Origin of the sequence: Metaplanococcus flavidus, from assembly GCF_042675885.1 — a bacterium.
Taxonomy (GTDB): Bacteria; Bacillota; Bacilli; order Bacillales_A; family Planococcaceae; genus Planococcus; species Planococcus flavidus.
Genome location: NZ_JBHTKI010000022.1, coordinates 172,233 through 228,147, shown reverse-complemented (window position 1 = coordinate 228,147; position 55,915 = coordinate 172,233). Strand labels below are relative to the sequence as shown.

Genomic DNA, 55,915 nt, shown 5'->3' with positions numbered 1-55,915 from the left:
TCATAGTTCTTATAATGACTAGATAAATATTTCTAGAGGTGTTAGGCTGTTTGTAGATATACTAAAAAACTGAATAATTAAAGCACTAGGGGAGTCCATTAGACTGAGACGGATATAATCCGGACCCTTTGAACCTGATCTAGTTGAGACTAGCGTAGGGAAGTGGTTACTGTATGCTGTTTCTATTAGGGATACTATAAAACCACTCCGACGTCGGGGTGGTTCTTTTTATTTAGTAGCGTTGTTATCAGGCGTTGAATTTCAAGGCACCTATAAAGGAGGCAAAAATGAAAACAGGGGAACTGCATCTAATCTCTACGGGCAATCAAAGGACCGAGGAACTAGCAGACATTCTTAGTCAAATTCATCCTTATATAGATTTTATCCATCTGCGGGAAAAAGCGAGAAGTGCTAAAGATATATACCAATTGATCCAACTATTGATCGATAAAAAAGTTCCACGTTCAAAAATAGTTATGAATGACCGTATCGATGTGGCAATGGCTGCAAATATCAATTCCATTCAACTGGCTTCAAACTCATTGCCAGTCGAACTTGTAAAAAAAACGTTTCCGCATGTAAAAGCGGGGTGTTCTATCCACTCCGCTGAGGAAGCACGATTAGCAGAAAAAAATGGAGCTGATTTTTTATTTTTTGGCCATATCTATCCGACACAATCGAAGCTAGGTCTATCCCCTAGAGGAATTGAACACCTGAGAATCATAGTTGAGTCAGTCGATATACCAGTGATTGCCATTGGTGGAATTACTCCGAACCTTACGCCCGAAGTAGTTAAAGCTGGAGCGAAGGGGATTGCTGTGATGTCGGGGGTGTTGGAAGACGCAGATCCTTTAAAGACCGTACAGTCGTATCGGACGTCTTTGACAAAGGAATGAGGATATTCGTAACAGTTTGGAGGAAGGTTAGTGAACAAAACATATGATGCCATTCTAGTGGGTGGCGGAGTGAATGGTGGCGCCATCGCATATAACTTGGCAAAAGAAGGATTAAAGGTTTTGCTTTTGGAAAAAGATCGTTTTGCGAGTAAAGCGTCTGGAGCTGCGGCTGGGATGTTGGGTGCACAAGTGGAATTTGACGGTGTAGGTCCGCTTTTTCAGTTGGCAAAGAAGAGCAGGGCGATGTTTAGTGGAATTGCTGAAGAATTGAAGATGCTCAGTGGAATCGATATTGAATTAAAAAATCAGGGCATTTTAAAAGTTGCTTTAACTGAAACGCAACAAACCAACCAAGTAAGGGATGCCCGAATCTATGAGAAGAACGGGGAGGGCGCGCAACTGCTCACAGTCGAGGAAACAAGGAATAGAGAGCCTTCATTAACAAAGGAAATCATGGGAGGTATGTATCTTGAACGAGACGGGCAAGTAGCAGCATCTCGATTAACATGGGGATTTATCAAATCTGCATCTGAACTCGGCTCGGTATTGAAAGAACATGTAGAAGTTTCTTCTTTTTATTTCTCTGAAGGAAAAGTGACAGGTGTAGCCACTAGTGAGGGGGATTTTTTCAGCAACAAAGTGGTGGTGACTGGAGGAGCTTGGAGCGAAAAATTATTGAAGGCTACAGGATTGTCCCTGGAAGCTTATCCGGTAAAGGGAGAATGCTTTTCTGTAAAGTCGGAAACACCCCTATTGGCCGGACCTGTTTTTTCAGAAGGCTGTTATCTTGTCCCGAAAGAAGGTGGACGAATTGTCGTAGGAGCAACAGTCATACCTTATACCTTTAACCAACAAGTCACTTTAGAAGGGCTTTCCTCATTGGTTAAGAAGGCTGAAAGTCTCGTCCCTTCTATAGTTACAGCCGAATGGGAAAGGGCGTGGGCTGGGATTCGGCCACAGACTGCTGATGGGCTGCCTTATTTAGGTGAACACCCGGCTTATCAAGGACTGTACATCGCGACTGGGCATTTCAGGAATGGGATTTTACTATCTCCAATTACTGGAAAAGTGATGGCCGAGCTAATTGTGGGAACCCGCCCTTCCATTGATATAAACCCATTTCATGTAAATCGAAAAATCTTAAACAGAAACGTCAAGAGGTGGAGTAAATGAAGTTAACAGTAAATGGAACCCAAGTGGACGTACCAAATGGAACAACAACTATAGTGGACCTGTTGCAGTATTTTGAATTGAATCAGAAAGTTATAATTGTTGAAAGAAACAATGAAATACTGGAGAAAGCAAAACATAATGAAACTCTTCTTTCTCAAGGAGATAAAATCGAATTAGTTCATTTTGTAGGAGGCGGATAACATGTTGAGAATAAATAATTTTGAGTATTCTTCCCGAGTATTGCTGGGAACGGGAAAGTATCCTGACTTTGATACCCAAAAAGCAGCGATTGATGTTTCGGGTACTGAGATTTTAACTTTTTCCGTTCGGAGAATGAATATTTTTGAAGCCAGCCAACCCAACCTCCTTGAAAAGTTGGATTTGGCAAAATACTCGTTACTGCCCAACACAGCGGGAGCAAAGAGTGCTGAGGAAGCAGTCCGAATTGCGAAATTAGCTCGAGCATCGGGTCTTTGTGACATGATAAAAGTGGAAGTTATCGGCTGTGAAAAAACTTTGCTGCCCGATCCTATTGAAACACTGAAAGCATCTGAAGAACTGCTAAAAGAAGGATTTACCGTTTTACCGTATACATCGGATGATGTGTTGCTCGCAAGACGGCTTGAAGAATTAGGTTGTCATGCTATTATGCCTGGCGCCTCTCCCATTGGCTCGGGTCAGGGAATTATCAACCGTTTAAACTTATCATATATTATTGAACAGACAACTGTTCCTGTCATTGTCGATGCAGGGATTGGAACACCTTCTGATGCGGCCATTGCAATGGAATTGGGGGCAGCAGGAGTCTTATTGAACACGGCAGTATCCGGGGCGAAAGATCCCATAAAAATGGCTCTTGCAATGAAGCTTTCAATCCAAGCAGGAAGACTCGGGTATGAGGCTGGACGTATACCGATAAGGCGATATGCTACGCCGAGTAGTCCGGTGGAAGAGATGAGCCACAAGTGAACGAAAGATACTCACGACAGGAACTTTTTGAACCGATTGGGATAGCGGGACAAAAGAAATTAAAGAAGAAGCATGTTTTAATTGTCGGTGCAGGAGCATTAGGTGCCGGCAGTGCAGAAATGCTGGTTAGAGCAGGGATAGGAAAACTCACCATCGTTGACCGGGATTATGTGGAATGGAGCAATCTTCAGCGACAACAGCTATATACGGAAAAGGATGCAGAACAACGAATTCCAAAAGCGGTGGCAGCTAAGAGCCGTTTAATGCTGGTCAATTCTGATGTAGAGATTATTAGTCATACCATGGATGTTTCAGTGAAAGAAATGACAACGCTGGTAAATGGAATCGATTTGATTTTAGATGCAAGTGATAATTTCGATATCAGAATGATCATAAATGACATTTCTCAAAAAGAACGAATTCCTTGGATTTATAGTGCCTGTGTAGGCAGTTATGGACTCTCTTATACAATTGTTCCAGATAGCACACCCTGTTTAAATTGTCTGCTTGAGGCTGTGCCTATGGAAGGATTGACCTGTGATACTGTTGGCATCATCAGTCCCGCTGTTCAAATGGTTCTTTCAATCCAGATAGCAGAGGCACTGAAAATTTTAGTGGAAGATTCAACTCAGTTAAGGAAAAAGCTTGTCTCATTCGACCTCTGGAAAAACCATTATTCATCTATTGATGTGGGGAAGTTATGGGACAAGGATTGTCCTTCTTGTGGAAAAAATCGGACATACCCTTATCTTTCTTACTCGTCCCAGTTAAAAACTGCTGTTTTATGCGGAAGAGACACCGTTCAAATCCGGCCTCCTCATCCAGTGGATAGAGATTTAGGAAAGCTGAGCACAGTTTTATCGAAGCTTGGAAGGGAAGTCTTTCGTAATCCCTATTTGCTCTCTTTTACAACGAGCGACTGTCGTCTAGTTGTTTTTAATGACGGCCGTGTTTTAATCCACGGCACAAAGAGCATCGACAAAGCTAAAAGTTTATATCACCGATATTTAAGCTAATGTTTTTTTAAAAATGTTTTCGTCTGATTGGACTGAACTACTCTAACTTTTTGAAGCCAGGATATTAATAATCTATTTAGACAGGTTCTTTTTATAAAGAGATGAATACTTTAAAAGAACTAGAGCTCAAACTTAAGAAATTGAAGTAATAATGAAAAAGTAAATTTTATGTAAATTATATATTAAATTTGGGTATTTATTGATTTTAATTGTTTATATAATCACTAATTGGAAATTAAAGGAATGACGGAAGAAAAAGGAGGGAGGACAATGTTTGATTCAGGGATTGAATTAGGGGTTGTACTGTTTCTGTTTATTTATGCCTTGGTTGTTTCTTTCATGCTCATTTCAAAAAAAAGAAAAAACTAGGAGGAATATTCATTATGTCAATCAAACCTTTTGAAAAAGTTCTGATGCTAGCAATAGCAGCTATTCTCGTTGTCTCTTCTGCATTTAGTTCCGTAGGTGCTGTCAATGCTGGAACTTCAATGTTTGAAAAAGGAACATCGATGTCGAGCAAAATGAGTTTAATCAAATCAGAAATGCGTTAAAAAATACAGAAGAGTATCAGGCATACAAAGAGAACACCAAAATTAACTCAATTTCAAAAGGTGACATAATTATCAACACAGTAGATGGTTCCAAAGGCTATATTGCATATATTGAATTCGTGTTTGGAGGACTTGCGAAAACAAGTGATAACCTCGCATACGTTCAATTCACATATGATGTAAAAAATGGGGATGTACTGACGGATCAAGCGGTCTATGCAGAAAATATAGACCAAGGAAAAATACGCATCAATGCCTTCTAAAACTTGGACGGGAATCAAACCGAAATTTCCGACATTACCGTCGATACAGCAGGGACGATTTTTTACGAAAAGGGTTTGATGCTTAGCCACGATGATTTTGTCGCTTCTGCAGAACATTAGATTCAGCAGGCCGGAAAGAACGCAGACGAATTTGGAGCTTATGCTTCTTTTTGTGAATATGCAGTTGGGGCGCTGTGCGGTACCGGTGGAGGCGTGTTGTGTTATGCTGCAGCGGGTGCTCTGGGAATCACTACAGGGATTGGCGGTTTAGGCTTAGCGGCTGTCTGTGCTTTGATAGGCAGTGTCGGCTGTACAGCTGCGACAGATCAAATTTGTAATTGATCCGTTCCAAAGTAGTTGAATACAACAAAGAAAGAGTAGCAGATGCTACTCTTTTTGAGGGGTACCGAAGCTCAAACGCTTCCATCTCCTTTTACGAGCGCCTTTATTTTTAAAATTAGTCAGCAATCTTCACTTTCAGCCAATATATTTAAGGAGAAATAATAATGAAAGTTCGAAATGGAACTTTAAATTAGAAAGTGCTTTTGTGTATATAAGTCAATTATAAAATACAAAATGTGCAAAAGAAAAAACAAACTACAATACATCGAGTTTAAAGTGATAGCTTTTATAAAATGAAAGCGCAGCAGATTCGGTTCGATTTATTGTTACAGTTTCTTGTCTCATATAAATAATGACAGTAGAGTGAAGTGACCGGTTGTAATTATTTAATCCTTATGATAGAACTAAAGTAACAATAAAACTTCATTGCACAATTGCTCTAGGGGAGCTGTTTAAAGCTGAGAAAGACATTCGTCTTGACCCTTATTCACCTGATCTAGTTAATACTAGCGGAGGGAAGAGATGGCAGAAGAATTTTGTCTCCACATGAGGCTTAACCTTTTATAGTCATTTACACTTCTTTCCTATGGGGAAGAAGTGTTTTTTTGTGGAGGAAATCATATCGAAAGGAGAATTAAACTTCTTGCAAAACAATCAGTTGCTTCAAGTAATCAAAGAAATCGAGTTAAAAAAAGATGAATTGATTGATCTTACTAAACAACTTATCTCTTTTCAAACTCCGGCACCGCCTGCTCGCAACACAGCTGAAGCACAAGGGTGGATTGAACAGTATTTAGTAAGCCAAGCATTTGCAACAGATCGATGGGATGTGTATCCGGGAGATCCAAACATCGTTGGTGTGAAAAAAGGGACTGAAAGAAAGTCTTTTCAAAGCTTGATCATCAATGGACATATTGATGTGGCCGAAGTGAGGCCGGAAGAAGTATGGAAAACGGATCCCTTCACGGCGGAAGTTGTAAACGATCGAATTATAGGCCGAGGTGTTGCCGATATGAAGGGAGGAATGGCTGCTGCGTTATTTGTCCTTAAACTTTTTCATGAACAAGGCATCGAATTGCCGGGCGACCTTATTTTTCAATCAGTTATAGGAGAAGAGGTTGGTGAAGCTGGCACCCTACAGTGTTGCGAAAGGGGCTACCAGGCGGATTTTGCGGTTGTAGTTGATACAAGTGATCTGCAGATCCAAGGGCAGGGCGGGGTGATCACCGGTTGGGTGGTCATTAAAGATCCGAAAGTTTATCATGATGCCATGCGCAGGCAGATGATTCACGCAGGTGGCGGTCTTTCGCAAGGAGCAAGCGCTATTGAAAAAATGATGATTATCATTGAAAGTCTGCAGAAGTTAGAGCGTCATTGGGCGGTTTCAAAAAGCTATCCGGGTTATCCTCCAGGAACAAATACGATTAATCCGGCTGTGATTGAAGGAGGAAGGCATGCCGCTTTTATCGCGGACGAGTGCCGGCTCTGGATCACCGTACATTTTTATCCGAATGAGTCCTATGAAACTGTAAGCAAAGAAATTGAAGAACATCTTTTAAATGCTGCAAAAGCGGATTCTTGGCTAAAAGAACATCCACCAACTTTTATATGGGGTGGGCATTCCATGATAGAAGATAGAGGCGAGGTCTTTCCAGCTTTTGAAGTGAATCCGGAACATATAGGCGTAAAGACTTTAGCAGCTTCACACCAACATTTATTTTCAGAAAAGGCTGTAATCGGTGTGTCCACGACTGTTACCGATGGCGGGTGGCTTGCAGAAGCAGGCATCCCGACAGTCTTGTATGGACCGGGGCAGTTGATAGAAGCCCATAGCATTAACGAGTCCATTGAGATACAAGAGTTGGTGAATTTCTCTAAAGTTATGGCGCATTTTATTTTTACTTGGTGCCATACGAAAAAGCAGGCAGAGTGAGGAGAGATCAACGTGAAATTTAGCGGAAAATTACATACAACCCTTCAACCCATTTGGAGAAACAACCACAATCACCCTTTTGTAGTCGAAATGGGGAAGGGGTCTCTTGATAAAGAAAAGTTTCGGTTCTTCATGGTTCAAGATTATCTTTACTTGATAGAGTATGCAAAGTTGTTTGCGATTGGTGCAACCAAGTCACAGGATGTTAAAACAATGGGACAATTTGCCAAGTTACTGGATGCCACTATGAACGAAGAGATGGCATTGCACCGCCAGTATGCGGAACGTTTTGGGGTTAGCGAAAAGGAACTGGAGGAAGCTTCCCCCTCCCCTGTGACACTTGCTTATACCCATTATATGCTTCACGTGGGACAGAGCGGCAGTGTAAGTGAATTGGTAGCAGCATTGCTTCCATGTGCATGGAGTTACCGTGAAATCGGCAGAGAGCTTGCGGCCATTCCAGGTGCAGCCGATCACCCACTATATGGTGAGTGGATCCGAATGTATAGTTCGGATGAATTTGGCCAAACAGCGCAGTGGTGCATCGATTTGCTGGACGAATTGACGGCCGGAAAACCAGAAAATGAACTAGCAAAGCTTGAAGAAATCTTTTTGACTACTACGAGGTTTGAATATTTATTTTGGGATATGGCTTATCACAAAACGATGTGGCCTGTAAGTGAGTAAGGCGTTGTTGGAAGTCAATAACTTAAATTTTCATTATGGGAAAGAAGAAATTTTTAAAGATTTGTCTTTTTCGATTCAAAACCAAGAGTTTATAAGTGTGGTCGGTCCAAGTGGGTCAGGGAAAACGACATTATTCAGATTGCTGTTGGGGTTGGAAGAACCAACTAAGGGGGATTTGCTCCTCAGGGGTCAGGTCATTAAATTACGCGATGGAAACATAGGTTATGTGCCGCAAAAAGACCTTCTAATACCTTGGCGCACCATTATTGATAATGTCATTCTGCCGCTAGAACTAAAGGGGATTCATAAGAAAGAGGCTTATGAAAAAGCTGCACCTCTTTTTGTTTCATTTGGATTAGACGGAACAGAAACGTTATTTCCGAGTATGCTTTCGGGCGGAATGAAGCAAAGGGTCTCCTTTATGCGGGCCTACTTAACTGGAGCAGATATTTTGCTGCTTGATGAACCCTTCAGTGCACTTGATGCGATTTCCAGATTAGCCATGCAAGAATGGTTATTGGAACAATGGAAATTATTGAAGAAGACTATCATTTTGATTACGCACGATCTGGATGAAGCATTGCTTATGTCAGACCGTATTTTTGTTACTACCCTTCCGCCGATGACAAAATTGAAAGAAGTGCAGATCTCCCTTAGCAGACCTAGAACGATGGAGGATGTCATGAACGATTCATCTCTTCTTTCAGCCAAAAGGGAGTTGATTCAGCAATTTCGCAAGGAAGGTGAAATTTTTGATAAAAGAATCAAGTGAGCGGGCTAAAATGTTATGAAACGGTTCATTGAACAATATTACTTACTGTCTATGGGCGTCTTTCTATTATTTCTATTGACTTGGGAATTTATTGCAAAAACCATAGACCGCGCCTTTGTTCTTCCTTCGCCTATACAAGTGGGCGTGCGGCTTTGGGAGCTAAGGGAAACACTGCTTCTCGTGCATATGCCGGCGACAGTTTCAATTATTGTAGTGGGGCTTATTCTTTCAGTATTGCTCGGTGTAGGACTGGCTTCTTGGATGTTTTGGAATAAAACGGCTGAACGCGCTTTTTATCCCTTGCTAATCGCATCTCAGACAATTCCAATCATCGCTCTAGCCCCTATTTTTGTTTTATGGTTTGGCTATACGATGTGGAGTAAAGTGGCAGTTACGGTATTAATAACTTTTTTCCCCATCACCGTCAATACATTTGATGGTTTAAACTCTGCAAGCAAAGAACTTCGGGAATTAATGTTGACTATGGGCGCAACGAAAAAAGAGATTTTTCTAAAGCTGTCGATACCATCTGCGCTGCCTTCTTTTTTTTCGGGGTTAAGAGTGGCAGTAACCCTTAGCGTCATTGGAGCCGCAATAGGAGAGTGGCTTGGCGCCCAGCAAGGGCTCGGTTATTTCAGTCGAAGAATGATGACGCAATTTGACGGCGCAGGTGTATTCGCCCCGATTGTATTGCTCTCGTTAACAGGGATATTGTTATTTGTATTAGTTGTTGTATTAGAAAAATGGCTATTAAAATGGGGGAATGAAACATGATATACAGGAACAAACGATTGAACAGTATATTTATAGGTGCGCTTTTCGGAATTAGCATAATTCTGAGCGGATGCGGGAGTGAAAGCGGGGAAGCAAAGGAAGAAAATGCACAAATAGATCTGATGCTCGACTGGTATCCAAACGCAGTCCATAGTTACCTATATGTAGCCGAGGAAAAAGGCTTCTTTGAAGAGCAGGGATTGGATGTAAATCTTCATTTCCCAACTAATCCAACAGATCCGATTAACATGGTGGCATCTGGGCAGATGACATTGGGAATCACCTATCAGCCGGACGTAATCACAGCGAGAGCAAATCAAGGCATAAACATTAAATCAGTAGCAGCCATCGTTCGATCGCCTTTAAATCACGTGGTGATGTTGGAGAATAGTGAAATGGAGAGCCCTGCAGATTTAGAAGGGATGAAGGTAGGCTACCCTGGAATCCCTCTTAATGAAGCGTTGATTAAAACAATGGTAAGCGAGGCTGGAGGGAATCCGGAAGAAGTGGAAATGATTGATGTTGGTTTCGAGCTTGGATCTTCCTTGGTGAGCAAAAAAGTGGATGCAGTTGTAGGTGCATATATAAACCATGAGGTACCTTTACTTGCCAGTAAAGGAGTTGAAACAAAAACATTGAATCCAGAGAAGTATGGTGTTCCTCCTTATTATGAGTTAGTGCTCGTGACGAACGATGAAAACTGGGAAGGGAAAGAAGAAGAGATCCGCGCTTTTTGGAAAGCGGCATCGAAAGGGTATGAATGGATGGCTGAACATCCGACGGAAGCAGTGGAATTATTGCTGAAGAATCAAGATGAGGCTAACTTCCCTTTAGCAAAAGAGGTTGAAGACGAAAGTATGGCGATCTTGCTACCAAGAATGAAAGCGGATGAAGGGTTTGGCAGCCAAAGTAAGGAAGACTGGAAGAACGTTGCAGATTGGATGTTGGAAAGGGAGCTAATAGAAGAGTTACCAGATTTAGATTTGATATTTGAAAATTTACTTGAAGAAGAATCATAAAATAAAAAGCTGCGAAAAATTAAGAGATTACAATACTGAAGCTCCATGAACATAAAGAGAGAAGAGGCATTTCAAGAGTTCTAATGTAACATATGAGGGGTTATAGGAAGGGAGGGAGTGAGCTATATTACTTCTTCCCTTCTTTTGTTCGTTTAAGTGTACTTTTACGAACGGTTTGAAGACTTGTTCATTCTATTATTCTTAATTGGTAAGGGAATGAGATCGTCAAGAATTATGTGTGAATAGATAGATCCTTAAAACAGATTACCTGGCTTATATTTAAAAGAGAAATACATATTGAGGTAATTAATAATTATGAGTGTCCGCAAACTCAAACTTTGTGGAAATGATAGTGGGAAAATAACGTGAGCCGCAGTGAGAATCTAGTGGTTGCAATAATACTAAGGAAAGGGTTGCAGCTAAGTAGCTGCAACCCTTTCTATTTCAGGAAATCACTTCTCTAAACCGGCAATTCCGAAAGCGCCTGGTCCCGCGTGTGTAGAAATGACGGCTCCAGCCTCAATCCACCTAATATTCCGGAATCCGTTTTCTTCGGCCATTTCACTGATTCGTTGTTGAATGTTTTCATCAAGTCCAAGCGTATAAAGAAAATAGAGATAGTCCCGTTCAATATCATACTGTTTTAAATAGTCTTGGAACAACTTTACAGCTACCCTGTTCATGTGTCCCCGGTACTTTTTGGTGGATACCAGTTTCCCGTCAATCAGTTCAATCAGCGGTTTGATTTTCAGCAGTGATCCGCTGATATAGGCGGCATTCGAAACCCGGCCGCCAGCGCGCAGAAAGTCCAGGCTGCCCGGAATGAACGACAGGCGCGATTTTGGCACCGCTACTTCAATCTCCGCAATCAGTTCTGCAGGTTCGATATCCGGTTTATCTTTTAGCAGGCGCCCGGCATGCAGCACGACAGCCGCGAGCCCGCCCGATACATTCAGGGCGTCAATCAAGAAAATATCATCAAAATCTTCAACAGCCAATACCGCATTCTGGAAAGACGATGAAGCCCTTGATGTGTAGCCGATATGAATAATGACGCAATCGGGAATATCCCTTTTGATTCCAGCGAAAAAATCCGTGTACTCATTGGTATTCGTGGAAGTGGTCGATGGGATCTTTTTCGTCCGTCTGTAGTAGTCATAGATTTTTTCGACAGGGAGGAATCCATCCAAATAATCGGTCCCTTCCATGATGACGTGCATCGGGATGATTTGGAAATTGTAGACTTGAGCTAAATCGGTCGGTATATCTGCTCCGCTTTCGGTTGAAAAAATAATCTTTGTCATAATCTATCTCCTTTGCTTTTTAACTTTCCGTATCAGCATGAATATCAATGGCTCTTTTCTTTTTGACGATGCATCTCTCTGGTTCCATTTCGCTCTCTGCATTTAGAAGCATTCCTGCTTTTTCAGCCGCAGTCTCCATGTCTTCCATTTGTGTCATTCCTTTCGTACTTCATTCTTAACTGGGCTCACACGATGCACTTTCCTGGAACAAGCTTTGAACATTACCTCTGAGTGGCCTATATGAACATTAGAATTGGTCTTCTTACTCCTGGCATTTCGCAAGGAACGCTTCCGTTTCCGGTGCTGCCTGCATCACACGCGTTTCCATCAGTTGCTGAACTTTTTCAACCATGACACGGCCAACTCCTTCCCCTCGAAAAGATGGATTAACCGAAGCATAACGGACGATAAAAGATTGTTCGTCCACTTCAATTTCAATCAGACCGACAAAGCCTTCTCCTTTTTTCCAAAACTACAGCTGCCAGTTTTTGTTTTCTTCATACGACCGCAAGGTTTTCTGCAATTGTTTTAATTGATGCTCTCCAGGCATGAATGATAACAAGTCCATGGTGATTTTTTCATAGGTTCATGATCAGAATCCTCATCTCCATCACCAGATTCTTCTCATCTTCTTCTCTTGTAATTCCCTTTAGTTAGCGAGCGCAAACGAATTTCTATGCAGGTCTTCTAATGATCCGCGAGCGTAGAATATTGTCTTTAACTATAAAAAAGTAAAATCTGCTGCTCAAAATCCAGCAGTCAGATATTACCTTTCTTAAAAATATCTTCTACAGTTATTCCTTAGCAGATAATTTTTCGCTTAATACTAACTGAGTTAACACATGACGGCTTATAGCAAGGAACAGAAGTGATGGATTTGACTTCTTTCCTTCCTTTTGTTCGTTTAAGTGTACTTTTGTGAACGATTTATAAAACAAGCTCTCATTAGAATGGTGTCCCTATAATTCCATCTTCCCTATTTTGTAGGGGCTAGGCCGGTTTTTTATAGAAGAAAAGTAAACTCCCTTTCGCGTTTACCTGCGGAATTATTAGGGTAAAACTTGAAAAATATAATTAATCCTGTGAGCTGAACCGGATGAAGCATATAATTCCGAAGTATAAAATGAGAGGCAGCACTACCGAAGTTCTAAAGGAAGGCTACCGCTATATCCCGAATCACATGAAGAAGTTAGGGACTGATATTTTTCAGACACGGCTTTTGGGTCAGAAATCAATTGTAATGACCGGACTGAAAGCAATGGAAAGAACAGTAGAGGTTCTGCTATAAATAGCTTAATACAGGAAAGCAGGAATCCCTCCCGCAATTGGACGAAGCAAGACGGCTAAAAAATTATAAGCCGCTTGTCATTTCGATGTTTCAGCTATCCTTGGCCTCTCACTTGGTAGGGGACAGAGAGAGGGAAGATATTGTATTCATTGGAAAGGACATTGTATAATTCAACGTTCAGTAATCAGGTGTTCGCCAATTCAGAGATAAGGAGAGATCAGGATGACTGCAAAGTTAATGAATGGCCGATCAGCTTTGCTGGTCGGCTCTCTGGCGGCTATTGGAGGATATTGTGCTTACATACAAAAAGTTGAAAAGCGCAGCGTCAGAAGTAAAATGGCTGAAATTACGATTGGAAAGTCTCCTGCCAAGAACGTGATGAGCGATCCGGATAAATTCAATTGGTTTATCCAGGAGAAACGGGAAAAAAGCTACACATCCTATTCCATTCCGATATCCATGAAAATGAAGGCGGACGTCCGCAAAACGAAAACCGACGGGATGCCGGTTTATTCAGTACGTTCACATACCCGGCCGGCAACGGTCAATAGCCATAAACGCCATGTGTTCTACATACCTGGCGGCGGGTATGTAATGCAGCCGCATAAAAGACACTGGCGCTTCCTCCGAAAACTGGCTAAGGAGGCTGGATGGGACAGCACAGTCCCCATTTATCCGACAGTGCCGAACCATACCTATGAAGAAAGCTTCCGGAAAGTCCTTGCACAGTATAAGAAGCTGCTGCTGGAAGTGCCTGCGGAAAAAATCGTGCTGATGGGTGATTCAGCGGGTGGCGGGTTTGCACTTGCCATTGCACAACAACTAAAAAAAGAAGGACTGCCGCAGCCGGGCGATTTGGTGCTCTTGTCCCCTTGGCTCGATGCAAGCATGAGTGATCCAAGACAAATTGAGCTGGAAAAAATAGACCCTTATCTTTCCAGATATGGACTGAAGAAGCTCGGGGATTTGTGGGCGGGTCCGCGGGGAGATTCAGGAAATCCGTTTGTCAGTCCGATCAACGGGGACCTCCGTGGACTGGCACAGATTACGGTATTGACCGGTACCCATACACTGCTGCTGACAGATGCGAGGAACCTGAAAGATCGGATGGCAAGAGCAGGAGTAGATATCCAATACTATGAGTATCCAAAGATGACCCATGGATTCATGCTTTATCCACTAATCCCTGAAGCTGATGCCGCAGTAAACCAGCTGATTTCAGCAGTCAATCGCCAGTAAAGGATTGATCAGATTCCTATAAGCATGAGCACTCGCTGGATCAGGTCGGTGCCATTGAGATCCAGTTTGGACAAGGGATATTCGGCGGCGCTGCCACTGATTCAACGCCTCAAGAAGAAGTGTCCGGTGCGCCTATCCAAAAGGAACCGATTTCAGCCGGGTGACCCAGAAAGAGATCCTGGACTTTCTCTTGGTATTCAATCAAGTACCCCGGAAAGTACTGAATTACAATACGCCATTTGAGGTATTCATGAATTTCTTGCCACGTTCGACTTGAGTTGACAATTTACATCAATAAAAGAGCCCTCCTTTTGATTAACCAATCAAGACGTAGAGGAACCATAGATATATTTGTCGCAAAATCAGAAGGGGGAATCTCGCTTATGCGCTTCAAGTTTCTGCCGAGAGAAATCAGAAAGTATGTTCAAATGTCTCCCAGACAACGGAAATACGAAATAAGCATGTCATTATGGCATGTCCCGTTTTTTTATATTATCGGAGCTATGATTGTTGCGACTGTGACAATATGGCTTGATATGTATTTTGACCTTCCATCCCAAACCACTTTTTTTATTTTTGATTATCAAGCAACCCGCTCTTTAGTCACTACCCTTATAAGCAGTGTCCTGCTCTTAAGCGCTTTTACGCTTAATATTTTGCTGGTAGTGCTGACAACATTCAGCAGCCAGTTTTCACCTCGCATGCTGCAGAATTTTATTGCGGACAGACAGACACAGCATTACGTAGGCATGTTCAATGGCAGCTTCATCTATGTTTTGCTGACGTTTTTATTTATCAGCAATTTTCAAAACAATGATTTTGTCTTGGTGCCCATTATAACGGTTCTGTTGGCTTTCATAAATGCTATTATCTTCCTTTTCTTTATCAATCATGCAATTTATTGGATGCAAACACATAACGTAACTTCTAATATGAAAACGATGTCTGAAGAAATTATTCGGAATACATTGAACAACGACATGGAAAACTTAAAAACAGGGCAATCAGGTGATTTAAAAGAAACTTTCCAGGAAACTGCAAAAGTAGTGAACGTACCTTCCGCCGGCTATCTTCAGCTCGTTGATTTTCAAGAGTTGGTTAACAAGGCACAGAAAAACAATGTAATTATTGAGCTTCACGAAAAAGTTGGAAGTTTTATGCTGAACAATAACCCTTTGTTTTCCTATTGGGGAGAAGGAACAGCAGAAGTAGACGAAGAGGTATATAAGGAGCTTTTTTTATTTGGCAATAAAGAATTAGAAATACAGGACAACGATTCGGCGATGAGCAAACTTGCAGAAGTGGCAATAAAAGCCATAAATGATGGGGATCCGCGTTCTGCCATCAATGCCATTTACCAATTGGCCAATTTAATGCAAACCATTGATGAATACATGACATTCACTCCGTATCTTGCTGATCCTGAGGGGCAAGTTCGAGTAGTTACCCAGCCACAACTTTTTGCAGATTCCCTGTACCGGGGGTTTGGAATGATACGGCATTACGCCAAAGACGATCTGCCGATCATTACAGAAATCATCTCTTCTTTACGGATGCTTGCAACATCGTCACATCCGAAACGCCATCCAGACATCTGGAGTTTTGCAGAAAACACGATCACCAATGTGTCACAGGACATTATATATGATATTGACCGCAATTTATTACTGGAAAAAATTTATCAGCTTGCAAAGATTACAGGCAATGAAAAAGAGTATGGTCAAATGGAGAAAGTAATAGAGAGGAAAGACGGCTGACATTGAACATTCATTACTTAACCCCAAAGGAATCCCGACCGGTAACCAGAGGGGAACAAGGACAGTAGTTTCTAATATGTTAGCCATGCCATTTTCTGCTTCACCCAGGCTGACCATAAAATGTTCAGGTGCTGCCACTGCCCTACTTTGGCCTTGGAGAATTTTTCTATCAACATAATAGGCTGTTTCGGTTCGTCAAGTAAAATCACTTGATAGAAGGTGGGAATTTCATGGAATTTTAATAAAAAGAGAGAAAAGTGTTTTAAGTGTAAGAACCGTGGTAAACACTTAGTGTAAGCCAATATGATTTGAGGAGGAATTTAACATGGCAAATCAAAACAATAATGGCAAAATGAGCAGGGAAGAAGCCGGCCGCAAAGGCGGAGAAGCTACTTCGAAAAATCACGACAAAGAATTTTACGAAGAAATCGGTGAAAAAGGCGGAGAAAACAGCCACAGTGGCGGCAACAATTCCGGAGATGGCAAGATGAGCAAGGAAGAAGCCGGCCGCAAAGGCGGAAAAAACAGTAATGGTGGAAATTCTTAAGTTACAAGTTACAGAAGCAGGAGAAAGCGCTTTCTGAACTGAATCCCAAATGGCAGACACTTTAAAAAGTGATCCATTTGGGGTTTTTTCTGTTTTCAGACCCCGGTATACCTTTATTATCAGGGCGAATTCAATGAGGAAGTTATCAGGCAGCAGAGATTCCAGCCAGCCGATTTAAGAATGGCTGTCAGGAAGCAAGGGTTTGTATCCTTCCATCAAATTGATGCACTCATACTGGAAGGCGACGGGACAATATCTGCCGTGAAAAAAGGAGATGATACTTCGCCCCAATCCGTAAGCAACGTCACATGGACAAAAAAATCAGGTGAAGCTGATGAATGAGAAGGAAGTCAATTGGGCATATGTCATATCCTCATTTCCATCAGGAACTTGTGCAGGAGAAAGACTTTATGAGTTAATTCTCATAAGGTCTTTTTCTATTTTTTCAAGGTGACAATGATCCGAAGTAATCGAAACAACATTGGAGGAGTTTTGAGTGGGACAATATAAATTAGTAAGTGGTTATCGCAATGATGAAAGTTTGAAGGGCAGCTTTAATGCTTTGGCCATGAAAACGTTTGGCCTGGATTTTCGTGGCTGGTATAACAGGGGGTATTGGGATGACAACTATATACCGTATTCATTCGTGGATGAAGGCAAGATTATCGCAAATGCTTCGGTCTTTAAAATGTCGGTAATTATTCAGGGGATTGCATACAACGGAATTCAGATTGGCACCGTCATGACCGACGTGGCTTATCGCAATCAAGGCCTCTCTAAGCAATTAATGGAACAAATTATGAAGGAACACGAAAACGCCTGTGATTTTATGTATCTTTTTGCAAATGACACGGTATTGGATTTTTATCCGCGCTTTGGTTTTACCCGTCTGAATGAAAGTGAATTTTTTCTGGAAGTGGAAAAAAGCTCGATTCAAAGGAATGAGGAGACAGAAGTGGAGCGGCTTACCATTGAAAATGACCTTGCCCTACTTGAAAGGTATGCAAAAGATCGGTATGTGAACTCAACGGTTTTGGATGTGAAACACAGTGAAAGCTTGTTGATGTTTTATTTCACATTGGTGTTCCCAAACAGCATCTTCTATCTGGAAGAGTTGGAAACGGTGGTGCTGATGGCAGAAGAGAGTGGAACCTTGCATATTTACGATATCATTTCGTTAAAGGCACCCGATATCGAAGGTTTATTGGCCTCCATTTTGGAGGAGACAACGGAAAAAGCCGTCTTCCATTTCACACCAGACTTTGCAATCGAAGGGATGGAAGCAACAGTCACACCAAATGATGCAGATGCGCTATTCGTCTTGATGAAAAAGCCATTGCTGGAAGGGAACTTTAAGTTTCCGTTAACATCGCATTGCTGATTTCCGAGGAATACACGGCACATTAAAAGAACTCATATAATCCTTTCACAAAATAATCATAATCCTGGTCATTGATGATTTTTTCGCTGTACCCTTCAAAGAATATTTGTTTGTCTGATTCCTTTTCAAATGCATTCGGTTTAGGGCGTACAGCTATCGACACATCACACCGGGGGTCTCCAAGTGATCCACCACCCCAATCAATGATTCCAGTAACTTTGCCATGATGGACCAAAACATTGTCGATCGTAAAATCCCCGTGGATGAGCGTCTGGTTGAATTCCGCGGGTTTGTTATTCTGTAGCTGTTTTAACAATGCTGCATTGCCATCTACAGTGGAAGTCTTCAGGTTAAATTCTGCTTGATCCAGCATTTCATCAAGCCAGGGTCTTTGGTAAGTTATTTCGGTTGGACAAGAAGTTGAATGGATTTGAGCGAGGGATTTTCCGAAGTTAAAGATCATTTCCCGTCTTTTCTCTTCGATCTCTTCATTGAATAAAGCCGCTCTCAATGGCTGTCCCTCCATCACCTCAAATAACACCCACGATTGGTTAGTGTTTTCTTGTTCAACGAATAGATGAACTTTTGGAACAGAGAGTTGTGTTGCGGCCAAATGATTCAATACGGATACTTCTCTGTTCAGGGAAGTATTATTTAAATTTCCCCGAGTTCTTTTTAATGCATAAAAGCCGCTTTGACTTTCGATTATTCCTACGTTCGAGGTATAGCCTTGCCGCGGAAACGTAATGGATTTGATCGTGCCGGCATAGTCTTTTATTTCAGTTGGTATCTCACTTATTTGGATTGGCTGCAATTTGATACACCTCTGGAAGTTGGAATGGGTTACTCTTTGTATATTCTTTCAATTAGAACCATTCAAAGGAGTGGAGGAAGGGTCCCAAACGCTAATCATTTTTCATTATACGTGAAATTTATAGGAAATAAGGGGAAGAATCAGAAGTCGGATGAGTGAAGTGATCCAACGAAAAGAAAAGAGAATTTTACAATTAGTTAGTCGATTAAGGTATAATATGGGGAAACTAGAATAGTTTCCAGGAGGTTTTATATTGGAGGCAAAGCCGCTAAAAATTTCCTATGCATTTATTATACTTTTGGTTCTTAATTGGATTTTATTCTTGTCTGGTTTCTATACCATATTTACTCATGAAGTAGGAGATCTCTTGTGGGAAGTTGCCTGGGTAGGAGTGTGCTTAATGGGGGCAATTGTGGGCGTAATGGAGCTATGGAATAACAAGCTGGTCGGAATATTAATCTTTATTATAACTATGTTTACGACAGGGTTTGTGTTGCTTTCATTTTTTATAGGCAGTATGTAAGAATTTTACGCGGTATGAGGTGATGACAATGGATAGAGTTTTATTTGTTTTTGGCATACTAATTTTTTTCTTCAGTTTCATGTTTTTTGTGATGAACTTTATCGGCGAATATGACGGTATAACTATGATGCTTTCTATATTTGGAATGCTGAATGCAAGCATAGCCATAGGTGTTTCAGAGATATTGAGCAGGACTAAAAACTTAACATAGTTGACCTTGAAAGGTCTGAATTCACAAATTAACCAGTAACTCACGTGGCCGTATTGCTTTATCGTTGTTTGGAAAATTAGGAGGGATATTATTTCTAAAAAGAAATGGATGATCGGCATATTAATCGTTGGATTGCTCATTCTTGCGTTTCAGCTTTTCACTTCGGTTAAGGAGCAAAGCCAAATAGAGAATGATACTCTTTCTTATCTGGAAAATGAAGGCTATGAAGAGACGGATATAGAAGAACTGTACATTGTGGAGATTCTTGAAGTAGATGAAAATGAGGAAGTTTCACACACAGGAAAATACGAGGCAGTTGTTCATTTTAAAGACGAACCGAATATTGCTTACTTTTATCGATATGAAGAAGACACGAATGAAATTGTGCAAAGGGACAGGCTGGACGAAGGAACAAATTGAAAGGCAGATGTTTCATATCCCTATTGGAACTGGCAATATAATGTTATTTATTTTTATCGTGGTTGTTATTGCAATCATTTGGTATTCATTTAAGAAAAATAAAAATCGTAAATTAAATTAGGAGAGGGCCAAGCTCCAAAAGTGATTGACTATGAAATCGAGGCAATTACCGGTGGAACATCAGGAACGGGACATGACCTTGATGGAGAACAGCTTGTTCAGATGGGAGAACTTCAAAATCTTGAAATTTACCGGGAAGATCAGGAAGTAGAGATAAGCATCGATTGGGATGGCCAATCCGAGTCTTTCATTGCCTCCCCGAATGAATAAATGGTGAAGGCAATTGTACGAGCGATAAGGACAAACAGAGGAGGAGACTATTCTGAAGAAGTTTATCTATTATTTCATCTGGACATTGGCGATTGGGGTTATCGTATATTTTGGAATGCGGCTACAGGAGCAATTGGCTGCAAATTCACAAATGACATACAACCTTTTCCCGCTGCAAGCATATATCGCTCTATTTCCAGTAGCTATCGGCCTGCTGATGCGCATACCAAAATTTATCCTGCAATTGAAAAGCAGCAGGTCTTTGTCTTTTGACTGGATTCTTTTCACTGCTGTTGGGCTGCCAACGTTATATGTTGTAGTGATGACGTTCCTGCCTTTTTCTCCATTAGGTGCAGGTTGGCTTCGTATACCTGAAATTATTTCCATTGGTGGAGTGACCGTTCCTACCATCGCCGGATTGGTTTTTGGGTATGTGCTGTTAGGCAGTTTCAAAGTTAGAAATGCTGAAGATTCTTAAGGATGATTTAATGGGGTTTTCTTACTTAAAGGATTTAAGTGAGAGGCTATCAAATTTACTGTGATCTATTATGCAAGGGAGAGATGATGCTGAGAACAGCCTCATCTCTCCTTTTTGTCTCTAAAAGTGCAATTTTACTAACGGTTAAGTTAGTAAAAAACAGGCTGGAAGCTCGAGGTTTATTTATTCGGAATTTCAGTCTTTAAAATGAAGCGACAAGGTATTTATGATATGGTAAATATATGGAATAAATTAACCGTAGTAGAACAAAGATGCTGAAAGATGATCGGAGGGGAAACATGCCAACTTGTCAAAACTGCAATAATCAATGGAGTTGGAAACAGACAGTCAAAAAGATGTTTACACTGGACACGGCAATGGTTTGCCCTTATTGCGGAAAAACCCAATATTATACTGATCCATCGAAAAAAAGAAATGGACTATTGGTCTTTCTTGCACCGTTAGTTATGCTTTTTGGACTTTTATTTGATATACCGCCCCACATCACCTTAGGGATTTTAGTCATGACTTTTTTCTTCTCCATAGCCGTTTCTCCATTTTTAATAAAAATTACGAACAAGAAGGAACCGCCTCTTTGGTAGTCGGTAGTTATGGAAGAATAAGGGGTTAAAGAAATTTAAGCTGGAGGTTAGTACCCAACTAAGTAAAGAAGAGGGGATAATCTTGAAAAGAAATTCATTTAAATATCCATTGATCATAGGAGTAACATTTTTGGTATTATCAATTTTACTGTTTGTCTTTATAGATTCGCCTCAGCCATACTTTGCAGGTCTGGTAATCGCCTTTTTTGCTTTTGAGCTTACATTTTTATATCGCTTCAGTAAACAGAATAAAAATGCAAAAGGGAATCAACTCTAAACTTCCAATTGCCTTCAGATAATTATGTTGCTCCCTGGCAGGAAATTTATTAAGCAAGACATTATTAATTTGAGGAGGGGATTTTGTGGAAAAGCTTCATGCATGGCAGCCTGTCACTTTTATCAAGGGAAGAAACAACGGTGATTTAGGCTTTATGAACGTTTCAGGGCGAATCGATCACTTTAAAATTTCTTTTACAGACCTAATGAACTCCACCATTGATGTGATATACGATCAAACAGACGGCCTTATAGGTTATTCAGTATGGTCTTATCGCTATTCAACTGAATACGGCAGGTTCGATCTGCTCAGCAAAGAGATGGATAGGAGCGGAATACAGGACCCGAATGCATTGTATTTCTATAAAGTGACGAATTCGGATTATATCAAATGGTTCGATATGAACCCTTTAATCAATGGCCAAACTAACCCTGAACTTGAACATCATTTGTATTTGAATGGAAACGACATCATAGAGGTCCTGTCAGAATATGAACCAAGGTTCGTTAAACGTTAATTCAACATAATTGTGCTGCTCCCTGGGAACGAATTCAATTAGAGGTTTCAATTTTAAAAAGGATGGGAGAAATTTTGAATATCAGATATCAAAAATTCGAAGAACAGCCTAATTCAGAAATAATTGAGAGTATTGCAAAGGTACATAAAGAAATTTTTGGTGGAACGGATCAGTGGTTGGAGAAGCTGAAAAGTAAACAGAAGGTATTAGTTAATATTGCATTAAAGGATTCAGAAGTGATCGGATTTAAGATTGGTTATGCCCTTGATGAAATAACTTTCTATAGTTGGCTCGGGGGAGTAAGTTCTCAATATCGAAATTATGGGGTCGCTTCAGAATTGATGAAGCAACAGCATACTGATTTAAAAGAAATGGGCTATGAAGTAGTTCAAACTAAGACCATGAATAAATGGCGGAATATGCTCCTTATGAATATCAGAGATGGTTTTGATATTGTTGGTACTAAAATAGATGAAAGAGGAGAACTGAAAATAATTCTTGAAAAGAAATTAATTTGATTTTTGTTGTACCAAAGATCAAATTAATTTACATTAATTTTTAAAGGTAAGTTATTCAATACATATAAAAAGCTAAAAAGGAAGAATGGTGAATCCACGTTGGAAACAGGATTGTGGGGAACGGGAAATTTGTTGGGAATTTTATCGACGCTTTTAATTATTGTCAGCATTTATTTTACTTTTACATTTTTTGAACACTTGAAAAGTGGAGATGATCGTTTAAGAAAGCAAAGCAAAACAGCTGCACTTATCTGTATCGCAATCGCTTTATTGATTCCAGCCTTTTACAACATGTATATTAACTATGAAATGATGAGGTAAAAATCGACGCTTTAGCAGTTGGAATTGAATGCAACTTATTGGCAATTAAGTTGCATTCAAAACTCGTTTATTGTGGTTAATCGGGGGATTATGAATTTTGCTCTTTTCTGTTACCGCCACTGAAATAGTCAATAATTTTGTATCCAACCCCTACAAATAAAGCAATCATAAGATTCTCGATCCAATTAACTGACCCGTGTCTAATGAGATTTGAAATTGAAAAAATTAAGAACACACCCAATGGTATAATAATCAACCTGGACTTTATTAATACATTCATGTTATACCTCCTCACATAAAATCGTCTATAGTTACTATACCAATTAATTTCCAATAAAGTTTCATGATTTTTCTAAAGCGATAATTTTGAAAGAGAGGTCCTGCAGCATCAGGTTTACGTTTACAAAAGCAAACTGCTGCATGAAGCTGTCGGCGGAGAGGACTCCGATACACAAGCTTTTTCCGTCCGGCTCACTGGGAATGTGGAAGATCGTTTTAGTTTGGCTGAAATTAAGACGGAACTGCTGGATGAGGATGAATAGATTTGGCGTATGATAAGATGCCTTTGAGATAGCCTGCTGTTTGCCAATATTAAAGTATGAGGAGAGAAGATGCTGATCAATGCATTCTTTTCTCCTTTTATTTTGGAGACGGTTTATAAATAACCTAAATAAAAGTATTTTCATAATTCATGATATTTGATAAGGTAATTGGAAGAGTTTGTATATTAGCATGAGACGAAACTCAAATCTTCACAACATAAAATAAGGGGTGTCCGATGGAAAAGACGAGTAGTTACACTTATTTTGCCATTAAAAGTAACGGTACGAGTGATAGTGGATTCGTGGCATTTGAAAAAGGGATTTTTAATCCGGAAGACATTACACGCGTTCTGGAAATTCAACCTTTCAGAAGCTGGGCCTATGGCGATAAAAGGATAGATGGATCTGAATACCATTTCTCAAACTGGAGTGCTGAAGAATCTGATATAGGCAGACTGGATGTGGAAGCACAGTGCAGGGGCACCATCAAGAACCTCAAAAATAAAATTCCGCAACTGAAAGGGATAAAGGAACAATATGACGTGAGTTTTGTCCTCACGATTGTTCCGAGTATTCATGGAGAAGAACAACCTTATATGTCGTTTAATGAAGAAGTAATTGAGTTTTGTTATTTAACAGGAACAACCATCTCAGTGGATATGTATATTTATCAGCTGGAGAATAAAAGCGATGAATGGCTGTGATGATGAATTATATATTTTATGAACGGAACTTCATTGCGCTTCTTGCAACGAATGGCATATGAAAAAAAAAAGGGAGTGCGAGTAATGCCTTTTCGCAATGCGGTAATGTTCATCGGGGCATTTGTGATGCTTGTTTTGGCAACACTTATCAGCTGGTACGAAGGAGGACAATTGCGCGACAATCCCTGGGAATGGAAGCATACGGCGGTATTCTCGAACTGGATCAATAACGGATTTACGAATTCAGAGAACTTGTTAGTGATTGACCATTTTGTCTATGCAGCCAAATTTGAACCCCTTTTTCCCTTGTTAATGGCCAGTTCATTTCTGTGGATGGTTTTTCAGTTGGCATTTTGGGTGTTCAGGGGACGCAGAGCTGCCTGCAATAGCTTTCTCGTGCTTATGGCAATCGGATCGTTCGTCATGTGCAGTCTTCTCATGGATTCTCCAACGACTGGGTTTAAGTTGTTTTCGGTTTTCTTTGGTGTGGTGGGTCTTGCCTCCATTTTGGGGATTTTCCGTTTTGAGTTTCGAAAAGGACGCATGTTTAAAGCTGTATAAGTTAATTTTACTAATTGGCTATTTTCAGGGGGCTCTTTGAGTGTTGATGGAACTGACCAAAAAATTATCTTCAGATTAATGGGGAATAAAATTTCAGTAAAAAGAAAGAAGGCAAAGGCATGAAAATAGAACAGATCACAACAAAAAAAAGTCAGCTCAATAGTACCGTTATTCGACGCATACAGACAATTTTATAATCAACCAGGAAATGCGGAAGCGGCACAACAGTTTTTGGAAGAAAGAGTTTCAAAGGAAGAATCCGTTATTTTTATGGCGAAGGTGGACGGGGAAGCAGCCGGGTTTGTGCAGCTTTATCCAACATTCTCCTCGATTGCTTTACAAAGAGCTTTTATTTTAAATGATTTGTATGTGGATGAAAAATTCCGCAAGCAAGGCATCGGAAGAAGTTTACTGGATAAGTGCTACGCCTATTGTGTGGAAGGAAATGCCCGTTTCATTACACTTGAGACTGCTAAAGACAATCACCAGGCTCAAAAATTGTACGAACAGATGGGTATGCAACAAGATGAAATGCTTCATTACTCTAAGTATTGGGGTTGAATGATAAGAGTGGTCTGTCGGAAATCCTCTTATAAAGTCCAATTTAAAACCCGGCAACCTTTGAGTAAAGGTTGCCGGGTTTATTTAATAAAGTCACCATTCATCAAATAATTTCAAGTGAAACTGACCATCACTTATTTCAACGTACTGCTTTTTCGCGTCAGCAAAAATGCGGTGATCCAGGAGGCGATCGGGATGACGAGGGCAATGCCGATGCCGGCGCAAAGTATTGTGATCATTTCGGCAGTAAAGACTTTGGAGTTGACGATGTCGCCGAGCGAATAGGACAGGTCCTTGAACCAGATCAACAAGCCAAGATAACTGCCGAAAAAAGCGAAAAATAAGGTGTTGGTGCTTGTTCCCAGAAGATCCCGGCCAATGGAGAAGCCTGCGCGTACCAGTTCACGACGGCTGATGCCGGGGTTATGGAAGTGGACTTCGCGCATCGGCGACGTAATCGAAATGGCGATATCTATGATTGCACCAATTGTACTGATGATGATGACCACAGCTGCAAGCTCGATAAAGCTAATGCCGATATAAAGCGAGAACAGGCTGAGTTCATCGACCTCTTCTTCGCCGAAGCCATTGATCATCGTCAAGTCGGTCATGATGAAGATGAAGAACAACAGCACAATCATCGTGATGACGGTCGAAACAAAGGCTGCAATCGTAGTGCTGTTGATGCCGTTGATGAAAAACAGATTGACGCAGCTGATGACGACGCAAGCGATGATGACCCAGAAGATGGGGTTTTGATCAGGGTTGGCCATCATGAAAACCGTAAACAGCAGCACCAGAAAATTGATGAACAGGCTGAGGAATGAAACGGCCCCTTTTTTTCCGCCAATCATCACCATGGCCATACATAACATGATGGCTAAAACGATCAGGACATTCATTGGGCCACCTTCTTTCTCTTAATGAAGAAAATGGCGGTATAAATGCCGATCGGGATAGTCAGGACTATTCCGAGTCCACCGGCGAGCGCACGGGCAATTTCAAGGGACAGGTTAATCGAAAAAGTAAACGGCCAGTCTGCCCCGTTCGCCAAATACAACAGCAGCATCGGAATCGAACCGCTGATATAAACGAAGAACAGGATATTCGCCATCGTGCCCATAATATCTTTCCCGATATCACTGCCGGACTTCTTCATTGCTTGAATGGAGATGTTCGGATTTTTTTCGTAAAGTGTAAAGATGGACGCCGACATCGTAATACCGACGTCCATCACCGCTCCGAGAGAGCCGATGAAGAGCCCCGCCATGAAAACGACTTCATACGGCCTTGAAAGAAATTGCATCTCTTCGTAGTTCAAGCCATTGCCGCCGGATGTCCAGATCGCAAAAGAAGCCAGCAGCAGAGCTGTGAAAACGCCGAGAATTGTCGAAACAATCGCCGCATATGTTTTTTCATTGAAGCCGTTCACAAGGAGCAGCGAAGTGACGGTGAATAACAGAACGCTGACACCCGCAATAAACAGTAGACCGATGTTTTCCGTCCGGATGTAAACTTCCAAAGCATATGCCAGGATAACCGCATTGAGCGCCAAACTGACAATCGAGTAAAACCCTTGCTTTTTCCCGATGATGAGCAGCACAAAGATAAAAATCCAGGTCATCGCAAGTATGTATTTATCCCGTTTTACATTATCAACTGTGCCGGTGAGTGCAGTACCTTCTTCAGATGCCCCTGCAATAACGACGAACAAATCCTGGCCGACCCGGTATTCGTGGTCATTGGCCCCGGACATGGAATACTCATTTTCAAATTTGATCGATTCGCCTTTATACTCGCCGTTCCGCATTTCACCCTCGAGCTGCTGGGTATATAAAGCATCTTCGTTGCCATGCATATCACTTAGTTCGCGGGTCTCCGTGATTTCAGCTTCAGTGATTGTCACAATCGGCTGATCGTAGAAACCGTAATTGGTATTGATGAAAAACATAGAGCCGATAAAACTGATCAACAGCACAGCGAACAAGAAGAGCTGGACCGGTGATATACTTTTTATAAATCCCTTCAAAATGATATCCTCCATTTCACCCGTCCTTTAAAACTTTCAGAACCCAAGTTTCAAGGAAGCTGGATGCACTTTCTCCGTTGATTGTAACAGAAATCGCCAAGGCTCTCCCGAATCCTTATTATTCATAAGATTTTCTAATCTAATGGGTAAATGGAGTTGAATTCGTTACTTTCCTTAAAAGTATATTTCGAATAAGAAAAAGCCTTTCACTGCTGAAAGGCTTTACAAGTTGAATATACACTTAGGCCCTGCTTTTTAATGGAAGAGTCCGGCAAAAGTGATAGTTTCTTTTAATTCTCAATATCAAATTTGTCACTATAGATTTTCCGAAAGGCAGCTGAGTGATCATAGAACCCGGAAAACCGCTCATAGAATCCAATGACCGCTCATAGAACCCAGGAAACCGCTCATAGAAACCCAGCAATCAACAAATGCTCTTTTTCTGGTCGGATTTAGTTATTTTGTTTCTTGAAAGTGACTTAAAAGTATATGCTTTTAGAGAAAGCAATCTGAGATATGGAGCAAAACAGCGAAGTGTTGGCCGAAGGTAGTTCGGCCGACGCTTTGCGACGAAGCAGCGCAGCGATGCAGGAGCAGACTTAAAATCGTGCTCCTGCAGTGCTGCGCACTTCGTCGCAAAGACAGTATCCGAGCAGGACACGCCTACTGTCTTCGAAGCTGTTTTCCGGAATATCGGTTTTCATCTCAATCCTGCAGAAGAGCGAGGGACGGCATATGACTGAAACCTGGAGGTACCTTCCAGCCAAAAAGGAAGTTATACTGAAAATAAGTTCCAAGCAATAATATCTGCACCGGTAAATAAAGCTGTAAGGCGAGGGATAAAATGTCAAACATCGAAGAACATCAGGCAAATGAAAAAAAGAACGGACAAAAATCACCGAAAAGCAAAAAAGGACTGCTCTGGAAAATACCGCTTGGCTTATTGCTGCTGGTGGTTTTATTGGCAATGGCAATTCTTCTTTTTACGGTGCTGTATCCGACATTTGGAAGCAGTCCAAGCAATGAACAGCAAGCGCTCTTTGAGACATTTGAAAATTACGAGGACGGGAAATTTATCAATTTGCCGATGGGGAAACCGGAAATCGACATAAATGTCCTTGCGGCACCCGAGAATTCGGATTCAGAGGATAAGGAGATGAATCCGGGTGATCAATTGCCGGTCGTTGATATCGACTGGGATAATATCGGAGCGGAAGAAGACAGCCTGACCTGGCTCGGCCATTCGACTTTCATCATGAGCCTTGATAATAATAAAATCCTGATTGATCCGATGCTGGGGCCGGTCGCTTCACCGGTTTCGTTTATTGGACCGAAACGTTACGGGGGAGATCTGCTGCATCTGGTGGATGAGATGCCGGAAATCGATGCTGTATTTATTACCCATGACCATTATGATCATCTGGATTATGAGTCCATCAAAAAGTTGGACGGCAAGGTCGCGCATTACTTTGTCCCTTACGGAGTAGGCAGCCATTTGACCGGGTGGGGCGTTGCGGAAGATAAGATTACGGAAATGAACTGGTGGGATGAAAAAGAATATCAGGGATTGACCGTGGCCCTGGTGCCTGCCAAACACTTCTCCGGCAGAGGAATTTTGAACCGGAGTTCAACGCTATGGGGCGGTTGGGTGCTCGCCGGTGAAGAAACGCGTTTCTACATAAGCGGCGACAGCGGATACGATAAGCATTTCAAGGAAATCGGCAATAAATACGGACCTTTTGATATCGCGCTGATCGAAGGCGGGCAGTATGATGAACGCTGGCCCGAGTCCCACATGATTCCGGAAGAATCCGTTCAGGCGAGTATTGATGTGCAAGCCGAGCAAATGATGCTCATTCACTGGGCTGGCTTTACGCTGGCGCGCCACAGCTGGACGGAACCGATAGAACGGGCGTTGGTGGCGACAGAGGAAAATGACGTGGATCTCTTTGCTCCGCGGATTGGAGAGACGGTTCCGCTGGACGGGGACGTGCCATTCCCTGTTTCAACTTGGTGGAGATGATAGGAGGGAGAGCTGGGGACCTATCCTGCTCCATCCCCTTTTTCGGTTTATGCCCAACTTTGATCCGAATATGCCCAACTTTTTCTGGTTTATGCCCAACTTAGGTCCAAATATGCCCAACTTTCACTGAAATATGCCCAACTTCCAAAACCCACACAAACAGAGTCACCAACATGCGATCTGCAGTCCCACACCGAACCCCATATTGAAAAAATCTTCGCATCCGCCAATATTTCCCAAATGTGGTTTGAGTTAGAGGTTTTTCGGTTTTCGTCAAAGCCCGAAGAAAAGCATGTTCCAGCTGACAAATGAATATAAAAAATACCATGAACAAGGGGTTCATGGTACATCAAATCTATTTGGATTCTTGTTTTTTATTCAATGGGTCTGAAATCTGTTCTGCCGCAAAGTTATATACACTGTAAGCATCGCGGCCCATTTTTTTCGCTTCATACAGAGCCAGGTCGGCGAACTTTATGAGCTGTCTTTCATTCGTTGAATGATCGGGATATAGGGAAATGCCAATCCCCACACCTATTTTGATATCAACACCATTGCAGCTTAGCGGTTTTTCATACGATTTCAGAATTTGTTTTGCCATATTTTCGGCTGTCTCCAATGATTCAATCTCCGGCAGCACAACACCCATTTCATCACCGCCCAAACGCGCGGCCGTTCCCAGTGGATGAACACAGTCAACAAGGCGTGCAGCCATTTCCTGAATTACCCCGTCTCCCGCATCGTGGCCATAAAGATCGTTGATTTGCTTGAATTTATGTCCGTCGAGCATCAAAATGGCCACTTTCTTGCCGGAAGCATCCGCTTGATGGATGGCCTTTTGGAGTTCATTATCAAAAGTGCGGCGATTTGGTATGCCGGTTAAATGGTCGTAAAACGCCATTTTTGCAATTTCCTCCTGAAGCCGTCTTCGCTCTGTAATATCTCTGGATACCGTAAACACTTGCTTTACTTTTCCTTTTTCAAGGACTGGAGTAGGTGAAACTTCCATCCAGATGTAATGGCCCTTTTTATGCAAAAATCGAATTTCTACCGCGGCAGGCTTTCCTCCGTCAAGTAAGGAAGAAACGCTTTCTGTTAATATAGCCGCATCTTCCGGATGAACATTTGTCATAAATGAGGTGCCAATGCAAGTGTCGGCGGGATAACCGGAAATAGTGTCATAGGCAGGGGATACATATTCAATCAGCCCATCGAGATTGATCATCGTAACGATATCAAATGTGCTTTCTGTTATGATTTTGTATTTCTCCTGGCTTTTTTGCAATTCCTTTTCGGCCATTTTAAGTTCGGTCACATTTTTATAAATGATGGTGGCACCGATGATTTCTTTGTCTGCATTTCGTACAGGTGAATAGGAAGAAATAATGTTGAGCGGTGTTCCCGATTTTGTCATACGGATGGTGTCATGGGAATTGACCGTCTCCCCGTTAAGGATTTTTTCCACGATATTGAATTGATCGGATTTCATATGTTGTGGAATGATGGTGCCTTTGCCGGTGACCATTTCTTCTTCCGTAAACCCGAAAGTTTCTTCAAAAGCAGGATTCATCTTCAGAATGTCGCCTTTTGTATCTATGTAAAAAATTGGGTCAGTAGAGTTGCCCCAGAAGACTTCCAGTTCTTTCTTTGCTTCGGTCAAGGCTTTTTGAGCCCGGTTTATTTCAGTAATATCAGTTACAATGCCATGAATTCCAACCAACTCGTTGTTTACGATGATAGGAATATTCATCGTTTGAAGTTCCATCAGCCGGCTGTTTTTATGACGGAAAGTCAGTTGGTATTGTTCAGGGTGTTTTTCATCAATTGCTTTGTAAAAGTGATGCAGTACTTTTTCTGTATCTTCCGGCAGGATAATAGACAGAAATAATTCGGCTGCCAGTTCTTCTAATGTATAGCCTGTAATTTGTTCTGTTCCGGCGTTGATGCTGACCAAGTTGCCGTTCCGTTCAAAAGTCAGTATGCCATGGGGATGGTTATCGAATAATGATTTATATCGCTGTTCGCTTTCCTGCAAAAGACGTTCCGTTTTTTTCTGTTCGGTAATCCCTTTGGCGATGACGTAGACCCCGATCACTTTTTCTTCGACAATGATGGGGATTGTATTCATTTGAAACGTGTCAATTTGTCGTTCTTTGGTATAGATGTTCGCCTCGAAATCCAGGGATTGCCCTGTTAAGGATTGATCAAAGTTCGCGAGAGTCTCTTCCAGACTGCTGTCGGCCACTAAAGATAAAATGGATTTGCCGATCAGCTCTTCTTCACTAAAACCGATATAGTCAGTGACCATTTTATTGAGGTTGACAAAATTCTTTTGTTCGTCAAATTCGAAAACTGCATTGCCATTGTATTCCACCAGGGAATTCAATCTTTTTCGCTCGATTTCGATGTCTCTCTGCGTCTTATGAAGGTTCTGTTTTTTCAGCTCTCTTTCCGTGACGTCTCTAACAATAGCCAATATATACAGGCACTCGCCATCTTCTGCCATTATCGGATTCAACACGGTTTCTCCAATGAATTCCGTATTGTCAGTTTTAGTAATATCGGTAAACTCGAAAGGTTGATGAGTGGACTGTACTTTCCGGTAATACTCATTAAATTGACGGCTTTTCTTTGGGGAAAGAACGTCTTCAATTCGGCGGCCAACCAGCTCCTGTTGCTTCAAAATGGTTAAGGCTGCTGGATTCGTGTAGATATATCGGAAAGAATCATGATCTTTTTCCATCAAAAAAACCGGATCTTGGATCAAATCTAAAAGCGCTGTGGATGCTAAGATATCCGGGCTTAATTTTTCGGCAAAGTCCTTCATTAATAAATCTCCTTTCAGCAAATAAAGATAACCATTTTTTAAGCTTGAACATTGCTTTTGTGGACTGGCCAATTAAACGTTTTATTCCATTTAATTTCTTTTAATAAGATAAGTTATTATTTTCCATGTATTCCAAGTTTAACACTTTTCGAAAGAATTCTCTCAATTCCATCAAATAAATTATGAAGACTGGTGACAATGGGGAAACTGCTTTCGAAAAACGTTAAAAAGAAAAGCCAAAAGCTGTGGCCCTTGGCTTTCTTTATAAGAAAAAGTGGAGAAGCTTGGCTATAAGGATTCCTTTTTGAACAAATCGGCATCTTTTCTTCTGTTTTTATTCCAGATCAAACCTGTCACCACCAGAAACACAAGGGCCAAACTGTACTGATAGCTGGGCGGGAGGGTATGCATGACGCCGTAAACAACGGCCACTTCAATGAAGACGGCGGGAATTTTACCGAGGGTGCTGGCAATCATGAACAGGGGTCCGGAAATAGGGGTTAAAGCAGCGCCGGCTGTCACCAACCCTGACGGTACGAAAGGGATGAGGCGGAGCCCGATGACTGCCCAAAAGACTTGGCTTGCCGAAGGTTTTTGAAGGTACATCCAAAAAGGCTTTTTCAGCCACTGGGGATTGATTTTTGAGAATCCGTACCGGTATAGATAGAAACCGGCAATGGCACCGAAGATTTCCCCCGACAAGGAAAGCACCGTTCCGAGCGTGGCCCCGAAAGTATTGATATTGAGTGCGGTCAGCAATACGCTGGGGAAAAACCCCAGTGCACCCAGCCCCATATTCAACAGCAGCAGCAAAAGGAAATCGATAATTGGAATTTGAGTAAGTATAGTAGGATCCGCCTCCTGCAGAATTTTCGCATAAGTTTAGTGGAAAGCAGTGATAATCATTCTATTATACAAGCTGTCGGCACTGCGCGGGCATTTAAAAGTGGAATAGTTATTACCATTTTTTGACCATTCCATATGAAAAGCAAAGTCAGATGAGATTTGTTGGAAGAAAGATGGATAATCCAAAATCAGGCAAAAAAAGGCCGGAAATCTCCGGCCCTTCGGTCTCAATGCTGATGCTGAATTGATTTGTGTTTCATGTAATACGCAGCGGCAAAAATCACCAGTGGCGGCACGATGCTCAACGTGAACCACATGCTCCCGCTGCCATCGAAAGCGATGAGGCCCATAGGCAAAAGAAGTGCAGCGCCACTCCACGCGAGCGCTTTCCACGAACGTTTCCATAATCCGTAGAAGAGCAAGATGACCGAGGCGATGACCAGCGACCAGAGCAGGATACCCATAAGGAATAAGCCCACGGTTTGTTCCTCCCAAACTATATTTTTGTGTCTGTTGCTTATTATTTTATACCCATCTTGATTTTTTTCCAATCCATTGGTTTATTGATTTTCAGTGATTAATAAGAGGGGAGTCGGGAGTTTTTTCTATTTCTGAACGCCCCCTTCCACTAACCGCCGACTTCGCGAATTGGCTATTGTAGAGGTCAGCATAAAAGCCGTTGCCGTCGAGCAATTCGGTTTGTCTTTATTGTTCAGGCAGTTATTTTAGGGTCTTTGTATTTCACTATGGAATCGACGCATGCCGGGATTGTATCTCTCATGTTGATGGCCGTGATGATCTATGCCATGAAAGTGACCATCCAATTGTCTTTGATAAACTTGGCGACGGTCCATTTCCCGACGGCATTGCGCTCGGAGCCACACGTAGTGGATATGTCGTCGCTGACAGCCTCCTCCAGCTTTCATGGGTTGGCACATTATGCGCGCCGATTGCATCCGGTCTGGCATTTGCCGGTTACAGCTTGGGTTCGAAAGAAAGCGTTGAGGGAAAGGCAGCGTAGGAAGGATCTGGATTATAGAACAGAAGACCGGAGTTCGTTGACTTTGCAATAAAAAGAAACAGGAAGATGCCGAAAAAAATTTCGAAATGGGCACTATCGGGTTCTGAACGGCAACGAACTATTCTTCATCAAAGCGTTGGTGAATGACCAGAGTCTCCGACCGGAATAATTCTATAAAACACAGAAGCCACTTCAATTGAAACTGAGGTGGCTTCTGCTTTTATACTTGATTTCAAGAATGAGCTTTGATATCAGATGCTAACGCTCATAGTTTCTGCGGTGACCATGCTGATGAAGTACTCGGTGATCCGGTGGTCGTCGGTCAGCTCGGGATGAAAAGAGCAGCCAAGAAATTGCCCGGAGCGCGCCATAACAATTCTGCCATCGTATTCACACAAGATTTCAGTATTTGGTCCGACGCTGACAATATGAGGTGCGCGGATAAAGACGGCATTGAATGGAGTGTCCAAACCATTTAAAGTCAAGTCTGCTTCAAAGCTGTCGATTTGGCGGCCAAATGAATTGCGTTCCACTTTAACATCCATGACGCCGAGATGCGGTTCATCGTATCCGACGACTTCCTTAGCAAGCAGAATCAGCCCGGCACAAGTGCCAAACATTGGCTTACCGGAAGCCGCGAAGTCGCGCAGCGGTTCCATGAAACCGTATCGATCAATCAGGCGCCGCATCGTTGTGCTTTCGCCTCCGGGCAGAATGAGCGCGTCCAAACCTGATAAATCCGCAGGTCTTTTTACAGAAACCGCTTCAGCCCCACTCGCTTTAATGGAACGGGAATGTTCGCGTACAGCTCCTTGCAGCGCAAGGACTCCTATTTTTTTCATCGTTACCAGCCTCGCTCCTGCATGCGTTCGCCGGCAGCAATTGTAGAAATTTCGATGCCATGCATGGCAATGCCAAGATTCTTGGACAATTCCGCGATCAATTTGTAATCCTGGTAATGGGTTGTCGCTTCGACAATGGCGCGCGCAAATTTTTCCGGGTTGTCGGATTTGAAGATGCCGGATCCGACAAACACGCCGTCAGCTCCCAGTTCCATCATCAAAGCGGCATCCGATGGCGTTGCGATGCCACCTGCGGCGAAATTGACGACCGGTAGACGGCCCAGTGATTTCACTTCACGCAGGAATTCATAAGAAGCGCCCAAATTGCGTGCTTCTGTCATCAATTCATCTTCACTCATATGAACCACTCGCAGCACTTCCGCGTTGACCTGGCGCAAATGGCGCACCGCTTCCACGATATTCCCGGTGCCCGGCTCGCCTTTAGTGCGGAGCATCGAAGCTCCTTCGCCGATCCGGCGGGCTGCTTCACCCAAATTCCGGCAACCGCAAACAAATGGCACGGTATAGGTGTTTTTCAATAGATGAAATTCTTCATCAGCGGGTGTCAAAACTTCGCTTTCATCGATATAATCGACGCCCATCGCTTCGAGTACGCGTGCTTCCACGATATGCCCGATGCGTGCTTTTGCCATAACGGGAATGGAAACGGCCTTCATAACTTCTTCGGTTATGCGGGGATCAGCCATACGCGCGACGCCGCCATCTTTGCGGATATCTGAAGGGACGCGTTCTAATGCCATAACCGCAGTAGCTCCTGCCGCTTCGGCAATGCGAGCCTGTTCTGCATTGACCACGTCCATAATCACGCCGCCTTTTTGCATTTCAGCCATTCCTCTTTTTACCCGTTCTGTGCCCTGTTGATTCATATTGAGTTCCTCCTAAAGGTTTAATACCTTCAGTGTAAATGAAGTTGACCACATGAAAAGAGTCAGATTTGATTTTATTTAAGGGTCAGTTTTATATGGAAGAATGCTAAAGGGCTTTATCAAATAAAAAGAAACCCAACATCTCCTGTTTACACAGATTTGCCGGGTTTCTGGATTTCTTGTCAATCGTTCGCTTTGATTGTGTCGGGGTTTAGTTTTACATAAGATTTCTGCTCCAATTTAGGCCCCAATTGGAACAGCAGCACACCACCGCTGATCAGCAGCACGCCAACTAACGACTGCCAGGTAAAAGGAACCTGCTCCAGCCCGAACCAGCCAAGCGTATCCCACATCAGGCCAAAGAAAATCTGGGAGACCATGACGAGGGAGATGGCCCGGCTTGGTCCGAGAATCTGAACGCCTTGTGTGACACAAGCGACGACGCCTACACCTACGATGCCGCTGAACCAGAACCAGGATTCCGCCTGGAAGCTGAACAGCCCAGTTCCTTCGAAAATAAGGCCAGCCGCAAGCGAAGCGGCAAAACCGAGCAGCAGGACAAGCGCAGTGGTGGTCCAGACGCTGACCCGTTTTTTTACGTTTGCGTTAAAGGTGTTTTGAATGGAGACAAACGCGCCGCCGATAATTGCCAAAAAAATGCCGAAAGCCATTGGTTTTCCTCCTATTCGTAAATATTTTGCCCAGCTTGCTCCAAAAGGGCGGCACGGTCAAGCAAGGTGATTTTACCGCGCTTCTTCACAATCCATCCCGCTCCTTCGAATTGCTGCAGGACGCGGTTCAAATGCCGGTAGCTGGTGCCTATCAAATCCGCCATATCAATTAGTGAAGTGGACTCGAGCATCTGTTGGGTGGGTGTCATTGAAAGCAGGTAACTTGCTACACGGACATCGACTGTATAAAGAAGGTTAAAGTTCATCGCACGCGTCTTGGTTTCGAATTTTTCTGTGATGGTGTGGAGCAAAAACTGCAGCCACGGTGCATGGTCAGCCATATTTTGGCGCAGCCCGCTGTATGGAACCCCGATCACCACGATGTCTGTCACGGCCTCCACTGTATTGATGAAATGGCAATCCCGCACATACTCAACATCGCCAATAATGTCGAACGGAGACTTGAATGCCAGAATAAGGCGTTTTCCTTCCGGAGACAACATGGATATCTTCAATTTTCCTTCGACAAGAAAATACATCTTATGTGCCTCATCATCTTGTGAAAACAAGCGTTCACCACTTGCGTAGTGCGCGATGTACATCTCTTCCCGTACTCGGTCCGGGAACAAATCTGAAAGTCCATACTTTTGAAGATACTCCGCGATGCGCTGGTCCATTTTTATTCCTCCTTACAATTTCAAAACAATGACGCCAACAATCATCATCAGGACGCCGACAATTTGGGTCCGGCCGATTCTCTTTTGGGACATATCAAACCAGCCTCTGCCATCAATGGCAATTGCCAGGACCAGCTGCGCAATCAGGAAAATAGCAATGGTCAGCGTGACGCCCATTATATGGACTGCGGTCATATTAGTGAAAAGCACAATAGCTGCCAGCATGCCGCCGGATGCGTATAGAGGAGACACTTCTGTCAGTTGGCGGTAAGACCGGTCTCTGAGGATCAGCACAATAAGAATCGCCAGCACAAAGCCGGTCAGCTGGGTCATTGCGGCAGCCTGCCACGAGCCGATCCCTTCGCTGATTGTGGCATTTGCGACACTCTGGAATGTCAGGAAAAAGCCGCCGGCCAAGGCAAATGAAATCCCTTTCATAAAAATCCACGCACCTTTCTATACTCTCAATTTACAGGGGAAGAACAGGCGCAAAAAGGACACATGTCCTATCCGTCATTTCGTACAAGAGGGAAATTGGCAAGTTAAATAAATAAGGAGGACGGTACTAACTGAAAGTTTTCCTTTTCTATTTTAGTATTCAGAATCGGTGAAATTAAATATTTTATAGACAAAAGAGACTGATTTTCAATTCGGTGGGTAAAGAATCATAAAACTGAAAATTATTTCAGAGAGACTTTTGCTCTGTGGAGTAGATCATTTTTAAAGTGAAAGCGGTTTTTAATGTATCAAGATGCGTCTTCCAGTAATCACTCTGTCCGAATTAATGGAAATCTTATTTCAATCCGTCTCAAATGAGAAAGGAGAGTCATGCATATGAGGATGAAATTTCTGCCGAGGGAAATAAAAAAGTATTTTCTAATGTCAGAGCGGCAACGGAAACATGAAATAAGCATGTCGCTTTGGAACGTACCGCTTATGTATATAGGAGCAGCTGTAATTTTAGCAGCGTCAACAATTTTTGTCGATATGTATTTTGATGTCCCGGCGCAGTCTGATTTTTATGTTTTTGATTTTCAGTCCACAGAATCACTTGTGAGTACGCTGATCAGCAGTGTCTTGCTGTTGAGTGCATTTACACTGAACATTTTATTGATTTTGCTGACCACATTCAGCGGCCAGTTTTCCCCTCGTATGCTGCAGAATTTTATAGCTGATCGACAGACTCAGCATTATGTAGGCATTTTTAATGGCAGTTTCATCTATGTGCTGCTGACATTTTTATTTATCAATAATTTTCAGCGCAATGATTTTGTTCTTGTGCCGATTACTACGGTTTTATTGGCGTTTATAACTGCAGTTATTTTCCTCTTTTTTATCAACCATGCAATCTACTGGATGCAAGTGCATAACGTGACATTTAACATGAAAACCACATCTGAAAAAATTGTTAAAAATACATTAATAACAGATATGGAAAATCTGAAACAAAAGGAAGCAGGAGATTTAAAAGAAAATTTTCGGAGGAGTGCGAAGCAAGTCGATACAGATGTCGCTGGATATCTTCAGCTTGTAGATTTTCAAGGAATGGTCAGCAAAGCGCAGGAAGATGATATCATCATTGAACTTCGTGAGAAAGTCGGAAACTTTATGCTGATCAACAACCCTTTGTTTTCCTATTGGGGCGAAGGAGCAGCCGAAGTTGATGAAGAAGATTACAAGGAATTCATTTTATTTGGCAACAAAGAATTGGAGATTCAGGACAACGACTCGGCAATGAGTAAACTGGCAGAAGTGGCAATAAAAGCATCGGATAACGGGGATCCCCGGTCTGCCATCAATGCCATTTATCAATTGGCCAATTTAATGCAAACCATTGACCGCCACATCACATTCGCTCCATATCTTGTGGATTCAAACGGGCAAGTCCGGGTAATTACCCAGCCACAGCGGTTTGCTGACTCCCTTTACAGAGGATTTGGGATGATCAGACATTATGCCAAGGATGATCTTCCAATCATTATAGAAATTATTGCTTCTTTGAGAATGCTGGCGCAAGGGACATGGCCAATTCGCCACAGGGATATCTGGAGTTTCGCTGAAAATACAGTTAAAAATGTTTCTCAGGAGATTATTTATGATATCGACCGCAATATACTATTGGAAAATCTTTATCACCTTGCAAGAGTTACAGGAAATGAAAAAGAATATACCAGACTGGAGAAAATTTTGGAGCAAAAAGACGCTTAATATGAAAACGGTGTGTTTTTTAAGAAGTATAGAACAAAGAAGAGAGCACTTTATCACGGGGAGTGACTATATCGTGGAACAAGATCAACGCTGATTTTCCTGATGTACTGGCCCTTTTCCCACCAGATTACGAATGGTAGCATAAAATTGTTAAAAAAGGGTATACTAACAAGTACGAACAATTTCAAATGTAACTAGGAGGCATTTTATGTCACATATTCTGACTTTTTTTGAACGCGTGGAAATACGTGAATTGCTTTCTCTTAAAATAAATTCTCTTACGAAAAGTAAGCTATTTCTCACAACGGTCGATGGCCAGCAGCATACCGGCTCATTAGAAGCCGACATTAAACTCTCTATTCAGGAAATCACGGACCTGGAAAATCTATTGTTTTACTCAGCTATTTAGGTAACGAAAAATATAAATATTATATATGTTGAATTAAAGAATCCGATAAATATGCCGCTTCGGTGCTTTGGACAAGGCTCCCGCAATAAGCCGAGAAGACCACTCGTCTTATTGCTTCGCCCAGTCCTGGAGCGCACCTTCGCTAGTGAAGTAACTTTGATTGAGAGAGTATCTTAGATATGGAGCAAAACAGCGCAGAGTTGAACGAAGCCTGCGAGGGCAACTCTTTGCGACGAAGCAGCGAAGCGATGCAGGAGCAAAGGGTTTTGAGCGAGCCCCCGGCAGTCGGCACCGCGACGTCCTGTCGCGCCGACTGCATGACCCACATCCTGTGGGCCCGCAAGCAAGCTGTTTTGCGGAATATCGGCTACTATGGATTTATTAGTTCAACATATATAGAAGCCTGTTTGAATTCGGCTAAAACCATAAAGAGCAAGCGAAGTCGTAGAAATGGAATTTCGTTTTATTAAAATAAAACTGCAGACAAGCTCAATCATCTGAGTTTGCCTGCAGCCTGAGCGCTCCTTTGAAGGGAGCGTTTTTATTATTGGATGATTTTTAGCAGATATTTCAGTTCGGGAAAGGAAATTTCATTAGTTAAGCCGAATTAAACTTGAATGAAGGAAGGAGCAGAGTACGATGTCAAAATCCTTGCCGAAAAAGTTTGATAAACAAGCGGATAGGTACAATAAACACCGGGAAAAGGATAAGACTTTCAAGTATCGCCAGAAAATTTTCCGGGATATCGAGGGCAAAGTGTTGGAAGTGGGCATTGGTGTGGGGCTGAATTTTCCTTTCTACGATAAAGACGTCGAATTGACAGGCGTGGATTTCAGTTCGGAAATGTTGAAAAGGGCACAGGAAGCCGCAAAAGGATATCCTTTCACGGCCACTTTCATTCAAGCGGATGTTGAGGCCATTGACTTTCCGGAGAACTCTTTTGACACCATCGTTTCTTCCGGAACCTTATGCGGTTATCAAAATCCGCTCAAGGTATTGAACAGTTTTCAAAAGTGGTGCAAGCCGGATGGCAAAATCCTGTTGCTGGAACATGGCATCAGTTCCAACAAACCGTTGATGTGGCTGCAAAAGTCCTTGGATCCACTGGCAGTCAAAATTGCGGGATGCCACGCAAATCGTGATATCAGTGGAATTGTTAAAAGTTCCAAGCTTCAGCTTGTGCGGGAAGAACGCTATTTGGCTGGCAATGTCTACATGATATGGGCGAAGCCATAAGGAATTCAGAAATATTTATAAAATCAGTTAACGAAAATTGTTATATGGTATACTTTTCCATATAAACAAAGGAGGACAAGTCCAATGGTGAAAAATTAACCTGAGAAAATCTTGAAATATTTTAGTACTCCATAAAATAAACATACAGATTTTCTCTTTCAGAGTATTTACTTAAAATAGAGGAGAGAGAAAATATGTTAAATAAAGTAAGTGACAGTGTTTATTATTTATCCAATCAGGATGACAAAGAACGACCGGCTTTGGGGCTGGTGTGCGGTGATAAATATAGTTTAATAATAGATGCAGGCAATTCACCCCAGCACGCCAAGGACTTTTTAGCAGAAATCGGGAAGCTGGATTTACCGCCAGTCAAATATGCAGTCATTACCCATGCGCATTGGGACCATTTCATGGGTATGAATGAATTTGGTGCAACAATTATCGTCAATCGCCGAACAAATGAACTCCTGCAGGAATGGCAAACCTTTACGTATGATGATAGTTCGCTCGAAAAGTATGTGAGCACCAATCGGATGGACGCTAAATGCATGGAGATCCTGAAGGAAGAAATGCCGGACAGGGACAGTTTCAAGCTGGATTCTCCCGATATAATCTTTGGAAATACCTTGACCATCGATCTGGGAAATAAAAAGTGCATTATCGAAGAAATCACAAGCACACACACGGATGATGCGACCATCGTTTATGTTCCTGATGAAAAAGTGCTGTTTTTAGGGGATAGCGGATACGGCAAAACCACAAATTCATTATTCCATATCCAGCAATCGTTGTTGGTTCCTATGATTGAAGACATCCAAAAGTATGATGCTGAAATGTCGTTGCTTGGCCATGAATCCATCTGCGATTCAGCGGAAATGGATCTTTACTGGAAAGAACTTAAATCAGCAAGCCAGGCTGTTATATCTGCTTCACTGGCAAAGGCGGAAGAAAAATTCCGGGTGGAAAACAAAAGAGAACCGAGTGATAACGAATTGTTCTTTATAAAAGCATTTGTGAATGACCAAATTATTCAATCGCAATAAACCTATAAAATGGACGAGCCACTTCAGTTTTAACTGAAGTGGCTTTTTGCTGCTTGTCAGGTTTTAAATCCATCTGGAGTGAATAAAAAACAGTATTGAAAGCCATTTGATAAATGATTTTTCAATACTGTATCGTTGTGCTGATTTTACGAGTTTGCTGCCAACGACTGGGCATGCGCCTGTTTAATTTCTTCCAGAAGCGAGCTTTCAGTCAGAAGGCGGTAGCCGGTGTTCGCCAGTGCTTTCGCTCCGCGGATCAGCGCTTCGTCACCTTGTTCGGATTTCGAGGCTTCCCGGAACTCGGCTGTATGGCCGATCAAATCATCCGGCCCGATCTTGATATACGGGTGGGCGGTCGGAACCTCGTGGCTGATGTTGCCGGCGTCTGTTGAACCAAGACCGGTATTGCGGGATTCAGCGACTTCTTCGCCGACAGCGGTCAGTTCCTCGCGCACGATTGAATCCAGCAGCGGAGTGACGACGAGGTTTTTCACCTCATTTTGGAAACGCACAATTTTAACGGTAGTGCCGGTTGCCAGTGCGGCGCCTTCTGCAATGGCCCGAATTTTGGTGGCCGTGTCTGACGCCTTTTTCCAGGAATCACCGCGGATGTAAAAACGCGCTGATGCGTATTCCGGAATAATGTTTGGTGCGTCGCCGCCATGCGTGATGATGCCATGTACGCGGGCATCAGAAGGCAATTGCTGGCGCAATGCATTGATGCTGTTGAAGAGCTGGAGCACGGCATCAAGCGCGTTGATGCCTTCTTCCGGTGACCCTGCCGCATGGGCAGGCTTTCCGTAGAAGTGGAATTCAAGCGGATCCACTGCAAGGGAAGGACCGGTGACAGCGGATCTGCCGGACGGGTGGATCATCAATGCGGCGTCGATGCCTTCGAGCAAACCGTGTTTGACGAAACTTCCTTTGGTGCTGCCGTTCGGGCCGCCTTCTTCAGCAGGTGTGCCAAGTACAACGACACGTCCGCCGGTGGTTGAGAAGGTTTCCGACAGCGCAATCGCTGCAGCGACGCTTGTCGTACCGATAATATTGTGGCCGCATGCGTGGCCGAGGCCAGGAAGGGCGTCATATTCTGCAAGATAGGCAATGGTCGGTCCCGGCAAAGAGCTGTCTTTGCTGGCATAAAAAGCGGTATCGTGGCCAGCAACCCCTGTTTCGACAGTAAATCCTGCGCTTTCGAGCAATTCAACGAGGGAGGCGCTGGCGAAAACTTCTTCGTTTCCGATTTCCGGTTTGGCATGGATCACCTGGCTTGTATTAATATACTCTTCGCGTTTTGAATCGATGGACTGTGAAATTGTGTGATTTGCTTCTTTAATCGTTATCATATGAATTCCTCCTCAGGTTTTATTGGTAGTCGACGAGCTCTTCTACAGTTACGAAAGTCGGAATTTGTGCGCCTTCTGAATAGTCGACGATGAATTCAGCCGTATCTTCCTGTTGGTACAATTCAACAATTTTCAGGAAATCTTCATCGTCGGCATTTTCTGCGCTTGCAGCAATCAGGTTGATATAAGGCGTAGCCGTATCGTTTTCACGGGCGATTGGATCTTCAGTCGGGTTCAGGCCAGCGTCAATTGCGATGCCGTTATTGACGATGGATGCAGCAAGGTCTGCCATGGCACGCGGCGTTTGGGCAGAAATCATTGGAACGATTTCAAGATTTTTCGGGTTGTCGATAATATGGTCAGCGGTGCCCGTCAATCCGGCATCGTCAGACAGTGTAATCAAACCGGCTTCCTGAAGCAGCAGCAGTGCGCGGCCCATGTTGGTCGCTTCGTTCGGCACGGCAATTTGTGCGCCGTCTGGAAGATCATCGATTGATTCGTATTTATCGGAATAAAGGCCCATGGGTGCAATTACTGTGGAGCCGATCGGCACGATATCGAGATTGTGTTCTTCGACAAATTCATCGAAATAAGAAATTGTCTGGAATGCGTTCAAATCCAGTTCACCTTCTGCCAGAGCAATATTCGGTGCCACATAATCAGAAAAAGTAATGATTTCGAGTTCAATACCTTCTTTTTCGGCTTTTTCTCCGATGTAATCCCAAATTGTCGTATCCGAACCACTGATGCCGAGTGTTATCGTGCGGTTGCCGTCATCGGCACCTTCTGTATCGTTTCCACATGCTGCGAGTGCCAAAGCCAATAGGGCCAATAATAATAGTGAAGTGATTTTTTTCATTTATGATTCCTCCAATGTTGTTTTGTGAAAGTTGAAATAAATAACTTATAAATAGTCGATATTCCGCAAAACAGCTTCGCTTGCCAAAACCCGTGCTCCTGCATCGCTGCGCTGCTTCGTCGCAAAGAGCCGGCCTTGCAAGCTACGGCCAACTCTTGGCTCGCGCTGAGCTAACTCGGTGCTACGCCCGAGTGGATCTCAGCACTTCGCTTGGCCCCTGGGAGTCTTCGCTGTTTTGCTCCATATCTTTAGAGATTTCTCTCAACGCCGATTTGGTATATAAATACTGCTTTTTTAGTTCAACTAATAAGGATAGATTGGTGTTAACGTCGACGCACTTGCCTTGATAAGAGATTGCCGCCGGACTGGACGCCTTGTACTAGGACGACCAAAATTGCTACGGTAATAAACATGACGAGTGTGTCGAAGCGTTGATAGCCATACGTGATGGCGAGATCTCCGAGGCCTCCGCCTCCGATTGCTCCTGCCATGGCGGATGCGCCGATCAGGCCGACAATCGCAATCGTCAAAGCGAGAACGAGTGAGCTTAATGCTTCCGGTATCAGGAACCGGAAAATAATCTGTAATGGCGATGCACCCATTGCCTTTGCTGCTTCAATGACACCCTCATCAACTTCAAGCAGGGAGTTTTCAATCAGGCGGGCGATATAGGGTCCGGCGTAAAATACGAGTGGAACAATAGCCGCTGATGTGCCGATGGATGTTCCAACGATTAATCGGGTGACCGGGATGATGGCAACCATCAGGATGATAAATGGCACGGACCGGAAAATATTGATGAAGGCGTTCAGCACTTTCGATACCGGTTCGTTTTCCAGCAGATGGCCTTTCCGTGTAACTACCAATAAGAGTCCCAGTACAGAACCGACGAGTAAAGAGAAAAGAAAGGATACGCCCGTCATATAAAGTGTTTCCCAAAGAGCTTCCAGGATCTGTTCGTTACTAACTAGCATAATTCCGCACCTCCTCGGCTTGAACTTCGTTTAAGCGAATGTCCGCCAACGCTTTTTGGATTTCCCTGGCAGGTCCGTTGAATTCCACAATCAGATTGCCATAGGGTTCCCCTTGAAGTTCTGTAATATTGCCGAATAATACGTTCAGGTCCAAATTGTATTCCCGGGAAATTCTGGACATAAGGGGCTGGCCGACAGAAGCGCCGATAAATTGAATCCGGTAGATGGTATGGTTCTGATTCGGATCCCGGATTTTCTTCAACAGCGATTCCGGCAGTTCATCGTTCATGACCGAGCGGACGAACCGTTGCGTGGTCGGCTGCTGCGGGTTCGTAAATATGTCGAACACCGTTCCCTGTTCAATTACTTTTCCGGCTTCCAGCACGGCCACTTTGTCACAGATTTCCCGGATGACACCCATCTCATGGGTAATCAGCAGGATCGTGATGTTGTATTCGCGGTTGACTCGGCGCAGCAATTCGAGAATCGATTGCGTGGTCTGCGGATCAAGTGCGGATGTCGCTTCGTCGCACAGCAGGACGGAGGGGTTGGTGGCCAAAGCACGTGCAATGCCGATCCGTTGTTTCTGTCCACCTGACAGCTGATCCGGATACTTCTCTGCCTGATCGGCAAGACCGACGAAATCGAGCAGCTCCTTTACTTGTTCCTTTATTTGTCTTTTCGGTGTATTTGCCAGAATCAGCGGCATCGCGATATTATGGAAAACCGTTTTGGAGTTCAGCAAATTAAAATGCTGGAAAATCATGCCGATGTCTTTCCTTGTTTTCCGGATCTCGCTGGCCGATAGCTTCGAAATGTCCTTGCCATTTATCAGCACATGCCCGCTGCTTGGGCGCTCCAGAAGATTCACGGTGCGTATCAGCGAGCTTTTACCGGCTCCGCTGAAGCCAATCACTCCGTAAATCTCTCCGGTTTCGACAGTCAGGTCAATGCCGTTCAATGCGTGAACGTCCTCCTTGCCCGACTGATAAGTTTTGGTAACCTTCTTGAATTCAATCATTTGTACGCCTCCTCTAGCTGTAATACCTATACAAATCTATTGCGTACAGATCTAACTTTCCAAAAATGAACGAAAAAAGCCCTCTTTTTTTCTTGTCCAACAGAAAAAAAGAGGGCTTCGGAATGAAACCATCTCGTTCTCATCTTCCAAATGCAAAACTCGCATTTGCAGGAATTAGCACAGTTTTCGCATAAAGCGAATCCGCTGCCGAAACGTCAAAGGGCCTGTCCCTCGGTTTCTCTGGATAAGAAAGTGATGTACGTATTTAATTTGTAATGATTACTTTATTGCTGTTTGAGATAGAAGTCAATCATTTTCTTTTTATTTTTTTCAGATATATAGTTGCAGGCCTTGAAAGAGTATCGGGAAGTTTATTTTCAATTATTTTTTGAAAATTAAGTAAATTAATGGTAGATATGTGGTTTCCGGTCATTTTAAAAAAGTAAAAGGGTGTATCAGCCGGACTTTGAATTCTCATATTCATCGCCGGATAAATAGTATTTGACGAATGTCTCAGGAAGTAAAGGACGATCATATAGATATCCCTGATGGATCAGGCAGCCATTCATTTCGAGAAACGCAGCCTCAGCTTGCGATTCCACTCCTTCTGCCACCAGCTTGCAGCCGATATTTTTAACAAATTGGATGAGAGATTTAACAACAGCCTCCGATTTAAGGTTGAATCCAATTTTGGAAATAAAAGATTTATCCAATTTGATCTTATCAATCGGAAAATCCATTAAATAGGCCAGCATTGAAAATCCGGTTCCAAAATCGTCGAGTGCAATGGAAATTCCTCTTGCCCTGCAGGCAAGCAAGTTTTCCAGTGTGACTTCTGAAACAGTAAGTTCTTCACTTTCGGTAATCTCAATTTCAATCCAATCAGATGAGATCTGATATTTGTCCATAAGTCTGAATAAATCTTCAAAGAACAGTCTGCTTGTGAGCAGTGACGGGGTTATATTGATGGCCGTCCTGGGCACGCCGTGATATAACTTGTGATTGTATTTTAAAAATGAAAATACCTCGTTCAGAAGATGTTTCGTTAAATGGGATATTGTTCCAGTCTCTTCGGCAATGCCGATGAATTCTAAGGGCGAAAGTGGACCCAGTTTGGGATGATGCCATCTGGCAAGCACCTCAACACCATCCGTTTCACCGGTTGAGCAATTGATTTGAGGTTGAAGTACAAAATGGAAACCTTTTGCTTTGAGATTTCCTGACAGGTCCCTTTCAATCAATAGCCGACGTGCCAAATCAGTTCCCATGTCAGAATGGAAAAACGAATTGGAAGTTCCTTTTTGTATTTTGGCATTTCGCATTGCGGTCTCCGCAAATGTAATCAGTTCATTGGCGTTGGATGAATCCTGCGGATAAAGCGAAACTCCTATACTGGCATTTACAGTAATAACCTGAGAATTTTCCAAAATGATGGCTTGGGCAAAAACTTCCTTCACTTTTTGGGGGAAATCGTCAAGTTCTTCCCCATCCTTGCGCAAGTGAAGGAGCACAAGTTCATCTCCGTCAAGACGGCCGGCCAGTTCATAGGGCTTCAGAATCTTTTCCAGGTTTTTTGCCAGGACTTTGAGAACTTCATCGCCTGTTTTGTGATTATATAAGTTATTGATATGTTTGAAATTATCGAGGTTAATGTACAGAAGTGATAAAGGAGTATCCTGTTTCAGAAGCATTTCTAAATTCTCTTCAAATTTTCTCCGATTTGTCCAAGTGGTTAAATAATCTGTGGAAGCATATTCAGTAAGCGCTTGTTGAATTACGACATCGTTAGAGGTCCTTTGATAATAGACGGCGAGCCCGTCCTCTCCGACTGGCACCAATCTCACTGCAAACCATGAGTCCGATGGCCCGTGATAATCTCTATACTCGATTTGAACCCGTTCCTGCATAGCGCGGTTATAATTTGCGTATGACCTGGTGCCTGTCCACTGTGGAAATAGCGTCCAGATATTAGCTCCGAGTAATTCTTCTTTTGTTACATTCAATAAGGATTCAGTGTTTGAATTTACATACTGGAAATTCATTTTTCTGTCCAACAGGTAGAAGGCGTCCGTCATGTTTTCAAGAATCGATGCGGTTGTCAGGGACTGAAATGGTAAGAGTTCCAGGGGGTGTATGTACAAAATGATTCCTGCTGCCCCTTCTTCCAGAGGGAACTGCCGGGATCTGATGGAGAAATTCTTAAACACAACGGAAGATGGCTGAAAGGAATCTTCTACAGCGCCAGTGTCAGGATTTTTTGACCACTTTAAACGCTCTCTGTTTCTGTCATCCACCAAATTTTCCAGACAGTCTGATCCTGTTTTCCACAAAGAATTTGAAAGCTGATGGTCACAGCAATAATCAACCCAGCTTTGGTTTGAATACATAATAATTCCAGCGGCATTCAGGACAACAACGAAATCTGGTAGTTTTTCGATCAGCTCTTGTGTTTGTCGTCCCAATGTTTTCATATGGAGCCCTCCCTATAATCCAGGAAATTTTAAATGCTTTCCTGATATTCAATTCCTTCAGCTTTTACCAAACACATTTAAATGACTGTGCAGAAACAACCTCGATATCCAAAGCATCTAAAAGTTCACAGATATAGTAAAAGGCTTGAAGGTTTTTTACCCCAAGGCCTTTAGCCTTATGGTCATCGAAGTATACAATTGTTTCTTCGTAATTATTGAGAGAGCGGGCAGCGGTGTAAAAAGGGATATTATGATTTCTTTTCTGATTATGGATATGCAGTGCATATTTCGAGAGTTGATAAATGTCCACTACGATGTAATTGCCTTCCAGTGAACAGCTGAGAACTGTGTCGGAGTCCTTATGAATATTGATCGTTTCTTCTTTCGTTATTAACATCTTTTCAATAGTTTTACTGACAAACTCTTTTATTTCAAATTCGTCTGCAGCGGACAAAGAAAATTTCTTTTTAAATAGATACATTCGAATTCCCTCCTATAAATGAAAACATTTTGCTCACAATCAGGAATGGAGAGAGTGAAATTAAATAGAAGAAAGACCTATATGCGGTGGCGGATATGCATGGTTGGCGAATTTCTTCTGAAAAAAACCCCTCTCTTTTTTTGATGGAATAAGCTCAAAAAATGCGAATTAAGAATGTTTTTAACGTAAAATTGTTATACATATATCGAAAGTAAATCAAATGGAACGAATGTATAATACATGAGTAGATATAATTGCTTACATATTAGTTATATTAATATAAATTATATAGTCTAATTTAGTAATGTTGAATAGGTATATTGAATTATATTAATGGTGTTCATTGGTATTGTAAGAGAGGCATTGCCGCGTATTTATATGCAATGCTGGTGATTTGCCGAAGTTCTGTTACTGAGGAAAAAATTAGAGGAGAATTTAAAACAAAAACTGTGAATCAGATTCCGCAGGAGCATGATTCACAGTTTTTGTTGGTGACGAGAATAATGTGAGCTAGTGTATGCGGATGTACGGGCCGATCAAACGTTTTTCAGGAAGATGTCCGTTCAACTCAGCGGGCGTTAACAAATTAACGGTGTGATATTACAGGGTTCCTGTTGCTGTGGCCGCCCTTTGATTTCCTTCAAGAGATTCAATGGTTAAAAAAATTCAATCGCCAATCCCCGCCACCTGGACTAACATTATTTTTGTGGACTGCATAAAACCGCTTCTTATGTATAATTTTCATTCTCAACGCTGATTCGACTAAAGTGACCGATAAATGAATTTATAGAGAAAAAAACAGGTAAGCAATAAAACTGGCTATAAATACCACATCTACAATCGCAAGATACAGCCCAAGCTTCGATTTTTTCATGCTTGCAAGACTATAATTAAATAAAGTGTCATACAAACTTGTCACAAATAATATAACCGAAATCAAAATCACTACAATATTCTCTGTCATAGATATTGCCAGTAAATAAATGAGCCACCTGCGGATGAAATTGAACAGCAAACCTAGAAACATAATGGAACTGTGATTCGGATTTATATCCAACTCATCCTCAGAAGAAATGTCCTCAAGTCCTTCTTTAATCTCTTTGTATCCTCTTAAGTAGCCAATATTAATCCATAACATAAAAGAGCAATAAATAATGATAAGGATTTCTTGGTTATTGTTTATCATTTCCCCAATGACTAACACCCCATATTTTTATTTTGTAAAAACCAGTTCGGCTTTTATCTCTTTTCACATACATAAATCATTTCGCTGCTGGAAGCGGACAAGGGATCTTTCTCCCACGAACTGTATGTCTCCAGAATCGTAAAACCATTTTGGGTAAGCAATCTTTCCATTTCGAGGGGGAAGACGTAGCGCAGTGAAATGCTGTCCTGTTCAATGGTCCCCTTTTTTGTGCCGTCGAGTATCTCGCGATGGGACGTGCAATGCAAAATCTGGGTAAGCGGATGATAGGTTTCAACATTTTTCTCCCGGATTTTTCTGTTGCGTTTATCCGTATACGTCCGCTCGGATTCATCCACTTCAGCAAGTTCCTTCAGTACAGGAAATCTTGTATTGAAAATGAAAACCCCGTTCGTCTCCAAGTGTTTATAAACAGAGTGCAATAATTGATTCTGCGATTCGTTGGTCAGAAAATGCTGGAACGAATTTCCTGTCATATACATGAACGGCGTTGTCACACCGAGCGACAGCTGGGTGCAATCCTGCAAAAGCCATTCAATCGGCAGGCTGGTGTTCGCCGTTTTTTCCCGTGCCTGATTCAACATGCCTTCATGAATGTCCACGCCGATTACAGAATGTCCCTGCTATGCCAAAGGGATCGTCGCCCTCCCTGTGCCGCATCCAAGATCGACCACCGTGCCGTTTTGTTTTTTGGGCTCATTCTGACAGGAAAGGGACGTCGGTTAAATAATGCTGATATTCCAAGTCGTAATATGCCGGATCTTCGTACTTGTCGAGGTTGTTGCTGAAAATATTTTTTGAAGTCTGACTCAATTTTTATTCCGCCTTCATTCGTTTTTTATCCTTTTCCTTATATTCATAATTGTACAACAATTTGGTAAAATATTGAAGGGACTATTCGGATATGTTTGTGCAGAATGAATGTATAGAGAAAATAAAAGAAATTATAGATTCCAGTGATTAGGAAGGTGGGAGTGTAAGAATGGAGATTTCAATCAGATTGCTGCAGGAAAAGGATGCGCCGGATTTATTCCAATTTGAAATTGAAAATCGTGAGTTTTTTGAAAGAATGGTGCCCGGCAGAGGGGACAGTTTTTATACGTGGCACACATTTCTGAAGAGGCACCGGGAATTGCTGGCTGAACAGGAGAGCGGCCTCGGGAGTTTTTATCTCGTTAAAGATCCTGATGGACAGATTGCAGGGAGAATAAACTTGGTAGATATCGATGCTGAAGCGGGCACTGCAGAAATCGGCTTTAGAATAGGGGAGGCGTATGGCGGAAAAGGGATTGGGAACCGCGCATTGGAAATGCTGTTATCCACAGAAACCGATATGAAGCAGATTCATGCCAAAACGACGACTGTTAACAAGGTGTCACAAAAAGTCCTTGAAAAAAATGGGTTTATCCACATGGGGATAAGTGATGAGGAACTTAAGATGAATGATGAAAAGATGAAGTTTGTGCATTATGTGTGGATAAATAAAGATTTTGAGAAGTGAATAGACGGAAGTGATAAACAATGCCAATGGAACAGGAAACAATCGGATTGCTGATAGGCGGTTTTTCTCTGGTCATCGGACAAATGGTTTTGGTGACCTTGTTTTTATGGATTAAGAGCAACGGCAATAGCGTAGCTTTTGCTTCAGTAATATCCCGTTTTGTCCTTTCAACAATTGCATAGTAGATCTTTCACAATCCAGCTTAGTTCAAAGTGCTTGCAAAAAAAAGCAAGTTAATATTTAATTTAACCATTTATTTAGAATTATCTGTCAATTTAGGATTCTTAGTGATAAAATATGCTTATAATTCAATGTCTGACAAAAACCATTATTCAGGAAGGAGGATAAGAAAATACTTCGAACCTTTTTGGGAAAATATGTTCTATTGCTAAGTCATAAAAATAATCAGCGAAAGAAGGGGAGATATGAATATTAAAGGTAAAAAGGTATTGTTGCGGGCTTTGGAGCGATCAGATATGGAAGAGTTGAGAAGCTATCACAATGATCCGGAAATTGGAAATCTTTTGGTGGGATGGACTGTGCCAATTTCTTCTGAAGAGCAGAATAAATGGTATGACCGACTTAGTTATGATGATCGGAATTTACGGTTTGCCATTGAGACTGAAGAAGATGGTTTTATTGGGGTTACTGATATTTCTTGCATCGATTATAAATATCGCTCTGCTTCACACGGTATTTTGATCGGCAAAAAGAATATGCGCGGACATGGATATGGACGTGATGCAGTTATGGCCACTATGAAATATGCTTTTGAAGAATTGCAGCTGAATCGCCTTGAAGGGGAAATAATTGAACATAATATTCCTTCGTATAATCTTTATCTGAAAAAGTGCAATTGGAAAGAAGAAGGAAGAAAACGTGAGTTTGCGTTCCGGAATAATCGATATTACGACAATATTATGGTTGGAATTTTAAAAACTGAGTATGAGGAAATTTGTATGCAGACTGGATACTGGAATACATTTGAAGAAAGCAGTGACGGATTGGAAGAGGTGAAGTGATAAGATGAAAAAGCTGGATGGAAAAGTAGCTGTGATTACTGGTGGTGCCGGCAGTTTAGGAAGAACTGCAGCCGAACTTTTTTTAAAGGAAGGGGCGAAAGTGGTTCTGGTAGATAAGGATGAGAAAAGTCTGTCTTCCTGTACAGAGCAGCTTTTCGAATTTGGTGAAGTCATCGCCATAACGGCAGATGTAAGTTCTGAAAATGAAGTATCTGGATACGTTCAGCAAGTTCTCGAAAAATGGGGGAAAATCGATGTTTTTTTAAACAATGCTGGAATCCTTGGGAAAACAGTGCCATTGTCTGATCAGACATTTGAAGACTTTGAGACAATCATGAATATTAATGTTCGAGGCATTTTTTTAGGCTTGAAGTATGTATTGCCTGTTATGTCCAGTCAAAAAAATGGCAGCATCATCAATACTTCTTCCATCTCCGGCCTCGCTGGAAGCAGGGAAGGTTCCTTGTACTCTGCTTCCAAACATGCCGTAGTGGGTTTAACAAAAAGTGTGGCTTTAGAAGTTTCCGCTGATTCAGTCCGGGTTAATTCTATACACCCGGGCCCTCTGAATTCTAAAATGATGCAAGAGGTTGAAGAGAGTGATGAATCCCAGAGCCCTTCAGAAGTCAGGTCCAGGATTTTTTCTCGCATCCCGCTTGGCCGCTATGGAGAAATGCTGGAAGTTTCCAAGCTAATCCTTTTTCTTGCAAGTGATGATTCCCAATTCATTACCGGAAGCCAATATCGAATTGACGGTGGAATTGGGGCACGGTGAAATTTGTTTGAAACAAATTATCATCCCTGTCAGGTATCAACCTGAAGAAGAATGCGCGTGTTGAAGGATATTTATTTTGAAAAGTATTACAGACGTTTAAATGTAAGCGTCAAAAAGTTCACACCTGGTTTCTTAAAAAAGATAATGCCTGTCCGTTTTTTTGTCGGAAAGGCATTATCTTTTTTTCGTTTGGATATAACAGGCTTTCGGAAGTTCCTTCGACTACGGCATGAATGGAAGAGACTTTATATGAAGCTTCTTCTGTTTTGTGTTTTATAGGTATAAATGGACGGAACTTCACTTAATATCGACCATAAGCACAAAATCGGGGACGAATTTTCTGGCTTTGATTGGTACAATGAAAGCAGAATATTTCCCGGGAAATGTATACAATGGACTTAAGAGAAATGACTCGGAAGAGAGCCAATCACCGGAGGAGAGTGAAAAGGGATGGCGATGGAAACAAGCTTTACATTCGAAGAGATGTGGAAAAAAATCATGGCCTGTGACCGGAACTATGATGGCTTATTCTACACTGCAGTCAAAACGACAAAGATCTATTGCAGGCCCTCTTGCCGGTCCAGAAAACCGAAAAAAGTGAATGTGGAATTTTACACCACCATTCAGGAAGCCGAGAGCCACGGGTTCCGGGCATGCAAAAGATGCCGGCCGGAAACTGAACACTCACCTAACGGAGAAGTCGTGCAAGGAGTGGTGTCGTTTTTGACGGCAAACTATCAGCGGAAGTTGAATTTAGAGGACATGGCCAGGCATGTGGGGTTGAGCCCTTCCCATTTGGACCGGATGTTCAAAGAGGAAACATCGGAAACTCCCCGTTCTTTTTTGGAGAAGATTCGGGTCGATAAAGCTGCACATTTGCTGAAGCATACTGACAACACGAATCTTGAAATATGCTATGAGGCGGGATTTCAAAGCACATCGCATTTCTATAAAGCTTTTCGGCGCTCCAAAAACCTTTCGCCGAGCGAATACAGAAAAATGACAAAGGGGCTGCAGCATGATTTCGAAAACAAACGGCAATTACTTGAGAATTTCTGTACCCGCTGATTTTAATTTCGAAGAATGTCTGATTTTCCTCAATCGATCTCTTCAGGAAAACCTTCACCGAATAAAAAATGGGCGAATCAGAAAGCTGATCAATCACCAAGAGGAACTGGTTTTATTTGAAATAACGCATTCGAACCGGCAGTTGCACCTTGAATTTCTGAACGGAGTGCCTTCGGAAGAGGGGCAACGGGCAGCCGCCGATTATGTTTGGGAGTGGTTTGATCTGAAAAAGGATCTCACGCCTTTTTACGACATGGCTGCGCAGGATCCGATTCTGCAGCCGATCGTCAAAGAGTATTGGGGGTTGAGGATTCTCGGTATGCCAGATTTGTTTGAAGCACTTGCCTGGGCCATCATGGGCCAGCAGATCAATCTGACATTTGCCTATTCGCTGAAGAAGCGGCTGGTCGAAAATTTCGGGGCATCACTCGTCCATGAGGAAGAAGTCTACTGGACATTTCCTTCCTTTGAGGCAATCGCTGCGCTGGAGATGAACGATCTGACCCAACTGCAATTTTCCGGAAGAAAAGCGGAATACCTCATCGGCGTTGCTGGCGAAATGGCAAAAGGGTCACTGCTGAAAGAGAATTTCATGAATAGAAGGGATACGGAGACCATCGAAAAAGAGCTGGTGGCTTTCCGTGGCATCGGCCCATGGTCGGCGAATTACGTGATGATGAAATGTCTCGCCATCCCGTCCGCTTTCCCGATCGCCGATGTCGGTTTGCACAATGCGCTGAAGAAGCAATTGGATCTGGAGAAAAAGCCATCCATCGCGGAAATTGAACATCACGCTGAAAACTGGAAAGGGTGGGAAGCATACGCCACTTTCTATCTATGGAGGAGTTTATTATGAATGAAGTGCATCAAGTCGATCTTCAATCGCCGATTGGCGTTGTGGAAATTACGGGTACAGAAGAAGGAATCCTGTCGATTTTTTTCAAAGAACGTGACGAAATTGTCCATCATCCGCAGCAGGATACGCCCCAGGTTCTGAAAGATTGCCTGCAGGAGCTGGCGGAATATTTCAGAGGGGAACGGATGGAGTTCACAGTTCCTTATATTTCCACAGGAACCGAATTCCAGGGAAAAGTGTGGTCGGCCTTAACAACGATTGGCTATGCGGAAACGGCTTCCTACCGCGACATCGCAGTGAAAGTCGGAAGCGACAAAGCCGTGAGGGC

At 42.5% G+C, this 55,915-nt stretch carries 64 protein-coding genes, 3 pseudogenes and 3 riboswitches (1 of these 70 running past the window's edge); of the genes and pseudogenes, 46 read left to right on the top strand and 21 right to left on the bottom strand.

Features of this window, described 5'->3' with window-relative positions:
- Positions 1-77 precede the first annotated feature (77 nt).
- A riboswitch (TPP riboswitch) is annotated at positions 78-178 on the top strand.
- Between the two features lie 109 nt (positions 179-287).
- The 13 genes and pseudogenes from tenI to ACFQ1X_RS14585 all read left to right on the top strand — a co-directional run bounded on the left by tenI (position 288) and on the right by ACFQ1X_RS14585 (position 10,395).
- The gene (gene tenI, locus ACFQ1X_RS14645) at positions 288-896 is read left to right on the top strand and encodes a thiazole tautomerase TenI (protein WP_144838632.1); all 609 of its coding nucleotides are present in this window, start codon (positions 288-290) and stop codon (positions 894-896) included.
- Between the two features lie 30 nt (positions 897-926).
- Entirely contained in the window at positions 927-2,069 is a 1,143-nt protein-coding gene (gene thiO, locus ACFQ1X_RS14640) for a glycine oxidase ThiO (RefSeq protein ID WP_144838630.1), read from the top strand.
- Positions 2,066-2,269, top strand: a complete 204-nt coding sequence (thiS, locus tag ACFQ1X_RS14635; protein ID WP_144838628.1) for a sulfur carrier protein ThiS — start codon at positions 2,066-2,068, stop codon at positions 2,267-2,269. The genes thiO and thiS overlap by 4 nt, the downstream gene beginning before the upstream one ends.
- 1 nt (position 2,270) lies before the next feature.
- Positions 2,271-3,038, top strand: coding sequence for a thiazole synthase (locus ACFQ1X_RS14630; RefSeq protein ID WP_144838626.1), 768 nt, complete (start codon positions 2,271-2,273; stop codon positions 3,036-3,038).
- Positions 3,035-4,054 carry a MoeB/ThiF family adenylyltransferase gene (locus ACFQ1X_RS14625; RefSeq protein ID WP_144838624.1) on the top strand — a complete coding sequence of 340 codons (1,020 nt, stop codon included), beginning with the start codon at positions 3,035-3,037 and terminating at the stop codon, positions 4,052-4,054. Before ACFQ1X_RS14630 ends, ACFQ1X_RS14625 begins: the two co-directional genes overlap by 4 nt.
- Before the next feature lie 383 nt (positions 4,055-4,437).
- Positions 4,438-4,605 carry a hypothetical protein gene (locus ACFQ1X_RS14620; protein ID WP_379083179.1) on the top strand — a complete coding sequence of 56 codons (168 nt, stop codon included), beginning with the start codon at positions 4,438-4,440 and terminating at the stop codon, positions 4,603-4,605.
- Between the two features lie 354 nt (positions 4,606-4,959).
- A pseudogene (locus tag ACFQ1X_RS14615) lies at positions 4,960-5,118 on the top strand (hypothetical protein); the annotation flags it as partial.
- Positions 5,046-5,210, top strand: a pseudogene (locus ACFQ1X_RS14610) (halocin C8-like domain-containing protein); the annotation flags it as partial. The pseudogenes ACFQ1X_RS14615 and ACFQ1X_RS14610, both read left to right, overlap by 73 nt.
- A 431-nt stretch (positions 5,211-5,641) precedes the next feature.
- Positions 5,642-5,745: riboswitch (TPP riboswitch) on the top strand.
- 72 nt (positions 5,746-5,817) lie between these two features.
- Positions 5,818-7,143, top strand: a complete 1,326-nt coding sequence (locus tag ACFQ1X_RS14605; RefSeq protein ID WP_379083176.1) for an acetylornithine deacetylase — start codon at positions 5,818-5,820, stop codon at positions 7,141-7,143.
- 12 nt (positions 7,144-7,155) lie between these two features.
- Positions 7,156-7,830, top strand: a complete 675-nt coding sequence (tenA, locus tag ACFQ1X_RS14600) for a thiaminase II (protein ID WP_144838620.1) — start codon at positions 7,156-7,158, stop codon at positions 7,828-7,830.
- Entirely contained in the window at positions 7,823-8,602 is a 780-nt protein-coding gene (locus tag ACFQ1X_RS14595; RefSeq protein WP_144838618.1) for an ABC transporter ATP-binding protein, read from the top strand. Before tenA ends, ACFQ1X_RS14595 begins: the two co-directional genes overlap by 8 nt.
- Positions 8,603-8,617: 15 nt before the next feature.
- The gene (locus ACFQ1X_RS14590) at positions 8,618-9,376 is read left to right on the top strand and encodes an ABC transporter permease (RefSeq protein WP_211655512.1); all 759 of its coding nucleotides are present in this window, start codon (positions 8,618-8,620) and stop codon (positions 9,374-9,376) included.
- On the top strand, positions 9,373-10,395 hold the full coding sequence (locus tag ACFQ1X_RS14585) for an ABC transporter substrate-binding protein (RefSeq protein ID WP_144838616.1): 1,023 nt from the start codon (positions 9,373-9,375) through the stop codon (positions 10,393-10,395). Before ACFQ1X_RS14590 ends, ACFQ1X_RS14585 begins: the two co-directional genes overlap by 4 nt.
- Positions 10,396-10,847: 452 nt before the next feature.
- Here ACFQ1X_RS14585 and ACFQ1X_RS14580 read toward each other — a convergent pair whose 3' ends face one another.
- Together ACFQ1X_RS14580 and ACFQ1X_RS14575 are read right to left on the bottom strand one after the other, a co-directional pair.
- Positions 10,848-11,699, bottom strand: coding sequence for a DegV family protein (locus tag ACFQ1X_RS14580; RefSeq protein WP_144838614.1), 852 nt, complete (start codon positions 11,697-11,699; stop codon positions 10,848-10,850).
- A 19-nt stretch (positions 11,700-11,718) separates the two neighbouring features.
- Complete coding sequence (locus ACFQ1X_RS14575; protein ID WP_379083170.1) at positions 11,719-11,856, bottom strand: hypothetical protein; 138 nt, start codon at positions 11,854-11,856, stop codon at positions 11,719-11,721.
- Positions 11,857-12,795: 939 nt separating this feature from the next.
- Here ACFQ1X_RS14575 and ACFQ1X_RS14570 point away from each other — a divergent pair.
- The 7 genes and pseudogenes from ACFQ1X_RS14570 to ACFQ1X_RS14545 all read left to right on the top strand — a co-directional run bounded on the left by ACFQ1X_RS14570 (position 12,796) and on the right by ACFQ1X_RS14545 (position 17,911).
- The gene (locus ACFQ1X_RS14570; protein WP_144838612.1) at positions 12,796-12,987 is read left to right on the top strand and encodes a hypothetical protein; all 192 of its coding nucleotides are present in this window, start codon (positions 12,796-12,798) and stop codon (positions 12,985-12,987) included.
- Positions 12,988-13,209: 222 nt separating this feature from the next.
- A complete protein-coding gene (locus tag ACFQ1X_RS14565; RefSeq protein ID WP_144838610.1) occupies positions 13,210-14,226 on the top strand; it encodes an alpha/beta hydrolase in 1,017 nt (338 codons plus the stop codon).
- Positions 14,227-14,347: 121 nt separating this feature from the next.
- Positions 14,348-14,503: pseudogene (locus ACFQ1X_RS16530) on the top strand (IS30 family transposase); the annotation flags it as partial.
- Positions 14,504-14,609: 106 nt separating this feature from the next.
- A complete protein-coding gene (locus ACFQ1X_RS14560) occupies positions 14,610-15,983 on the top strand; it encodes a DUF2254 domain-containing protein (protein WP_144838608.1) in 1,374 nt (457 codons plus the stop codon).
- Positions 15,984-16,308: 325 nt separating this feature from the next.
- A complete protein-coding gene (locus tag ACFQ1X_RS14555; protein ID WP_144838606.1) occupies positions 16,309-16,530 on the top strand; it encodes a KGG domain-containing protein in 222 nt (73 codons plus the stop codon).
- 75 nt (positions 16,531-16,605) lie between these two features.
- Entirely contained in the window at positions 16,606-16,872 is a 267-nt protein-coding gene (locus ACFQ1X_RS14550; RefSeq protein WP_144838665.1) for a YetF domain-containing protein, read from the top strand.
- A gap of 154 nt (positions 16,873-17,026) precedes the next feature.
- Entirely contained in the window at positions 17,027-17,911 is an 885-nt protein-coding gene (locus ACFQ1X_RS14545; RefSeq protein ID WP_144838604.1) for a GNAT family N-acetyltransferase, read from the top strand.
- A gap of 22 nt (positions 17,912-17,933) precedes the next feature.
- On the opposite strand, the gene ACFQ1X_RS14540 is transcribed toward ACFQ1X_RS14545, so the two are convergent.
- Positions 17,934-18,725, bottom strand: a complete 792-nt coding sequence (locus ACFQ1X_RS14540; RefSeq protein ID WP_144838602.1) for a phosphotransferase family protein — start codon at positions 18,723-18,725, stop codon at positions 17,934-17,936.
- Positions 18,726-18,978: 253 nt separating this feature from the next.
- On the opposite strand from ACFQ1X_RS14540, the gene ACFQ1X_RS14535 reads away from it, so the two are divergent.
- From ACFQ1X_RS14535 to ACFQ1X_RS14480, 12 genes are all read left to right on the top strand, one after another.
- The gene (locus ACFQ1X_RS14535; RefSeq protein WP_144838600.1) at positions 18,979-19,248 is read left to right on the top strand and encodes a hypothetical protein; all 270 of its coding nucleotides are present in this window, start codon (positions 18,979-18,981) and stop codon (positions 19,246-19,248) included.
- 319 nt (positions 19,249-19,567) lie between these two features.
- Entirely contained in the window at positions 19,568-19,879 is a 312-nt protein-coding gene (locus ACFQ1X_RS14530) for a DUF3139 domain-containing protein (protein WP_144838596.1), read from the top strand.
- A gap of 141 nt (positions 19,880-20,020) precedes the next feature.
- A complete protein-coding gene (locus tag ACFQ1X_RS14525; protein ID WP_144838594.1) occupies positions 20,021-20,209 on the top strand; it encodes a hypothetical protein in 189 nt (62 codons plus the stop codon).
- Between the two features lie 133 nt (positions 20,210-20,342).
- Positions 20,343-20,687, top strand: a complete 345-nt coding sequence (locus ACFQ1X_RS14520) for a hypothetical protein (protein WP_379083162.1) — start codon at positions 20,343-20,345, stop codon at positions 20,685-20,687.
- Between the two features lie 299 nt (positions 20,688-20,986).
- A complete protein-coding gene (locus ACFQ1X_RS14515) occupies positions 20,987-21,289 on the top strand; it encodes a TIGR04104 family putative zinc finger protein (protein WP_379083159.1) in 303 nt (100 codons plus the stop codon).
- 82 nt (positions 21,290-21,371) lie between these two features.
- On the top strand, positions 21,372-21,566 hold the full coding sequence (locus ACFQ1X_RS14510; protein ID WP_144838588.1) for a hypothetical protein: 195 nt from the start codon (positions 21,372-21,374) through the stop codon (positions 21,564-21,566).
- 85 nt (positions 21,567-21,651) lie between these two features.
- Positions 21,652-22,083 (top strand): hypothetical protein, encoded by a 432-nt coding sequence (locus ACFQ1X_RS14505; protein ID WP_144838587.1) that lies wholly within the window; start codon positions 21,652-21,654, stop codon positions 22,081-22,083.
- 74 nt (positions 22,084-22,157) lie between these two features.
- A complete protein-coding gene (locus ACFQ1X_RS14500) occupies positions 22,158-22,601 on the top strand; it encodes a GNAT family N-acetyltransferase (RefSeq protein ID WP_379083155.1) in 444 nt (147 codons plus the stop codon).
- 99 nt (positions 22,602-22,700) lie between these two features.
- Positions 22,701-22,922 carry a hypothetical protein gene (locus ACFQ1X_RS14495; RefSeq protein ID WP_379083152.1) on the top strand — a complete coding sequence of 74 codons (222 nt, stop codon included), beginning with the start codon at positions 22,701-22,703 and terminating at the stop codon, positions 22,920-22,922.
- A gap of 778 nt (positions 22,923-23,700) precedes the next feature.
- The gene (locus ACFQ1X_RS14490) at positions 23,701-24,168 is read left to right on the top strand and encodes a DUF4279 domain-containing protein (protein ID WP_144838585.1); all 468 of its coding nucleotides are present in this window, start codon (positions 23,701-23,703) and stop codon (positions 24,166-24,168) included.
- Between the two features lie 84 nt (positions 24,169-24,252).
- Positions 24,253-24,729 (top strand): DUF4306 domain-containing protein, encoded by a 477-nt coding sequence (locus ACFQ1X_RS14485; RefSeq protein ID WP_379083149.1) that lies wholly within the window; start codon positions 24,253-24,255, stop codon positions 24,727-24,729.
- A 159-nt stretch (positions 24,730-24,888) separates the two neighbouring features.
- On the top strand, positions 24,889-25,290 hold the full coding sequence (locus tag ACFQ1X_RS14480) for a GNAT family N-acetyltransferase (RefSeq protein ID WP_144838581.1): 402 nt from the start codon (positions 24,889-24,891) through the stop codon (positions 25,288-25,290).
- A gap of 134 nt (positions 25,291-25,424) precedes the next feature.
- Here the strand turns inward: ACFQ1X_RS14480 and ACFQ1X_RS14475 are convergent, their stop codons facing one another.
- Both ACFQ1X_RS14475 and ACFQ1X_RS14470 read right to left on the bottom strand, forming a co-directional pair.
- A complete protein-coding gene (locus ACFQ1X_RS14475) occupies positions 25,425-26,192 on the bottom strand; it encodes a YibE/F family protein (RefSeq protein ID WP_144838579.1) in 768 nt (255 codons plus the stop codon).
- On the bottom strand, positions 26,189-27,319 hold the full coding sequence (locus ACFQ1X_RS14470) for a YibE/F family protein (RefSeq protein WP_379083146.1): 1,131 nt from the start codon (positions 27,317-27,319) through the stop codon (positions 26,189-26,191). The genes ACFQ1X_RS14475 and ACFQ1X_RS14470 overlap by 4 nt, the downstream gene beginning before the upstream one ends.
- A gap of 967 nt (positions 27,320-28,286) precedes the next feature.
- Here ACFQ1X_RS14470 and ACFQ1X_RS14465 point away from each other — a divergent pair.
- Positions 28,287-29,342 carry an MBL fold metallo-hydrolase gene (locus tag ACFQ1X_RS14465; RefSeq protein ID WP_379083199.1) on the top strand — a complete coding sequence of 352 codons (1,056 nt, stop codon included), beginning with the start codon at positions 28,287-28,289 and terminating at the stop codon, positions 29,340-29,342.
- Between the two features lie 355 nt (positions 29,343-29,697).
- On the opposite strand, the gene ACFQ1X_RS14460 is transcribed toward ACFQ1X_RS14465, so the two are convergent.
- The 3 genes from ACFQ1X_RS14460 to ACFQ1X_RS14450 form a co-directional block, all read right to left on the bottom strand.
- Entirely contained in the window at positions 29,698-32,169 is a 2,472-nt protein-coding gene (locus ACFQ1X_RS14460; RefSeq protein ID WP_144838573.1) for a PAS domain S-box protein, read from the bottom strand.
- A gap of 288 nt (positions 32,170-32,457) precedes the next feature.
- Positions 32,458-32,964, bottom strand: coding sequence for a TVP38/TMEM64 family protein (locus tag ACFQ1X_RS14455; protein ID WP_379083143.1), 507 nt, complete (start codon positions 32,962-32,964; stop codon positions 32,458-32,460).
- 278 nt (positions 32,965-33,242) lie between these two features.
- Positions 33,243-33,494, bottom strand: coding sequence for a hypothetical protein (locus ACFQ1X_RS14450; protein WP_144838571.1), 252 nt, complete (start codon positions 33,492-33,494; stop codon positions 33,243-33,245).
- 300 nt (positions 33,495-33,794) lie between these two features.
- Between ACFQ1X_RS14450 and ACFQ1X_RS14445 the strand changes: the two genes are divergently transcribed.
- Positions 33,795-34,088, top strand: a complete 294-nt coding sequence (locus ACFQ1X_RS14445; RefSeq protein WP_144838569.1) for a hypothetical protein — start codon at positions 33,795-33,797, stop codon at positions 34,086-34,088.
- A gap of 199 nt (positions 34,089-34,287) precedes the next feature.
- On the opposite strand, the gene pdxT is transcribed toward ACFQ1X_RS14445, so the two are convergent.
- From pdxT to ACFQ1X_RS14420, 5 genes are all read right to left on the bottom strand, one after another.
- Positions 34,288-34,878: a pyridoxal 5'-phosphate synthase glutaminase subunit PdxT gene (gene pdxT / locus ACFQ1X_RS14440; protein WP_144838567.1), complete on the bottom strand. Its 591-nt coding sequence runs from the start codon at positions 34,876-34,878 to the stop codon at positions 34,288-34,290.
- 2 nt (positions 34,879-34,880) lie between these two features.
- The gene (gene pdxS, locus ACFQ1X_RS14435; protein ID WP_144838565.1) at positions 34,881-35,765 is read right to left on the bottom strand and encodes a pyridoxal 5'-phosphate synthase lyase subunit PdxS; all 885 of its coding nucleotides are present in this window, start codon (positions 35,763-35,765) and stop codon (positions 34,881-34,883) included.
- Positions 35,766-35,947: 182 nt separating this feature from the next.
- Positions 35,948-36,436, bottom strand: coding sequence for a DMT family transporter (locus ACFQ1X_RS14430; RefSeq protein WP_144838563.1), 489 nt, complete (start codon positions 36,434-36,436; stop codon positions 35,948-35,950).
- 11 nt (positions 36,437-36,447) lie between these two features.
- Positions 36,448-37,113 (bottom strand): Crp/Fnr family transcriptional regulator, encoded by a 666-nt coding sequence (locus tag ACFQ1X_RS14425; RefSeq protein WP_144838561.1) that lies wholly within the window; start codon positions 37,111-37,113, stop codon positions 36,448-36,450.
- Between the two features lie 12 nt (positions 37,114-37,125).
- Positions 37,126-37,551, bottom strand: a complete 426-nt coding sequence (locus tag ACFQ1X_RS14420; RefSeq protein WP_144838559.1) for a DMT family transporter — start codon at positions 37,549-37,551, stop codon at positions 37,126-37,128.
- Between the two features lie 396 nt (positions 37,552-37,947).
- On the opposite strand from ACFQ1X_RS14420, the gene ACFQ1X_RS14415 reads away from it, so the two are divergent.
- The 5 genes from ACFQ1X_RS14415 to ACFQ1X_RS14395 all read left to right on the top strand — a co-directional run bounded on the left by ACFQ1X_RS14415 (position 37,948) and on the right by ACFQ1X_RS14395 (position 42,009).
- Positions 37,948-39,321, top strand: coding sequence for a DUF2254 domain-containing protein (locus tag ACFQ1X_RS14415; protein WP_379083136.1), 1,374 nt, complete (start codon positions 37,948-37,950; stop codon positions 39,319-39,321).
- Between the two features lie 208 nt (positions 39,322-39,529).
- Positions 39,530-39,730: a hypothetical protein gene (locus ACFQ1X_RS14410; protein WP_144838555.1), complete on the top strand. Its 201-nt coding sequence runs from the start codon at positions 39,530-39,532 to the stop codon at positions 39,728-39,730.
- A gap of 179 nt (positions 39,731-39,909) precedes the next feature.
- Positions 39,910-40,200 (top strand): hypothetical protein, encoded by a 291-nt coding sequence (locus ACFQ1X_RS14405; protein WP_144838554.1) that lies wholly within the window; start codon positions 39,910-39,912, stop codon positions 40,198-40,200.
- 169 nt (positions 40,201-40,369) lie between these two features.
- On the top strand, positions 40,370-40,966 hold the full coding sequence (locus ACFQ1X_RS14400) for a class I SAM-dependent methyltransferase (RefSeq protein ID WP_144838552.1): 597 nt from the start codon (positions 40,370-40,372) through the stop codon (positions 40,964-40,966).
- 194 nt (positions 40,967-41,160) lie between these two features.
- The gene (locus ACFQ1X_RS14395; RefSeq protein ID WP_144838550.1) at positions 41,161-42,009 is read left to right on the top strand and encodes an MBL fold metallo-hydrolase; all 849 of its coding nucleotides are present in this window, start codon (positions 41,161-41,163) and stop codon (positions 42,007-42,009) included.
- Between the two features lie 146 nt (positions 42,010-42,155).
- Here ACFQ1X_RS14395 and ACFQ1X_RS14390 read toward each other — a convergent pair whose 3' ends face one another.
- The 8 genes from ACFQ1X_RS14390 to ACFQ1X_RS14355 form a co-directional block, all read right to left on the bottom strand.
- Positions 42,156-43,355, bottom strand: a complete 1,200-nt coding sequence (locus ACFQ1X_RS14390) for a M20 family metallopeptidase (RefSeq protein WP_144838548.1) — start codon at positions 43,353-43,355, stop codon at positions 42,156-42,158.
- Between the two features lie 19 nt (positions 43,356-43,374).
- Positions 43,375-44,214 carry a MetQ/NlpA family ABC transporter substrate-binding protein gene (locus ACFQ1X_RS14385; protein WP_144838546.1) on the bottom strand — a complete coding sequence of 280 codons (840 nt, stop codon included), beginning with the start codon at positions 44,212-44,214 and terminating at the stop codon, positions 43,375-43,377.
- 323 nt (positions 44,215-44,537) lie between these two features.
- Complete coding sequence (locus tag ACFQ1X_RS14380) at positions 44,538-45,188, bottom strand: methionine ABC transporter permease (RefSeq protein ID WP_144838544.1); 651 nt, start codon at positions 45,186-45,188, stop codon at positions 44,538-44,540.
- Entirely contained in the window at positions 45,178-46,209 is a 1,032-nt protein-coding gene (locus tag ACFQ1X_RS14375; protein WP_144838542.1) for a methionine ABC transporter ATP-binding protein, read from the bottom strand. The genes ACFQ1X_RS14380 and ACFQ1X_RS14375 overlap by 11 nt, the downstream gene beginning before the upstream one ends.
- A gap of 136 nt (positions 46,210-46,345) precedes the next feature.
- A riboswitch (SAM riboswitch) is annotated at positions 46,346-46,460 on the bottom strand.
- A gap of 204 nt (positions 46,461-46,664) precedes the next feature.
- The gene (locus tag ACFQ1X_RS14370) at positions 46,665-48,680 is read right to left on the bottom strand and encodes a putative bifunctional diguanylate cyclase/phosphodiesterase (RefSeq protein ID WP_144838540.1); all 2,016 of its coding nucleotides are present in this window, start codon (positions 48,678-48,680) and stop codon (positions 46,665-46,667) included.
- A gap of 64 nt (positions 48,681-48,744) precedes the next feature.
- Entirely contained in the window at positions 48,745-49,161 is a 417-nt protein-coding gene (locus ACFQ1X_RS14365) for a hypothetical protein (protein WP_144838538.1), read from the bottom strand.
- Between the two features lie 784 nt (positions 49,162-49,945).
- The gene (locus ACFQ1X_RS14360) at positions 49,946-50,347 is read right to left on the bottom strand and encodes a hypothetical protein (RefSeq protein ID WP_379083128.1); all 402 of its coding nucleotides are present in this window, start codon (positions 50,345-50,347) and stop codon (positions 49,946-49,948) included.
- Between the two features lie 53 nt (positions 50,348-50,400).
- Positions 50,401-50,949: a class I SAM-dependent methyltransferase gene (locus tag ACFQ1X_RS14355; protein ID WP_379083124.1), complete on the bottom strand. Its 549-nt coding sequence runs from the start codon at positions 50,947-50,949 to the stop codon at positions 50,401-50,403.
- A 398-nt stretch (positions 50,950-51,347) separates the two neighbouring features.
- Between ACFQ1X_RS14355 and ACFQ1X_RS14350 the strand changes: the two genes are divergently transcribed.
- The 7 genes from ACFQ1X_RS14350 to ACFQ1X_RS14320 all read left to right on the top strand — a co-directional run.
- Positions 51,348-51,866 (top strand): GNAT family N-acetyltransferase, encoded by a 519-nt coding sequence (locus tag ACFQ1X_RS14350; protein WP_144838536.1) that lies wholly within the window; start codon positions 51,348-51,350, stop codon positions 51,864-51,866.
- A gap of 20 nt (positions 51,867-51,886) precedes the next feature.
- Positions 51,887-52,048 carry a hypothetical protein gene (locus ACFQ1X_RS14345; protein ID WP_379083121.1) on the top strand — a complete coding sequence of 54 codons (162 nt, stop codon included), beginning with the start codon at positions 51,887-51,889 and terminating at the stop codon, positions 52,046-52,048.
- 243 nt (positions 52,049-52,291) lie between these two features.
- Entirely contained in the window at positions 52,292-52,888 is a 597-nt protein-coding gene (locus ACFQ1X_RS14340; RefSeq protein WP_144838534.1) for a GNAT family N-acetyltransferase, read from the top strand.
- A gap of 4 nt (positions 52,889-52,892) precedes the next feature.
- A complete protein-coding gene (locus tag ACFQ1X_RS14335) occupies positions 52,893-53,663 on the top strand; it encodes an SDR family NAD(P)-dependent oxidoreductase (protein ID WP_144838532.1) in 771 nt (256 codons plus the stop codon).
- A 450-nt stretch (positions 53,664-54,113) separates the two neighbouring features.
- Entirely contained in the window at positions 54,114-54,731 is a 618-nt protein-coding gene (locus ACFQ1X_RS14330) for a bifunctional transcriptional activator/DNA repair enzyme AdaA (RefSeq protein WP_379083116.1), read from the top strand.
- A complete protein-coding gene (locus ACFQ1X_RS14325) occupies positions 54,682-55,587 on the top strand; it encodes a DNA-3-methyladenine glycosylase family protein (RefSeq protein ID WP_144838530.1) in 906 nt (301 codons plus the stop codon). Before ACFQ1X_RS14330 ends, ACFQ1X_RS14325 begins: the two co-directional genes overlap by 50 nt.
- Positions 55,584-55,915, top strand: partial view of a methylated-DNA--[protein]-cysteine S-methyltransferase gene (locus tag ACFQ1X_RS14320; protein ID WP_379083113.1) — the 5' portion only. The gene runs 157 nt beyond the window's last position; only the first 332 of its 489 coding nucleotides appear in the window; its start codon is at positions 55,584-55,586; its stop codon lies beyond the right edge, outside the window. The genes ACFQ1X_RS14325 and ACFQ1X_RS14320 overlap by 4 nt, the downstream gene beginning before the upstream one ends.

Excerpts from the sequence above, each read along its gene's own strand:
- tenI (WP_144838632.1), top strand. The coding sequence starts at position 288 with ATGAAAACAGGGGAACTGCATCTAATCTCTACGGGCAATCAAAGGACC.
- thiS (WP_144838628.1), top strand. The coding sequence starts at position 2,066 with ATGAAGTTAACAGTAAATGGAACCCAAGTGGACGTACCAAATGGAACA.
- ACFQ1X_RS14630 (WP_144838626.1), top strand. The coding sequence starts at position 2,271 with ATGTTGAGAATAAATAATTTTGAGTATTCTTCCCGAGTATTGCTGGGA.
- ACFQ1X_RS14620 (WP_379083179.1), top strand. The coding sequence starts at position 4,438 with ATGTCAATCAAACCTTTTGAAAAAGTTCTGATGCTAGCAATAGCAGCT.
- ACFQ1X_RS14590 (WP_211655512.1), top strand. The coding sequence starts at position 8,618 with ATGAAACGGTTCATTGAACAATATTACTTACTGTCTATGGGCGTCTTT.
- ACFQ1X_RS14585 (WP_144838616.1), top strand. The coding sequence starts at position 9,373 with ATGATATACAGGAACAAACGATTGAACAGTATATTTATAGGTGCGCTT.
- ACFQ1X_RS14580 (WP_144838614.1), bottom strand. The coding sequence starts at position 11,699 with ATGACAAAGATTATTTTTTCAACCGAAAGCGGAGCAGATATACCGACC.
- ACFQ1X_RS14575 (WP_379083170.1), bottom strand. The coding sequence starts at position 11,856 with ATGACACAAATGGAAGACATGGAGACTGCGGCTGAAAAAGCAGGAATG.
- ACFQ1X_RS14570 (WP_144838612.1), top strand. The coding sequence starts at position 12,796 with ATGAAGCATATAATTCCGAAGTATAAAATGAGAGGCAGCACTACCGAA.
- ACFQ1X_RS14565 (WP_144838610.1), top strand. The coding sequence starts at position 13,210 with ATGACTGCAAAGTTAATGAATGGCCGATCAGCTTTGCTGGTCGGCTCT.
- ACFQ1X_RS14560 (WP_144838608.1), top strand. The coding sequence starts at position 14,610 with ATGCGCTTCAAGTTTCTGCCGAGAGAAATCAGAAAGTATGTTCAAATG.
- ACFQ1X_RS14555 (WP_144838606.1), top strand. The coding sequence starts at position 16,309 with ATGGCAAATCAAAACAATAATGGCAAAATGAGCAGGGAAGAAGCCGGC.
- ACFQ1X_RS14530 (WP_144838596.1), top strand. The coding sequence starts at position 19,568 with ATGATCGGCATATTAATCGTTGGATTGCTCATTCTTGCGTTTCAGCTT.
- ACFQ1X_RS14515 (WP_379083159.1), top strand. The coding sequence starts at position 20,987 with ATGCCAACTTGTCAAAACTGCAATAATCAATGGAGTTGGAAACAGACA.
- ACFQ1X_RS14490 (WP_144838585.1), top strand. The coding sequence starts at position 23,701 with ATGGAAAAGACGAGTAGTTACACTTATTTTGCCATTAAAAGTAACGGT.
- ACFQ1X_RS14485 (WP_379083149.1), top strand. The coding sequence starts at position 24,253 with ATGCCTTTTCGCAATGCGGTAATGTTCATCGGGGCATTTGTGATGCTT.
- ACFQ1X_RS14475 (WP_144838579.1), bottom strand. The coding sequence starts at position 26,192 with ATGAATGTCCTGATCGTTTTAGCCATCATGTTATGTATGGCCATGGTG.
- ACFQ1X_RS14465 (WP_379083199.1), top strand. The coding sequence starts at position 28,287 with ATGGCAATTCTTCTTTTTACGGTGCTGTATCCGACATTTGGAAGCAGT.
- ACFQ1X_RS14460 (WP_144838573.1), bottom strand. The coding sequence starts at position 32,169 with ATGAAGGACTTTGCCGAAAAATTAAGCCCGGATATCTTAGCATCCACA.
- ACFQ1X_RS14455 (WP_379083143.1), bottom strand. The coding sequence starts at position 32,964 with ATGGGGCTGGGTGCACTGGGGTTTTTCCCCAGCGTATTGCTGACCGCA.
- ACFQ1X_RS14445 (WP_144838569.1), top strand. The coding sequence starts at position 33,795 with ATGTTGATGGCCGTGATGATCTATGCCATGAAAGTGACCATCCAATTG.
- pdxT (WP_144838567.1), bottom strand. The coding sequence starts at position 34,878 with ATGAAAAAAATAGGAGTCCTTGCGCTGCAAGGAGCTGTACGCGAACAT.
- pdxS (WP_144838565.1), bottom strand. The coding sequence starts at position 35,765 with ATGAATCAACAGGGCACAGAACGGGTAAAAAGAGGAATGGCTGAAATG.
- ACFQ1X_RS14430 (WP_144838563.1), bottom strand. The coding sequence starts at position 36,436 with ATGGCTTTCGGCATTTTTTTGGCAATTATCGGCGGCGCGTTTGTCTCC.
- ACFQ1X_RS14425 (WP_144838561.1), bottom strand. The coding sequence starts at position 37,113 with ATGGACCAGCGCATCGCGGAGTATCTTCAAAAGTATGGACTTTCAGAT.
- ACFQ1X_RS14420 (WP_144838559.1), bottom strand. The coding sequence starts at position 37,551 with ATGAAAGGGATTTCATTTGCCTTGGCCGGCGGCTTTTTCCTGACATTC.
- ACFQ1X_RS14415 (WP_379083136.1), top strand. The coding sequence starts at position 37,948 with ATGAGGATGAAATTTCTGCCGAGGGAAATAAAAAAGTATTTTCTAATG.
- ACFQ1X_RS14410 (WP_144838555.1), top strand. The coding sequence starts at position 39,530 with ATGTCACATATTCTGACTTTTTTTGAACGCGTGGAAATACGTGAATTG.
- ACFQ1X_RS14405 (WP_144838554.1), top strand. The coding sequence starts at position 39,910 with ATGGAGCAAAACAGCGCAGAGTTGAACGAAGCCTGCGAGGGCAACTCT.
- ACFQ1X_RS14400 (WP_144838552.1), top strand. The coding sequence starts at position 40,370 with ATGTCAAAATCCTTGCCGAAAAAGTTTGATAAACAAGCGGATAGGTAC.
- ACFQ1X_RS14395 (WP_144838550.1), top strand. The coding sequence starts at position 41,161 with ATGTTAAATAAAGTAAGTGACAGTGTTTATTATTTATCCAATCAGGAT.
- ACFQ1X_RS14390 (WP_144838548.1), bottom strand. The coding sequence starts at position 43,355 with ATGATAACGATTAAAGAAGCAAATCACACAATTTCACAGTCCATCGAT.
- ACFQ1X_RS14385 (WP_144838546.1), bottom strand. The coding sequence starts at position 44,214 with ATGAAAAAAATCACTTCACTATTATTATTGGCCCTATTGGCTTTGGCA.
- ACFQ1X_RS14380 (WP_144838544.1), bottom strand. The coding sequence starts at position 45,188 with ATGCTAGTTAGTAACGAACAGATCCTGGAAGCTCTTTGGGAAACACTT.
- ACFQ1X_RS14375 (WP_144838542.1), bottom strand. The coding sequence starts at position 46,209 with ATGATTGAATTCAAGAAGGTTACCAAAACTTATCAGTCGGGCAAGGAG.
- ACFQ1X_RS14370 (WP_144838540.1), bottom strand. The coding sequence starts at position 48,680 with ATGAAAACATTGGGACGACAAACACAAGAGCTGATCGAAAAACTACCA.
- ACFQ1X_RS14365 (WP_144838538.1), bottom strand. The coding sequence starts at position 49,161 with ATGTATCTATTTAAAAAGAAATTTTCTTTGTCCGCTGCAGACGAATTT.
- ACFQ1X_RS14360 (WP_379083128.1), bottom strand. The coding sequence starts at position 50,347 with ATGATAAACAATAACCAAGAAATCCTTATCATTATTTATTGCTCTTTT.
- ACFQ1X_RS14355 (WP_379083124.1), bottom strand. The coding sequence starts at position 50,949 with ATGTTGAATCAGGCACGGGAAAAAACGGCGAACACCAGCCTGCCGATT.
- ACFQ1X_RS14350 (WP_144838536.1), top strand. The coding sequence starts at position 51,348 with ATGGAGATTTCAATCAGATTGCTGCAGGAAAAGGATGCGCCGGATTTA.
- ACFQ1X_RS14345 (WP_379083121.1), top strand. The coding sequence starts at position 51,887 with ATGCCAATGGAACAGGAAACAATCGGATTGCTGATAGGCGGTTTTTCT.
- ACFQ1X_RS14340 (WP_144838534.1), top strand. The coding sequence starts at position 52,292 with ATGAATATTAAAGGTAAAAAGGTATTGTTGCGGGCTTTGGAGCGATCA.
- ACFQ1X_RS14335 (WP_144838532.1), top strand. The coding sequence starts at position 52,893 with ATGAAAAAGCTGGATGGAAAAGTAGCTGTGATTACTGGTGGTGCCGGC.
- ACFQ1X_RS14330 (WP_379083116.1), top strand. The coding sequence starts at position 54,114 with ATGGCGATGGAAACAAGCTTTACATTCGAAGAGATGTGGAAAAAAATC.
- ACFQ1X_RS14325 (WP_144838530.1), top strand. The coding sequence starts at position 54,682 with ATGATTTCGAAAACAAACGGCAATTACTTGAGAATTTCTGTACCCGCT.